This is a genomic window from Parasphingorhabdus sp., assembly GCF_036963805.1.
Classification (GTDB): Bacteria; Pseudomonadota; Alphaproteobacteria; order Sphingomonadales; family Sphingomonadaceae; genus Parasphingorhabdus.
Map to the genome: position 1 here is coordinate 1 of NZ_JBALUN010000007.1, position 56,699 is coordinate 56,699.

The window sequence follows — 56,699 nt, forward strand, 5'->3', positions numbered from 1 at the left end:
GTGTTGTTCATGACAATCTCCTCATTTTGTACCTCAGCCCATAATGACAGCTTCGTTTGAGGCGGGCCATTCCATAATCATAATCATCTTGGCTTTAGTCATGCTGGGCTTGGTTTCGGGCTGTGCAATCGAGGATACGGAAAATGTCGATGTAGACGGCATTCGAAAGAACATACCACTCGAAGTGGACATTTTAACGACGAAACTGGAACCCTTGGCCGAACCCGTAGAAGTTTTTGGCACGATTGCGGCCAAGCAAAGCAGTGCAATTGGCGCTCTCGTCGAAGGACCGCTGGAGACCATGTTTGTGACGGTCGGTGACCGGGTGAAGAAGGGCCAAGCGCTGTTCCAGATCAGACAAGCAGATTATAAAAGACGGGTTGCGGAAGCATCAGCGGCGCTACGCCTGACGGAAGCACAGGCTATTCAGGCCCAGCGCCAATATGACCGCGTAATTGCGCTTGCCCCGCGAGGCTTTGTATCGAAAGCACAGGTCGAAAGGGTTGAAACAGACCTGGTCGTCGCGAAAGCGCAGGTATCGCAATCGCAATCGCTACTGGCCACGGCCAAACAAGCGCTGCGCGATACTGTTGCCCGCGCTCCATATAACGGCGTCGTTACAGCCAGATTGGTCGACGAGGGGTCCTATCTCAACAATCGCTTTTCGATGGGTGAACAATCTGCAGCCTTGCAACTACAGGAATTAGAAATAGTGGCAGCAATCGTCAGTGCTCCGCAGGCCCGGGTTGATGATTTCAAGCTCAACCAGAAGGCAAAAGTTTATATTGATGGCTTTGATGAGCCTTTCGACAGCTTTGTGTTCATCATCAATGACCGGGTTGACCCGGAATCCCGAACAGTCGAATTGCGATTGCCGATAAGAAACCCGAACTATCGGATCAGTAGCGGACTTGGTGTGCGGGCGCTAATCGAGACGCCGCCAGAATCTGCAATCATTCTTCCAAGATCGGCTGTTAAAGGTGATAGCGCGGCTCCATATATATTCCTGTTTGAGAAAGGCATCGCACGCCGAAGGAATGTAAAGGTCGAAAGCATAGATTTCGAACGGGTCAAGGTCACACAAGGCGTCCGGGCCGGCGAAAAAATCATCCAAAACCCACCATCCACTTTGCGCGATGGGCAAAAAGTAGAGCGCAAGCAAAGAAAGCCTGCACGGTAAGCTGATGTGGATTTCTGATGTCTCGATCCGGCGTCCCGTTTTTGCGACGATGGTGATTGCTTCGCTAGTCGTTCTGGGCCTGTTGAGCTTTGGGAGATTAGGTGTTGATCTGTTCCCCAAAATCGAATTTCCTTATGTTTCGGTAACAACGACTTTGCCTGGTGCGTCTCCAGATACGATTGAGACTGAAATAACCGACGTTATCGAGGAAGAGGTCAACAGCGTTTCGGGCATTCGGCAAATGCGCTCAGTCAGCGCCGAAGGTGTCAGTCAGGTGGTGTTGGAGTTTGAGTTGTCGGAAGAGGCCGATGTGAAGGCTCAGGATGTCAGGGACCGGGTGGCCAGCATATTAAGCAATTTGCCGGAAGAATCGGACGCGCCTATTGTCGAAAAGCTTGATCCGGACGCGGCGCCGATACTGTCGCTCTTGATAGCAGGAGATGCGCCGGTCCGAGAACTCACGGTCTTTGCAGATGAGGTCGTTAAAGAGAGGCTTCAGCGTATTCGCGGTGTAGGTTCTATCTCAATTGTAGGTGGGCGGGAAAGAGAAATGCGGGTCTGGCTTGATCCGGCAAAAATGCGAGCAAGCGCTATTAGCACGGATAATGTCGTTGCCGCCTTGAGAAACGAAAATGCCGAGTTGCCGGGCGGCCGTCTTGAGATTGATGGTCGCAGCAAGCAATATGGAACCAGAACATTGGCGGAAGCCAATACAGCCTCGGAATTTGGTAATCTCGCGGTAGCTTATCGGCCCAACGGACAGGTCACACGGGTCCGCGATATCGGTCGCGTGGAAGACTCGGTCGAGGATGAAACCAGCTATGCCCAATTAAATGGTCGCCCCGGGGTTGTGCTTGAGGTTCGCAAGCAATCTGGAAGCAATACCGTTGCAATGACCAGAGCAATCAAAGCGGAAATCGAGCAGATCAAGGACCAGCTGCCGAGCGGGGTTGAAATTGTTGTCACCAGAGAAACAGCGCGTTTCATCGAATCGGCCATTGGTGACGTGCTGTTTGATCTGATGATCGCAGTGGTATTGGTTGTTTTTGTCACATTCTTTTTTCTGCTCAGCTGGCGGGCAACTTTTATTGTTATGCTGGCCATTCCGACTTCCGTTATTGCAACGTTCGCTGCCTTTGCTGCGTTCGATTTTACACTTAATTTCATGACATTATTGGCGTTGACGGTGGCAATTGGATTGCTTGTTGATGACGCTATCGTCGTTGTTGAAGCTGTGCAAAGCGATGTCGATGATGGCGTTGATCCAATGGAGGCGGCACCAAAAGCAACCAAGCGGGTCGCATTGGCGGTGCTTGCTGGGACATTTGCCACATTGGCAGTGTTTGTGCCGATTGCCTTCATGGAAGGGATCGTTGGCCGCTTCTTCTTTCAATATGGCTTGGCGATTGTATTTTCGGTCAGCGTCTCATTGCTGGTGGCGCTTACCCTGTCGCCGATGCTTGCATCGCGGTTCCTGAAATCGGAGAAAGAAAAAGCAGGCTGGCTGGGTAAAATTGAAACCTTCCACGAGACCATGCGGAAGCGTTACGAAAAGCTTGTAGGTTGGTCTATCAAAAGACGATATCTCGTTTTTTTGGGAGCGATCATAAGTCTTTTAATCGGCGGTCTTTTCGCAGCAATGGTGCCCGCCACGTTCATGCCCCTCACGGACAGATCAGAGTTTCTTGCAAGTGTTGAACTTCCGCTGGGAACTGGGATTGCGACAGCTAAAGAGGCGTCGCTACGAGCCGACGAAGCGCTACGCAATATTGAAGATGTAGAATATGTTTTCGTAACCATAGGGGCAGGAACAAATCAAAAAACCAATTTGCTGGACTTTTATGTTGATCTCACACCCAAGCAGGGTCGATCAGTCAAACAGGGTGCCATCATGGACCAGGCACGCGAAATTCTTGCAAAGGCGCTACCCGAGGCCAAGGATATTTCCGCCGTGGAAGTTCCATGGGTGTCCGGGGCCGGCGTGGGATCGGCTCAGATAGAGCTTATAATTTCCGGGTCTGACCTGACGAGCATCAACGATTACGCGAACATCATCGCTGAGGAAATGCGCAATATCCCGGAATTGGTGGATGTTGCATCTACCTACGAAGGCGGCAGGCCGGAATTGCAGATCAGGTTAGACCGCAATCGGGCCGCAGATTTAGGGGTGACGGCACGGGACGTCGCAGCAGCATCGCGAACTTTAATTGGCGGGAGTGATGCGGGAACATTTGAAGCCGACGGCAGACGCTATGACGTTAGAGTGCGAGCGGATGAAGATAAACGGCAAAAGTTAAATGACATCGCCAGACTTCCGGTTCGGGCAGGTAACGGGAGTTTGGTCGACCTAGCGGCGGTGGCAGATATTGAAGTTGCCGACAGCCCAGCTCAGATTGATCGCGTGGACCGAGCGAGGCAAATCACAGTCAAGGCAAACACGCCGCCCGGCGTAGCATTGAGCGTCGCTGTAGCTCAGGTTGATAAGATTTTGGCCAAGCATCGCCCACCTGAAGGAATGTCCACCAAAATGGAGGGTATGGCGCGGACACTGGCAGACACAACCTCTGCCATATTGCTGGCCTTCGCGCTTGCCTTTGTGGCCCTATACATTGTCCTCGCCAGCCAATTTAACAGCTTCGGACAACCTGTCCTGATCATGCTTACGGCTCCCCTTTCTTTTTCCGGGGCGTTTATTGCACTTTGGCTTTCCAATCAGGAATTGAGTATGTTCGCCCAAATCGGAATGATTGCCCTGATGGGGATCGTGATGAAAAACGGGATTCTTCTTGTTGATCTTGCAAATGAATATCGGACAGGCGGTATGAGCGCAGGTGATGCAATGCAAAAGGCGGCACCCGAGCGGCTCCGGCCGGTGTTGATGACGGCCCTGGCTGCAATTTTCGGCATGATGCCGGTTGCTTTTGCTCAGTCCGATGGAGCCGAATGGCGCAATGCTATGGGCTTTATCATTATAGGCGGCTTGACTACCTCGACCTTTTTGACTCTGTTGGTCGTGCCTGCTGCTTATGTCTTGCCCGATGACTATGCGCGCCTAAAAATTCGCGTTCGCGCAAAGCTATCGGGACAATTCTGGAGAGCGCGCCGCGCTTAGTCAAATTGTCTCATCACGTTATCAACGCAACCTTTTGCAGATGCCGCTGCGACTCAGGTGATCCATATCCCGATTAACGCTCCTCAATCGGTCAATCTAAGCCAATCAAACCCCTGACGGGAAAAACTCACCGCTCTGACCAGCAGGAATTTTGCCAGCTGCTAAGCTATAAAGGCGACGTTGATATGGAGTAAGCGTGGCGAGGACCTTTCAATTACCCACAAGTCGTCGTTGGCGTGATTCCGTTCATCGCATGATCGTTGCTCGCCTGGAATCGGGCATGATTCATTCTCTGGCACCTGAAATAGTTGGCGGGGTGCGCAGTGAAAGATTCCGGTTTTGATGCAGCCAAATGGGCTGATGGTGAAGTTGATATCGTCGCATTTCGCGACAAGCGACTGGGCGAGCGGCTGCATACGATGCTTGCGCAGATGGCAGCAGCGATTGGCGCGCCGATCCCGATGGCCTGTCAGGACTGGGCGAATACCAAGGCGGCCTACCGCTTTTTGTCGAATAACGCGGTGAACGAAGGCAATATCCTCGCTGGTCATTTCCAGGCGACCCAGGCGCGCGTTGCTGCGCTTGACGGGTTTATCCTGATTTTACAGGACACCACTGAATTTTCCTATCAACGGCGCGATCCCAAACGGATTGGCGCTATTGGCCTGGCTCCCAGCCGACGCGATGAAAATGGTCGGCTGCGGCTTCATACGGTCTGCGGGCTGCTCATGCATTCCAGCCTTGCGGTCACGCCCGAAGGATTGCCGCTTGGGCTGACGGCGGCAAAATTCTGGACCCACAACAGGTTCAAGGGCACCAACGCACTGAAGCGCCGGATCAATCCCACCCGGGTGCCGATTGAAGAGAAGGAGAGCTACCGCTGGCTCGAGAATATGCGTCAGTCGACGGCCCTGTTGGGCAAGCCGGGGCGGCTGGTCCATATCGGCGACCGCGAGAACGACATTTACGAATTTTTCTGCGAGGCGCAGTCGGCCGGCACGCATTTTCTGGTCCGCACCTGTGTCGATCGTCTGGCCGGTGACGGTGGTCACACCATCGCCGACGAAATGAGCGAGGTCGCTGTCCAGGGAATGCACCGGGTCACCATCAACAAGGACGATCATGCCGACATCGAGCTACGCTATCGGCGCATCCAGGTGTTGCCACCGATCCGCAAGCAAAAACGCTATCCGTCCCTGAGCCTGACCGTCCTGCATGCCCGTGAATGTGGAGCACCTGAAGGTCGGCCCCCTATCGACTGGCGGCTTATCACTGATCTGCCGGTTACAACGCCAGCCGAAGCGATTGAAAAGCTCGACTGGTATGCTCAGCGTTGGAAGATCGAGCTTTTCCACAAGATACTCAAATCCGGTTGTCGGGCCGAGGATGCTCGGCTCCGAACCGCCGAACGCCTTGCCAATCTGATTGCGATATTCTGCATCCTGTCCTGGCGACTGTTCTGGGTGACCATGATCAACCGCGCCGCGCCTGCCGCATCACCCAGGCTCGTGCTCACCGACGTTGAAATCGCCCTGATTGAAGGCCTCGTGGCTTCCCGAAAGAAAGCGCTTATGGGCAGAACCCTCGCCGATTACGTAACCCAGATTGCACGGCTCGGCGGTTATCTCGCTCGAGCTCATGATCCGCCCCCGGGCAACATCGTAATCTGGCGAGGGTGGTCCCGCCTCATGGACCTCAAAATTGGCGCCAACCTCATCCGTTGAACTTGTGGGTAATTGAAAGGGCGAGGACACCGCCTTGTCAGCGTGATTTTTTGGTCTGAGCAGCTTTGCCGGCGGCGCGGCGTTTGGCGATGGTGCCTATCCTGAGTTTTGCGTCGCGTTCGTCGATTTCGTCGGGATCGAAAGGTTCCCCATAGCAGTCCTGGTGCCATTAGGTGACATCCTCGTGCTCGGAGTGACTGGGATCGGTGACGGCGTCGAGGAATACCTCAAAGCCGGGCGTGCCGCCGCAGTCCTCGGGCGGGGCGCGATGCTCGCCCTCGACATAGCGCGGATATTTGGTGCCGGCTTCGCTATCCTCGAGCGCTTCGAGCGTGACGATATGCTCCCAGTTGTCGCCCATGTCGTAGGTATAGAGGATCTGGCAAACGCCCCGGTCGATCAGGGTGTTGAGCCTGGTGTTTTTGGCCGCAGACAGCGCGTCGTCAGGTCAGTCCGGATCGGGCAGCCCGTATCGTTTATCTCCCACTTCCAACTCCCAGAGGTGATAATCGAGCCAGCCCATCGCGCTCTGGATGACATCGTGGAGCATCTTGAGGTTGGCATCGACTGGAACTTCGACCCGCCGCCAGATCGAGGGGTCGGTATCGGCAAGCGCGATGTGCAGGCGGGCGATAGTCTCGGTCATGCCGCCCTTCTAACTGCAATGGGGCTGACTGGCGCCACTCCAGCTGCACAGTTCCACGGCATGAGTTCGTCCCAGCGCGAGGCGGGCCAATCGCTGCCGATTTTCTCGATCACATCGGCGATATAGGCTTGCGGTTCGATGCCATTGAGCTTGCACGTTTATGCCGGAAGGCGAACTATGCCGAGCGCCAAAAGCCGCAATTCCATGCCTACCTTGCAAGCGAAACTGCGCTTCAACGGCGCTCGGCATATTTTGAGACATCAGAGCGCGTTCAGGAACTCGAGCAGCCGGTCATTGGGCTGGAATCGTTTTGCTCTCTGGCGTTCATACGGTTTGAGTTTGGCAAGTGGACTTGTAACGGTTTTGCGCCGGTCACTGATCTCATTATATCACCTTTGCTTCGAACGCCAGCGGGCTGATGCCACCCAGATATGAGTGACGGCGGCGGGTGTTGTAGAACCCGTTGATGTATTGGAAGATGGCAGCTTCGGCTTGCCGCCTTGTTTGCCACTTTTGCAGCCAGATCATCTCGGCTTTCAGCGATTTGAAGAACGTCTCGACAGAAGCATTGTCGTAACAATTTCCTTTGCCACTCATCGATGGCCGCAGGCCGTAGGCCTGCAACCTCTTCTGATAATCATAGGCACAATATTGGCTGCCACGATCAGAATGGAAGATGCAGCCTTCGGCGGGTTGCCGCTGGTTTACCGCCATATCGAGCGCCCTGATTGCCAGATCCTTCTTCATTCTGTCGCTGACCGCCCAGCCCACAACACGGCGGCTGTAGAGATCGAGAATGACAGCGAGATAGAGCCAGCCCTCGGCAGTCCATATATAGGTGATGTCGCCTGCCCATTTTTTGGTTAGGAGCAGCGGCAACAAAATCGCCGTCCAGCCAGTTTGCAGCGACACCCAGGCTTTGATTACTGTTGGTGGTCACCTTGTGCTTGCGCGTGCGAACAGGCCGGATGCCATTGACACGCATTAACCGGCCTACACGCCGCTCGCCAACATCAAGGCCTGCCTCTTTGAGCTCCATCGTCATGCGAGGACGACCGTAGCTGCCAAGGCTGAGGCCATATTGCTCGCGGATGTGCGCCAGCACTTTCATGTCACCACGCGACCGTCGACTTGTCGGTCGCGCGTGCCAGGATCGGTAACCGCGCGTCGATACCTGCATCACGCGGACAGCATCTCCACTGGCCAAACATGACGCCAGCTGTGCACAAATGCGAACCTCACGGGCGTTGGCTCGCGAAGAACTGGGTAGCCTTTTTTAATATCTCCCTCTCCTCCTTGAGGATACGGTTCTCAAGGCGTAGTCGTTCATTCTCACGGGCCAGATCGGCCTGCGGCGTGGCCACCGGATCCGTTGGCCGATATTGCGACACCCACTTGCCCAGCGTCGACAATCCAACGCCCAAGTCAGCAGCAACACGCCGCCGCGACAACCCGCTACTCACCGCAATCCGAACGGCCTCGCGCTTGAAATCTTCTGTATGTTTCTTCATCTCGTCGGTCTCCTTGTATGAGTGTTTAACTCTCAAGTGACCGGCGCAAAACCGTTACAAGTCCAATGAGCCAGTTTATAAACGGAGAGGATATCCGCGCAGTCGTCGCAAGTCTCGACCTGTGCACCCATCCACCAGATCACGTCATCGCCATTGCCACCGACTTGGGCCAGATATTATTCGGCCGGGTTCACCGCCGAGTCTCTCGACTGGCGGTAGGCCAGATGGGACGCCATGTTTTCTGGCTTGAGCCCGAAGGCGGTCTGCCGGCTGATGTCCTGGCGGTTGATCTCATCGAACTTGATGAAATAGGCCTTGTGCATCCTGTAAAAGGGAATTTCCGGATAGAGATGATGGATGAGATGGTAGTTCTGATAGACAAGCACCGGTGTCAGCAGCCATTCCCATCCATAGCGCATCGTCGTGGCCATATATGGTTCTTCATCCTGGGCGACCATCGCCGGGTAGTGCGGCAGGATCACGAAGACTACTGCGATCAGGAACAGCGTGATCCGCGAGGGCAGGAACCACAACATGAACAGCTCGAAGCCGAATCCAAAATAGATGGCCCCCACGAAAAGGGCGAGCAAAGCTGCGTAGAAACCGACGAGTTCCCTGCCGTGCTTCTTGCGAACGTTCTGGCCACGTTTGATAAAGTAATGGATATAGGCACCGTCAAAAAACATCCAGCGGAACGGTACCTGCCACCATGGCGATTCGTGTTCGAAACGGTCAGGGTCGAGTGGGCCATTGGCATAGCTGTGGTGCTTGTTGTGCACCCACCGCAAAAGCACCATCGGCGCATAGGGGAACAGGAAAAAGAGCCCGATCGCCCCGATCGTCTCATTCAGCCATTTGACTCTTGACAGGGAATAATGGGCCGCGTCGTGTATCACGCTGAACAGTAAATAGGTGATCAAACCGTTGGCGATGGTGCCGAGCCAGATAGGTATCTGCCCCGTCAGTGCCAGATACCAGACACCGCCTATACTGCCCATCGAGGCGACGAAAAGCAAGGTCGTCGGCAGCGCCAGCAGGGGGGGGCGCCGCAACTGCTCGAAATACTCTTCCTGGTTTTTTGGAAAAACACTCGCAACCATTCCACATCTCCCAAATCTTAATTTACCCATGGATTCAGCCAACTCGGTTTAGCATTTCAAGTTATGCTTTCCACTTGCCCATCGCGCAATCGCACCGATTATAAACATATGTTGTATATTATACAACTCTTATCCCACAATTCCATGGCAGTCAGGCAGCCCGTTGTCCGCCCCAAGACCATTATCCCCCTGTTGGTCGCCGATCTGAGATCAAGCAAACCGTCCGGGCAATCATGTCAGTTGTGTCGCAGGCCCAGTCGATGATGTCGCTCCACCGGGCGGAGCCGTGCAAGGTCAAGAAAGACGGGGAGAAAGCACCTGCAGGTCAGTACCCACCTCGTCCTTTCTTGACCTTCTGGTTCACGCTTTTTTCCAGCAGTCGATCGGGCACTTGAGCACGATAGCTGCTGCCATACTGCCCCCTGAGACCAACGGGTTGCTTCTATGCGCATAGAGGGCCGAGGGTGCGACAAGGTGCGCATGGGCGTCGATGACCATTGCTGATTAATCTTTCGCTAATTACCGCTTTGACGGACAATATCTGTCGCTTCAGCTGATCAATTGGTCAAATCGGATAGACCAGATATCGTGGAAGTACGGAGGTATCGAGCTCAGCCCGCCGCGATAACAGCTTCAGTTCGCCATTCTTCCCTTGCCGCACACTATCGAGATACTGCCCCGCCGCCAACACCTGGGTGATCCCGCTGTCTTTAGGCGTCATGAACACCGAAAAGTTGGATCGCATTTCCAAAGCGGTTGCATCAACGCGATCATAACTGGTGAGTTGGACGAAATGGCGGGTACGATAATCCTGAAAGGTGCCCGCCCAGATGTCGTTCACGAAGGTGACGCGATCCTCGAGCCTGGCGCGGCAGTCGTCGTACATGAAGCCAAGGGCGAGTCCGTGCTCCGAATTTTCCGCCGAACGGCAGTAGTAGGCGGCAGCCTCCTCGTCCGCGTAGTTAGCAAGCCACCCCGGCATATCCTTGCTGTCGAGCGCGTGAGCATCGGCCAGCAGCAAGGCGTTTAGCGCCGCTTCGAGTGATGTATCTGTCTTCATCATACTGTCGCCCTTTCGAACCCCATGACCGAACGGTAATATTCCCAGCGTGGCAGATTGCCGCTCTCGTCATTCTGAAGAAATTCCGATTCCAGCTTCAAAGGGTCATGCACTCCCTTCTGGAAGATGGCCGACCCTGGTGTGTGATTTCCGATGTGGATGCGATGGAAGATCGAGGCATCTTCCATGCTTATCAGACCGCACGGGCCCAGCAGATTGGAACTTTGCCGCAAGCGGTGGCGAACCATCTCCTCGTCGTCATCCTGATGCGCGAAATAGGCGTAGTGAACCTCGACTGTCGCTGCATCGATCGGTGTGGCGAAGCGCAAATTGATGACATCAAGATGTTTCGTTGAAACAAAGGTGGGAAAGAGCGAGACGATCCGGGATCCGACCGCAGGATCCTGCCCCTTGAACTCGATCAGCGACTTGTCCTTGAGCACGGAAGGCCCGGTTGCCACAGAAAGTGCCGATTCGAAACAGATGTGGCCGCGTTTTGTTACCGCAAACTGGCGACCTTTGCCGCCTTGCCAGTTGAGCATCTTGAACGCCTGATGCAACAGCGGCGCATGATAGCCATCGTTATCGGTGTACGACTTCCAGTTCGAATCATAACGAACCTTCTGGTAGCCGAGCAGCTTGAGCCGCCCGTCGCCCGCAAGCAACTCGCGCAGGCAATTCTGCGAGTCACCTAGGTATTCAAGCAGCGACTCGGTTTGCGCCGAAAGCGTCACGAAGATCAGGCCAAAAAAAATGTCGAATCGAGGCTGGGCGAGCGGATAATCGGCCTTGTTGAAGCCGGGCAGAAATTCCCGTGGGTTGGGACAACCGACGAGGTCTCCCTTGGAATCGAACAACCAGCGGTGGTATGGACATTCGAATTCCGTCTTGTTGCCCATAACCGCCGTCTCGAGTTGATTGCCTCGGTGCGAGCAGGCGTTGTAGAACACCCGCACCACGCCTTCAACGTCGCGCCCGATAAGCAACGGTACGCCGGCCAAGCGGTAGGTCTTGAAATCACCCGGGTTGGGCAATTCGCTTTCATGGGCGACCGGGTGCCATTCCGTACCGTGAAAAATGCGTTTGACCTCTTCCGCATAAATGTCCTCGCGAACGAAGGCTTCTTTAGGAATTTCATTATAATTCTTTGGCCAGGATAGCTTTATTTCCGTCATCCGCTCTCTCCCATTTATCTCATTTTTCGGCCGCGAGTGCCTTGCCAAGTTCGGCCCACATTCTGCCCGACAGGCGTGCGCCCTCGAGGTACGGTTCCGGACAAAGATGGTATGGTGGCCGAACCGGGCCAGCATTCATCCACCCACCGGCATTCATGCGCGCCTTTTCTAGCGCGATGTTGTAGGTCGAGAATTCCTTGAAGCTGCCGTTCGGGAACAGCGGAGCTGCCGTCGGTCCGAGTCGCGCCTGGAAGGCGCGTGCCGCGTTCCAGTCACCGGTTTCGCGGGCTTTCAAAATATTGTCGCGAATCGTTGTGGTCACTAACGGGTCGCACACAGAGCCGCTGGACCAGAAAGCGTCGATCGAATCGTCCATGCGGGCCGCAGCGTAATAGTCGAAGTCGATCGGCAACAACTTGATCCGACCGCGAATAGCCGAAAGGTCCGCCAGCAGGTTGCCGATACCGATATATTTGGCGGTAACGACCTGCGGAATTTCAGCTACTTGTGCCCAGAACGGCCGCGGAAAATCAAACTTGAAAGCCTCCGGATTGGCGTAGATTGCAATGTTCATCTCCGGGACGGCTTCAGCGACGTCCTTGTAGAACTGGACAGCAACGTCAAGGCTGGGCGCGCACCACATCGGAATTCCCAGCATCGTGCCATCCGCGCCGAGTTCAAGCGCTTGCCGGGTCAATGCTACGGTGTCGCGGGTGTTGATGCAGGTGGTGCCGACGAATATCGGCACCCGGCCGGCCGCAGCATCGACCAGCGCCTTCATGAAATCGAGCTTTTCGTCGTGGGTCATGGTCGCCGCTTCGCCAAGCGTCCCCATACTGAGAATCCCGTTGATCCCCGCGTCTATCAGGCCGTTCACCACGCGCGCAGTTTCATCGAGATCGACCGTATTTGTCGCTCGCCAATCCGAGGCTTTATCCTTCGCCGGAGTGGGAATAATCGCCCAAGCGCCTTTGACGTCACCAGATTTCATAAGTGTACGTGTCATCTTCGTAGCTCTCCTAGAATTGAGTCCGGTGATTGCTGCCGCAGCGTCCAGACGTTTTACATTGTGTAATGCTTTTCCTTGCATGCCATAAAGCGCGAGTATAAACAAGACAGTCATTCGACCTTGCTTATCGTTGCATGAGTTCGAGAAGGAGGAGCAGACTGAACATGACTTTAGCCAGACGGTTCGAAAACCAAGTCGCGGTTGTGACAGGCGGAGCTCAGGGTATCGGGCTGGCCACGGCCCAGCGCATGGCTGAAGAAGGAGCGACCGTGATCGTCGCTGATCGAGCGGCTCAAGCCACGCAAGATGCGGTCGATCGCCTGCGGGAAAGTGGTGCCGATGTCCACGCCGCCATCGTCGACCTCGAGAGATGCGAAGGAGCGGTCGAACTGTATCGAACGGTGGCCGATCGTTTCGGCCGGATCGACGTTGCAGTCCACAACGTAGGCGGCACGATTTGGGCCAAACCTTACTGGGAATATACCCCGAACGAGATCGTGTCTGAAATCAACCGTTCGCTGTGGCCGACACTTTGGTGCTGCCACACGGTGGTGCCGTACATGCTCGCGGCCGGTCGCGGTTCAATCGTCAATATCGGTTCAGTGGCCACGCGCGGCGTGAACCGGGTTCCCTATGCCGCCGCCAAAGGCGGGGTTGCCGCACTGACCGCAGCCTTGTCGCTGGAACTGGAAGCCAGCGGCGTGCGCGTGAACTGCGTTGCGCCGGGCGGGGTCAACGTTACCCGGGTCACTCCGCGCGATCCTGCACCGATGAGCGAAACCGTCAAGGCTGGTTTTGTTGGGGTGATGGAGCAGACCATGCGCGACACCCCGATGGCCCGCTTCGGCGAACCCGAGGAACTGGCCGCAGCGATCTGCTTTTTTGCCTCTCGGGAGGCGTCGTATGTCACCGGGCAGACACTCTTCGTCGCGGGAGGTGGCATTGGATAAGACCGCTGCCGCGCCGCCCACGCGCTATCAGGCAGTCTGCTTGAGCAACTCGCGCAACGACACGTTCGCATCAGCAAGCCGATCCGCGCTGGCGCTCACCCGCCGTTCGACCAGCCGCTTGCCAATCCCCATATCGGGCGCGCGTTTGACTGTCAGGACACCGTCAATGGTATCGCCGGACAGAAAGAAAGCGACGAAAGCGTTGCTTTCGATATCGCCGCGAAGGACAACCTCGGCCTGCACCGGAATTTGTCCGCAGAACTGGATGTTCAGATCGAACTGGTCGCTCCAGTACCACATAGGCTTGCAGTAGTCGACTTCGTGACCAAGCATCGCCAATGCCGCAGCCTGGGCCTGGTCGGCTGCGTTCTGATAGGTTTCCTGCCGGAAGCGTCCGCCAAAAAAACCGTCCTGTTCGGCCACGTCACCGGCGGCAAATACCGCCGGATTGCTGGTCTGGCATCGACGGTCGACGACGATCCCATTGTTTACAGTCAACCCGGCATCGACCGCAAGCGAGGTTGCAGGAATGATCCCCACGCCAACGACGACGGCATCACAGGGGATGACGGTGCCGTCGTCGATCTCGACGGCGGATACGCCGCCGTCCGCGAACTTGAAACCCGTTACGCCCCGGTTGAAATGGGTCTTGACCCCGCGCTTGCGGTGCTCTTCGCCCAGCCATTGGCCGAAGCGCTTGCCCAGCGCCCGTTCCATCGGAGCCGCCATCGGTTCTACGGCAGTCACTTCGCAGCCCAGCTTGATCGCGCTGGCAGCCACTTCGGCTCCGATCACGCCCATGCCAACGATCACCACCCGTGCGCCCGGGCGAAGGTCGAGAGCCATTCTGGAGGCGTCGTCACGGGTGCGCAGATAATGGACGTTGGCGCAATCGGCTCCCGCCAAGTTCAGCTTGCGAGCGTGTCCGCCAGTCGCCAGCAGCACCTTGTCGGCGGCGACCATTCGCCCCCCGGACAGACGCACTCCGCCCGCAGTCAAATCGAGCGCTTCGGCACGGGTGTTGAGCAGCAGGTCGATCCGGTTGTCGGAGTACCAGTTCTCATCCTGCAGGAAAAAATTGTCCGGCACTTCGGCGGGATTCCACAGGAACTCCTTGGACAGCGGCGGGCGTTCGTAGGGCCGCCAAGGCTCCTCACCGATGAGGGTGACCCGGCCGTCAAATCCTGCCTGCCGCAGCGCTTCCGCCGCTCGCCCACCCGCGAGATTGGCCCCTACGATAGCAACTGAACGCATTTTACATCTCCCAAATTCCTGACCCCGTCCCGCCCTTGGTTCTGCCGCGCGAAAACCTCACTGTGTTGCAATTTATACAATGCATCGCAGAATAGTCAACGCCCCGACGGTCTAGTCGCAACCGTGCATTTTCTCAACCTTGTAAGAGAGCTGTCGACGCGTCAGCCCCAAGTCTCGGGCCGCTTGTGCAACATTGCCGCCAGCGGCTTCAACAGCAGCCCGCACCATGGCATCTTCTATGGTCGAGAGCGTTTCGCCATTCTGGCGAAGCAAGCCAACCAGCTGACAAATCGGGGACGGCTCTTCCTGCCTCGGCTCCGATTCGTCGATGCGGCCATCATGGGTCAGCGTCATGCCGCTTCGAATGCGCATTCTGTCAGACCCGATGAAAAGGTGGCGCAAATCGATAGCACCAGATTCGTCGGCCAGCAGCACAGCGCGCTCAACCATCCGCTCCAATTCCCTAACGTTACCAGGGTAATCGTGCATTAGCAGCGCGTTAATCGCTCGTGCCGTAAAGCCGTCAACGGTCCGCCCGTGACGCTTGGCATATTTGGCGCGGAAGTGTTCCATAAATCCCGGTATGTCCTCACGCCGCTCTCGCAGTGGCGGAACCCTTATAGGGAGTGTTGAAATGCGGAAGTACAAGTCGGCACGAAAGGTCCCTTCGTCCATAGCGGCCTCGAGATCGACGTTGGACGCCGCGATCAGGCGGACGTTTACCTGGATGGTCCTGGTGTCACCCACACGCTCGAACTCGCCTTCCTGGATGGCCCGCAGGACTTTGCTTTGTGCTAGGGGCGAGAGCATCGAAATCTCGTCGAGAAAGAGCGTACCGCCGTCGGCGAGTTCGAAACGTCCCGGCCGGTCTGCCCCGGCTCCAGTAAAAGCGCCCTTGGCCACGCCGAACAGTTCGGCTTCGATGAGGCCTTCTGGAATGGCCGCGCAATTGAGCGCGACGAACGGCGCATCATTGCGTAGGCTCAGCCGGTGCGCCAGCTTGGCAAACACCTCCTTGCCGACACCCGTCTCTCCAAGAAACAACAGGCTGGCATCCGTTCGTGCCGTGCGTTCGATCAGGTTGCGTACTGCGTTGAACCCTGCCGATACCCCTGCGACGAAATGTTTGTCTTGGTGCCTGGACACTGCCGGATCGAGTGGAACCGCATTCGTTTCGGCATCGTCCAGCCCCGGCCATTCCGCTTCCGGCTTGCCATGGAGCAGGCAGGCTGGATGGCCCATTCCTTGGCACTCGATCTCGCGCATTATTATGGGCTGGCCTGCGAATGTGCTCGCAAAACCGCTGGCAAAACCGGTTTGCAGCCAGCACACCGGATCGGTGTGGACGCCTTCGGTGGCGAGATGGATCCCGGCTTCAATAGAATCGTGTACCAGAAACCGGCCTTCAAAATGTCCGTTCTCGGTATCGGTCTCCAAAGTCTCGATTTCTGTCCAGCCGAACCCGGTCACTGCGTGGGCTTGTGGTCCGACCGCAAAGGCATCGAGGAAACTGCTGCCGGGCCGCAAATGTTTTGCTTCAACCGCGCAACGCGAGCCTTCTGCGAAGCCTAGTTCCCAGAACAGCCTACGCGCTTTGACAAGGCCCAGTTGAACGACCAGTTCGTTGCGCAACATGGTCAGTGCGGAATTGCTCAACAATACGCAGCGTTCGCTGTCACGCCAGATGCGTCCTTGCTCAGGCGAGAACCGCAGTCGGCTGGTAAGGTCGGTATAGGCCGGAAGATGTTTCATGCCGCACCATAACAAATATGTGAACCGAGCGCTATATTATCTCGCTAGAAATGACAAATATGTCAATCTGCAGAAAGGTCAATCAACGAGCTATTGGTTATAATGATGGAAACAGCCTGGTTTTCGAAACTGGCACATTTTGTGCATGGGAAAGCTGTAACTCAAGATAGGCTGACCGAAACCCAGCGGCAACGAGTGAGTGGAGAGAGCAATGACGGATGTTTCCGAACTGATCGATACGGCAACGGGTCGGCAATCGCGGACGATTTACTCGAGCGAGGAACTCTACAAGCAGGAGCTCGAACGCATTTTCGGTCGCTGCTGGCTTTTCCTCGTTCACACCAGCCAGATCCCCAAAGCCGGTGACTATTTCCGCACCTTCATGGGCGAGGATGATGTCATCGTCATTCGCCAGAAAGACGGATCAATCAAGGCGTTCCTCAACAGCTGCACCCACCGCGGGAACCGCATTTGCCGCGCCGACCGCGGCAATGCCAAGGCCTTTACCTGCAACTACCATGGCTGGTCGTTCGCGCCGGACGGGTCGCTCGCCGGGGTTCCGCTGGAAAACGAGGCCTATTTTGGCGAGCTGGATCGCAGCAAGCTGGGCCTGGTTCAAGTAACCCATGTTGCCGAATACAAGGGCCTCGTTTTCGGCTGCTTTGACCCCGACGCGCCCTCGCTCGAAGATTATCTGGGCGATGCGAAGTTCTTCCTCGACGTCTGGCTGGATGCGATGCCCGGCGGAACTTCGCTGCTCGGCGAAACCCAGAAGATGGAACTGGGCAGCAACTGGAAACTGCCGGTGGAGAACGTCTGCGGCGATGGCTATCATCTCGGCTGGGCGCATGCCGGGGCGATGACGGCGGTCCAGTCCATGGACCTGTCCGGCCTCAGCGTCGGCAATTCGAGTGCCAACCTCGAAGGCGGACTTTCCGTCGCCGGGATGAACGGCCACATGGCGCTGACCTCGCTCGACGGGGTTTCGGGCTACGCCTTTTACCCCGAACCGAAGACCATGCTGGACTATCTCGAGGCCAATCGCCCAACGGTTATCGAACGGCTGGGCAATCTGCGCGGTGAACAGCTCTGGGGTTCGCAAATCAACATCACGATCTTTCCCAATCTCCAGTTCCTGCCGGGCCTCAACTGGTTTCGGGTCTACCATCCCAAGGGTTCGGGCCGGATCGAGCAATGGACATGGGCGATGGTGGAAAACGACATGCCCGAAGAGATACAGGCGGCGATCCTGGACAATCAGTGCTTGACCTTCGGGCTTGCGGGCCTGTTTGACAATGACGATGGCGATAATCTTGCCGCCTGCACCGAACAGTCCCGTGGCTGGCGGACGGCACAAATGGACGTATTCACCAACATGGCTCTCAACCGTTCGGGACCACGCGAAGGCTTTCCCGGCGACATCGCCGCCGGATTGGTGAGCGAGCACAACCAGCGTTATTTCTACCGCCGATGGCAGGAGCACATGCAGGCTGACAGCTGGGCTCAGGTTCCTACCTACAACATCAACCCGCTAGCCGCTCGGGAGACAGTCGATGCCTGAGCTGAGCGTCGCTCCGGTGCCGTTCGAGAGTCTCATCGCGCTCACACAACGCCTGTATCACGAAGCGCGCCTGCTCGATGCCGAACGCTTCGAGGATTGGCTGGCGCTGTTATGCAACGATGTGACTTACCGGATGGAGCTCAAGCGGCGCCGCTTCCGGGCGGATCGGTCGCCCCCAGCGGCAATCGGCACGGGCGTTATTTTCAACGAGAACCTTGCCCGCCTTAAACTCAGGATAGATCGCCTGCGCTCCGGTTTTGTATGGGCCGAGGATCCGCCCAATTTCGTGCGGCGCGTGGTTTCGAACGTCGAAGTCGAGCCCGTAGATACCGAAAGCGAGGCGATCGTGCACTCGGTAATCGTCATTCACCGCAACCGCATCGACGGTCTCACGCGTGTGTTCACTGCCGGTCGCACTGATCGGTGGCGCAACGGGGCGAATGGCTGGAATCTGTTAGCGCGCAACATCACGCTTGACCATGCGGTGCTACCTGACAGCAACATCAACGTGTTTTTTTAACATGAAATTACTAGGAGAAAAATGATGCGAATTGAGCGGATCGGCCGGGAGCCGGAATTTTCACGTTACATGGATCTCAAGGAAGGCTGGCTCGATCGCCGGATCTTCAGCGACGCCGAGATCTACGAGGAAGAACTTTACCGCATCTTCGCGCGGTCTTGGCTGTTCGTTGCCCACGAAAGCCAGTTGCCCAAGGCTGGCGATTTTCTGACCACCCATATGGGCGAGGATGCAGTTATCGTCGCGCGCCAACCCGATGGCTCAATCAAGGTATTTCTCAACTCCTGTCCTCATCGCGGCAACAAGGTATGCTTTGCCGATGCCGGAAACACCCGCCGGTTTGTCTGCAATTATCACGGCTGGGCCTTTGATACCGGCGGTGAACTGAAAGGCATGCATGAGGAATATTGCTACGACGATAACGATATCGATCGACAGAAAAACGGCCTGAAGCAGGTTTCCAGGGTTGGCAGTTACAAGGGCCTTGTCTTTGCGACATTTGCCGATGATGGTCCCAGTCTCGATGCATGGTTGGGCGACTTTCGCTGGTACCTCGACATGTTGCTTGACAATGAGGATGGCGGCACTGAACTGATCGGCGGCTGTATCAAGTCAGTGATGAACGCCAACTGGAAGTTCGGTGTCGAGAACTTCGTCGGCGATGCGTATCATGCCGGCTGGACCCACGATTCCGGCTGCCGTTCGATGAACAACGGTGAGCCCTTCCCGCCTATCGACATGGAAAATTCATACCATGCTAGCGTTAACGGCCACGGATGGGAGTTCGGCACCGAAGGAGTCGGCGACCTCTTCCTTTTGGGCCGACCGAAAGTTCTCGAATACTATGAAAAGATCCGTCCCCAGATGGCGCAACGGCTGGGCGAGATGCGCTCCAAGATATTCGGATCGGTCGCCTCCGCCTCTATTTTCCCCAACGTGTCGTTCTTGCCTGGTATTTCCACCTTCCGGCAGTGGCAGCCCAAAGGTCCGATGGAGTTCGAGCTCAAGACCTGGGTGATCGTCAACAAAGCGATGCCCGATGATATCAAGGATGAGATCACCAAGGGGGTCATGCAGACATTCGGCCCCGGGGGCACGTTCGAGATGGACGATGGGGAAAACTGGAGCAACTGCACCACCGTCAACCGTGGGGTGGTTACCCGCCACGAACGCCTGCACTACCGCTGCGGCATATCACGCCAGATCGAGCACGATACCCTGCCGGGTATCGTCTACCGCGGCCAGTATAATGACGCCAACCAGCGCGGCTTTTACCAGCGGTGGCTGGACATGATGGAAAACGACAAACTGGGAGCAATGCCGAACCGCCCGGAACCGCGCCTGACCGGCGTTGGTGATACACGCGACCTCCCCGGCTTGTTCGCGCTCTGAAAAAGGATCAACCAATGACACAGACCGCTACAATGGAACGCCCGCAGATTGGCCATAGCGCCTCGCTCGAGCTGACGCATGCCTTGACCCAGACGGTCTATCGCGAAGCGCGCATGCTCGACGACGAGAAATATGTCGATTGGGTCAAGATGCTGGCCGACGACTTGCTTTACCACATGCCTGGCATCGAAACGCGCTATCGCCGCGACACGACGGACCAAGTCAACGATCTGACCCGGATGGCCTATTACAACGACAACCTGACCGAAATCAAGAAACGGCTTTCGCGGCTGGAAACCGGTACGGCCTGGTCCGAGGATCCAGCCACCCGATACACGCACATCATCACGAACGTCGAGGTAGAGTTGACTGAAAAGCCAGACGAACACCGCGTTTTTTCCAACTTCTATGCATATCGGAATCGCAATGAGCGTGAGGAAGATTCACTCATCGGCAGCCGTGTCGATATCTGGCGCGAAGCAGGAGATGCATATCAGTTGGTCAATCGGCGGATCGTACTCAAGCATAACGTTCTGCCCAGTAAAAACTTGAACATCTTCCTTTAGGCTTGCGGGGGCGTGAAATCCGAATGCAGTCGCAATTCGCGTCGCTACCCATGCTTTTTCCGTCGGAGGCATTCCTACGGGCGAACACTAATTTTAACCGGTCCCCGCAAGCCTGCGGACCGGTCGGATCGGAGACGAAAAATGGACGCACTTCGATATTATCTTGTGCCCGCGATGACCTTGACGGGTGTTGTTGGCTTTGTCCTTGGCGGCGAGTTTGTCTGGCTCGGCTTTGGCACCTTCCCTGTGCTGCTACTGCTCGACATTGCACTACCGAGTGACAGAAAAATGCGCGCGCGCGGCATTTCGTTCGCCGCCAATTTTGCGATCTATCTGCAGCTACCTCTGCTGATCGGGCTCTATCTGGCTTTCGCCAACTCGGTAAACTCCGGCACAGATCCGATTTTAGACGGTCAAGCGGCGGGTTGGCAGATTGCGGGATCAATCGCCAGCCTTGCTTGGCTTTCTGCGGTTCCGACCCTGCCCGTCGCACACGAGCTGATGCATCGTCGGCATTGGTTTCCGCGCGCTGTCGCAAAGGGGTTAAGCGCCTTCTATGGCGACCCCAATCGCGATATTGCGCACATTGTCACCCATCATGTCCACCTCGACACGGGCAAGGATAGCGACACGCCATTGCGAGGGCAGACGATCTACAGCTTCGTGCTTTCGGCGACGTGGGGCTCGTACAAGGACACTTGGGAAAAGCAGGCCGAGATCCTCTCACGTCTGGGTCATTCGAAGGGTAGCTGGCGCAATGCCATGTGGTTACAACTGGTGCTGGTTGGCGCAATCATCGCAGTGATGACCGTTCTCGCTGGCCCTATTGCCGGCCTGGTGACGGTCGCGGCGATGTTTTTTGCCAAGATGCTGGTCGAAGGCTTCAATTACTTTCAGCATTACGGCTTGCTGCGGATCGAGGGCGAGCCGATCGCCAAGCATCACGCCTGGAACCATCTTGGCATGATCGTGCGTCCGATCGGGGTGGAGATTACCAATCACATCAACCACCACCTCGACGGGCACACCCCTTTCTACGAGCTACAACCCGAGCCCGAGGCACCGCAGATGCCGTCATTGTTCTTGTGCTTCCTGTGCGGAATGGTCCCGCCGGTTTGGCACAGGTTCATTGCCCAGCCGCGCCTGAAAGATTGGGACCTGAGGTTTGCATCGCCCAGCGAGCGGAAACTGGCACGAGCGGCCAACGCGTTGGCAGGCTGGCCGCAGTGGCTCGACAGTCCACCTGCATGAAGATGAATCCCTCCGATCGTCTTCATGCCACCTGAGCGTCATCCCCTAAGGATGACGCTCACTTTTCTTTTCACCCTCAATCCAGCACAGTAGGTCGCCTTCATGTTCTCCTTCCTGAAAAAACCCGAGCTTAACAAGGTGACCTTGGCATCCGAAGCTCGGACGTTGCTGGTCGCCCGAGACAAGACCCTGCTCGAAGCAATGCTCGCCGAAGGACTGGCGATGCCTCACGATTGTAAAGTCGGCTCGTGTGGAACCTGCAAATTCAAGCTTGTGGACGGTAGGATACGCGAACTCAGTCCATCTGCATTGGCTCTGGAACGCGACGACCTGTCGGCCGGGTACAGGCTTGCTTGCCAAGCGTTACCACGGTCGGACCTGACTATTGCGCTCGACGCTCCCCTGTTGAGTCAGCAAACTGTCGAAAATTATTCCGCGACGATCGTCGCGTCCCCTCGGCTTTGTCCGGATATAATCAATCTCATTGTCGAGCTTGACCGGCCGCTTTCCTTTACCCCTGGCCAGTACGCCGATCTGAGCGCGCCCGGCATCGACGGTCCACGCAGCTATTCCTTCGCTTTCGCACCCAAGGCCGGGCCGGCCCGGCAGTTGCAGTTCCATGTCCGCCATGTTCCGGGAGGCACTTTCACCGACTGGCTGTTCGGAGGTGAGCGTATCGGAACGCAGTTGATGGTGTCAGCTCCCTATGGCGAGTTCCACCTCAAGACGAGCACCGCGCCAATGCTCTGCATCGCTGGAGGTAGCGGCCTCGCGCCGATCATGGCCATCTTGCAGGAAGCTCTTGCGAACGGCGCGAATCGGCCGGTTGTCCTGTTATATGGCGCAAGGAGCCAGGCACATCTTTATTGCCTCGATGGAATCGGCGAACTCAAAGCCGCCTGGAATGGGCCGTTCGAATTTAGACCGGTCCTGTCCGAAGAGGCTCCTGATAGCGCCTGGGATGGCGCACGTGGGCTGGTGACGCAGCAGATCGCCGGACTACTGGATAAGGCGCTATGCGAGGCCTATCTGTGCGGTCCGCCCGCGATGGTCGACCTCGCCGAAGAAGAGTTACTCAAAGCCGGCGTGTCTCGCGATACGATCTCTGCAGATCGTTTCCTCGATCGCAGCAGCGCGCGGTAACCGCAGAGACAAAATGGCCTTTGCGCCAAGCGCGGTCTTGCACCCAGGGCAACAATGCCAAGCCGGGCCCTAGACAGTGATACACCGCCGCCGAGTCAGTTATCGACCCGGATCATCTTGCCAACCATTTCCTGGATATCCACCTTTTCGGTGTTGTCGAGCAGAACTGCAACGCGGTTCAAGGTAGCAATAACCGACGTGTACTGACCATGCGCGTAAAAGGCGTCGATCGGATAGACGACTGTCTTGTCGACCGGCGCACGATGGTAGCTCAGCTGGCCGATCCCGTAAATTGCGAGCCCCCCGGCTTCGGCGTGAGCCATCATCCGTTCCGCACGATCTCTTGTGAGATTGCCGCCGAATTCGGCTAGTTGGGGAGGAGCGACGGCCGGCCCGAAGTGCGTCGGTTTCCACCGCGCGGCTCCAATGACTCCCGAAATGACGAGCAAGTCGGAAAATGGAAATTTCTCAGCCATGGCATCTCTCCTTTTGTCGTGTGCTTGATTCTAACGACCCTAGCTCTGTGCAGAGTGTTCACCCGTCCGGACGTTTGCCGATTCCGATACCGCCATCGCTCAAAAGCACCGTTCCGGTCATGTACGAAGAGTCCCGCCGCGAAGCCAAAAGGGCGTAGAGACCCGCATGATCAGCAGGTTCGGCGATCCGTCCAAGCGGGGTCATGCTGGAAATCAGATCGTCAAGCCCGGGCATCTGTTCCATCTTTGTCTCTGAAAAGCCACCGGTCTGGGTGCCGCTGAGCGGGGTCCGTGTCCCTCCAGGCGCAACGCCATTGACTCTGATGTCCGGTGCCAGTTCCCAAGCCAGCTGTTTTATCAGCCCGACCACAGCGTGTTTGGAAGCGACGTACAGAGTACCGCCGCCTCCAGTATAATAACTAGAGGTCGAGGCTGTGAAAATAATACTCCCCTTGACCTTCCTGAGTTCAGGGATAGCTGCGTGAGCACCAAGAAAATAGGCCTTCAGGTTGACATCGAAGATTTCGTCAAAGACCTTGCCTAGCTGTTCAGGCTCCTGCTGTTCGAGCGGGACCATGAAATCCCAGATGCCAACGTTTCCGACAAACACATCGAGCTTGCCGAAAGCCGCCACGGTTTCCGTCACCGCGCGGGCATTGTTTGCGTAGGAGCGCACGTCTCCTGTCACCGCGATGACGCTGTGCCCATGCCGCGAACGAACCAGTTCTGCCTGTTCCGCGTCCTTGACGAGCACGCCGACCTTGGCACCTTCTTCGATATAGCGCGCGACAATCGCCGCACCGATCCCGGTGGCGCCACCTGTCAGTAGCGCCACCTGTCCATCAAGCCTTTTAGACAATTTTCTCTCCTCCTTCACCGATTGTCGTCCATTTCAAAATTACTGATCAAACATGCCGGTGCGACCTTCTTGCAGGTTGACCACGACTGATTTGGTTTGGGTGTAGTGGTTCAGCACTTCATGGCTGAATTCGCGGCCGAACCCGCTCTGCTTGTAACCGCCGAGCGGCATGTTAGCCTTGAGATTATAGTAGCGGTTGATCCACACCGTGCCGGTTTCGAGCTTGCGGGCAATACGATGCGCGCGCGCAAGGTCGCGAGTCCAGACACCACCGGCAAGCCCGTAGGTCGTGTCGTTTGCCGCTTTCATCATATCATCCTCGTCCTTCCAACTGATCACGCTGGTGACCGGGCCAAAAATCTCTTCACGTGCGATACGCATCGAGTTGTTGACGTTGGTAAAGACCGTCGGGCTGATGAAGTGCCCATCGGCAAGATTGTCGTTACGGCTGCCGCCGGTCAGAACGGTGGCCCCTTCTTCAGTCGCCAGTTCGAGGTAGCTTACGACCTTGTCCATCTGCATCTTTGACGCCTGCGCACCGAGTTGAGTGGCGAAGTCGAGCGGGTCGCCTTGGCGAATGCCTTCGAGCGCGACCTTGAACTTGGCAAGGAACTCCTCCTGGATCGCTTCATGCAGGAACAGTCGCGAACCGGCGAGGCAAACCTCGCCCTTGTTCAGGACAGTTGACATGGTGGCGCTTTCCACCGCAGCGTCAATATCGGCATCGGCACAGACGATGTGCGCAGACTTACCGCCCAGTTCGAGCGTCTGCGGGATGATATTGGTGGAAGCGTATTGCATGATCCGGCGGGCAGTCGCCACCGAGCCGGTGAAGGCGACCTTTCGAACGTCCTCGTGGGTCACAAGCGCCTCACCGACGTCGGCACCGTAGCCAGTGACCACGTTGATCACGCCGGGGGGCAGAAGATCGGCCATTTCCACGAAGAATTCGATCACCGAAAGGCAGACCGTCTCCGCAGGTTTAAGCACAACAGTGTTACCCGAAGCGAGGGCTGGCGCGATCTTGCAGGCCATCATCAGCATCGGCACGTTCCACGGGATAATCTGCGCGCAGACCCCCAGCGGCTCGCGGTGAACGATGCCGACGGCATCGGGATAATCCATAGTCTGGCCATGCAGGCCGTAAGCGGCCCCCGCGAACAGTTCGAACTGACCAATTGCCTGCGGCATGTCGAAATGCATCGATTCGCGGATCGGCTTGCCGTTGTTTAGCGTCTCGAGAGTCGCATAATGCTGATGCCTCGCCTTAAGCCGGCGGGCGACCTCAATCAAAATTTCCTGACGTTCGGCAGGCGAGCTTTCGGACCACTTGGGGAAGGCAGCCTTGGCAGCGGCCACCGCACGCTGGATATCTTTCGCGTTGCCAGCCTGAATCTTGGTCAGCACTGCCCCGGTGGCAGGATTAATCAGATCGATCGTCTTTCCGCTATCACTGGAAATCCATTCGCCGCCGATAAAGTGACCGTATTCGGTCTTGATTCCGTATTCGTTGGTATCACTTTTCAAATGTGTAGCCATTGCATCTCTCCTTAGACTTCATCAAATTTCGATCAAAAGGTCGCTCACCGGAAACACTCTGCAAGCGAGGGCAAAGCCCGCTTCCCGTTCTGTCTCCGAAATCTTCGCCGTGCTCATCTTGCCGGTCCGGTAATCACCATCGACAACCCTGATTCTACAAATTCCGCACCCGCCGCCCCGGCAACCAACACCGATATCGCTCGATCCGCCTCGTTCCATGGCGAGCAAGACACGCTCGCCCTCACCGCAACTGAATTCCCCGCCGCCGACGATCTGGATCCGGTGTGGTCCGATCATCACATTATTCCTTCTTTGCTGCCTTTGCTGCCGCCTTAGCCGCAAAGGATTGTCCGCCCACCGCGAAATGGCCGCTCGGCATCTCGCGCAAGATGATCCGCACCGAATCTCGGGGAGCACCGATCGACGTGACCGCGGCATCGGTCAGAGCCTGGATCAACCGCTCCTTGGCATCCGGGGGTCTACCCTCGAGCATGTTGACCTCGATGATTGGCATTTACGCCTCCACCTGAAACATTACGGCACCAAGCCCCTGGATGCTCGTACGGACGGTTTGACTAGGCGCCAGATTAGGCGCAGCGGTTATTCCGCCGGCCATCACAATATCGCCAGCGGAAATCTCTTCGCCCGCCTCGGCGACCAACCGCGCTGCCGCCACCAGCGAACGCAGCGGATGTCCAAGAATGGCTGCGGTCGAGCCAACCTGCGTTACTTGCCCGTCGATTTCGAGGATTACGCCAAGATTGGAAAAATCCATAGTCGGATCGTTCCAGGAACCGATTACCAGGCCGGACGATGAGGTGTTGTCAGCGATAACATCGGACAGCGCGAACTTGAAGTTCTCATACCTGCTGTCGATGATCTCCATTGCGGGAGCGATCGCCTCGACTGCCGCCAGCGCTGCTGCCGCCGTGACCTTGCCCGCCAGGGGTGCCTTCATCAAAAAGGCTACTTCTGGTTCAACCCGCGGGTGCACAAACCGCGCATATGACATCGCCGTGCCTTCTTCGATCAACATGGCATCGGTTAGCCGGCCCCAAGCAACTTCATCAACACCCACCTGCAGCATCTTGGCCCGGCTCGTCAGACCCATCTTGACTCCAATTCGGCGTTCCCCGCGGCCGAGGCGGTGATCGACCGACAGCTTCTGGACCAGATAGGCATCCGCCACGCTCAGATCGGGGTCGGTATGCGTGAGCTGGGGCGTTGCGCGCGCATGAAGCGCCGCGCTGTCCAGAATTTCCGCGTATCGTTCAAACTTGTCCATTGCCATCGCCTATGCCGCCCGGGCGGAAACGAGATCGAGCGCAACATCGACAATCATGTCTTCCTGCCCGCCAACCATGCGCCGTTTACCCAGTTCGATCAGAATTTCGCGGGTGTCGAGACCGTATTGTTCGGCGGCCTTTTCCGCGTGACGAAGGAAGCTTGAATAAACGCCGGCATAACCCAGGCTCAGAGTCTCGCGGTCGACCCGCACCGGGCGATCCTGAAGCGGACGGACCAGATCTTCCGCTGCGTCCATCAGCGCCATCACGTCGCATCCATGGTTCCAGCCCTTTCGGTCGGCCGCAGCTACGAACACTTCGAGCGGAGCATTGCCCGCCCCCGCGCCCATCCCCGCGAGGCTGGCGTCGATCCGTACCGCCCCTTCCTGGGCGGCAACGATCGAATTCGCGACGCCGAGCGACAAGTTGTGGTGGGCATGCATGCCGCGCTGGGTTTCCGGCTTGAGCACACGGTCGTAGGCCCGCAGCCGCTCGCGCACACCGTCCATGTCGAGCGCGCCGCCGCTGTCGGTCACATAAACGCAGTGCGCGCCGTAGCTTTCCATCAGCAAGGCCTGCTGGGCCAGCGCCTCGGCGTCGATCATGTGGCTCATCATCAGAAAGCCCGATACATCCATACCAAGGTCGCGGGCGATACCGATATGCTGCTTGGCAACGTCCGCCTCGGTGCAATGGGTCGCGACCCGCACCGAGCGAACGCCCAATGCGTAAGCACGGCGAAGCTCTTCGACAGTGCCGATGCCAGGCACCAGCAGCGTGGTCAGCACCGCCCGTTTGATCACGTCGGCTGCCGCCTCGATCCATTCCCAGTCGGTGTGAGAGCCAAAGCCATAATTGAATGACGTGCCGTTGAGGCCATCGCCGTGCGACACTTCGATGGCGTCGACACCGGCATCGTCCAGGGCTTTGGCGATCGTGCGGACGCTGTCTGTGCCGTACATGTGAAGAATCGCGTGCATCCCATCACGCAGGGTAACATCCTGGATGTAGAGCTTGTCGGTTTTGGGATTGAAGGTCATGCTGCCACCTTTGCCAGGTTTTGCTGCGCGAGCCGCTCGCCGGCCGCCTTGGCCGCGGCGGTCATAATGTCGAGATTGCCGGAATATTTGGGCAGGTAATCGCCTGCTCCCTCTACTTCGAGGAAAACGCTGGTCTTGAGACCAACGAATTCGCCATAGCCGGGAATTTTCAGCGGATGGTTGGAGCCGAACCGTTCGAACTGCACCTCCTGCTTGAGGCGATAGCCGGGGACATAGGACTGGACGGTCTGCACCATGTCCTGCACCGACTGGCGGATCCTGTCCTCGTCAACCTGGTCGGTCAGCGTGAAGATCGTGTCGCGCATGATCATCGGCGGCTCAGCCGGATTGAGAATGATGATCGCGCGCCCGCGGCCCGCACCGCCGACGATCTCGATCGCCTTGGCCGTGGTCCGGGTGAATTCGTCGATATTGGCGCGGGTTCCCGGTCCAGCAGAGCGTGATGAAACCGATGCGACAATCTCTGCATAATGGACCGGGGTCACGCGCGATACCGCTGCGACGATCGGGATGGTCGCCTGACCTCCGCAGGTGACCATGTTCACATTGCGGATTTGATCGTCGAGCGCATTATCGACCGGAGGCACGAAAAACGGCCCCAAGGCTGCGGGCGTCAGGTCAACTACCAGCTTGCCGTCCTGCTGCAGCGCGGCATCATGCGCCTTGTGGGCGTAAGCCGAGGTCGCATCAAAGACGATTCCGATCTCCGAATAGGCCGGAAGCTTGCGCAGCCCCTCAATTCCCTCGTGGGTGGTCGTCACCCCGCGTTCGCGGGCCATCGCCAGTCCCTCGGATGCCGGATCAATGCCGACTACTACGGCGAGTTCGAGCACGTCCGAACCCTTGAGCAATTTGATCATCAGGTCAGTGCCGATATTGCCTGAGCCGATAATCGCACATTTCATTTTAGCCATAGGTTTGTCTTTCATCCAATCTTCAGTTGCCGTCGGCGGCGAATTCTGCGCGAACTGTTCCAACTCCGTTGATTCTTGCCTCGACAACCTCACCGCGGTTCACGCCGGCCATCGGACCGAGCGCACCCGACAGGATCACGTCGCCTTCAAGCAACGGCCGACCGACACGCGCCATCACCTGCGCCAACCACAAGGACGCGGTGATCGGGCTGCCCAGGCAGGCGATCCCGGCGCCGACCGAAATGGGTTCGCCCTTGATCTCCATCACCATACCGCATTCGCGCAGGTCTAGCCCGTCAAGCTTGCGCGGAACGGCACCCAGCACGAACAGTCCGCTGGAGGCATTATCAGCTACGGTATCCCAAATACGAATGTCCCAGTTGGCCACCCGGCTGTCGACGATCTCGATCGCCGGCACGACATATTCCACCGCGCAGATCATTTCGGCGGTAGTCAGGTCCGGATGCGGTAGGTCGCGGCCGATGACAATCGCGATCTCGGCCTCGACCTTGGGCTGAATCACCTGATCAAGCGAGATCGGCATGCCTTCGGGCACGTCCATATCGGCAAACAGCATGCCGTAATCGGGCTGGTCGACACCAAGCTGCCGCTGGACCGCGAGCGAGGTGAGGCCGATCTTGCGGCCTACCAGTCTTCGTCCGCTGTCGACATAGTGCCGGGTATTGACCTCCTGCACGGCATAGGCCGCATCCACGCCGCCCGCCGATATGAGATCGCGAACCGGCGCCACGGGTTTTCCGCTTATCGCGGCACCGCGCAATTGTTCGGCGGCTTGTTGAATGACCTTAGGGTCGATGTTGGTTTCTGTAGTCATGGTTTCAGAGTTTCACGCAGATGTTTTCAGTTTCAGTGTAGAATTCGAGGCTGTGAACACCGCCCTCCCGCCCAATGCCGGAATGGCCTGATCCGCCGAATGCGGTGCGCAAATCGCGCAGGAACCAGCAATTGACCCAGCACACACCCACTTGCATCGCCGCCGCCACCCGGTGCGCGCGCGAGATATTTTCGGTCCATACGGTCGCGCACAGTCCGTAGTCGGTGTCATTGGCCAGCGCGATGACCTCGTCTTCGCTGTCGAAGAGGATCAGGCCGCAGCATGGACCGAAGATTTCCTCGCGCATCACCGTGCTGTCATGAGCTAGGCCGGTCCACAGCGTTGGCTCCACGTAGAAGCCGCCCGCCTGATCGCCATCGACTTCCGGAACGCCGCCGCCAGTGACAACCGTCGCCCCTTCTTCCACTGCTTTCGCGTAATAGCCGAGTACCTTTTCGCGGTGCTCTGCGCTGCTCAGCGGCCCAAGGTAGGCCGGATCGTCTATGGCACCGGGCTTGAATGCCTGCGCCGCTAGCGTCATCCGCCGGACGAATTCATCAAACAGCGGTCGCTCGACATAGACGCGCTCAGTGCCGAGGCAGACCTGCCCGGTGTTGAGGAAGACCGAGCGCGAGAGGCCCTCGATCGCCTTGTCGAGATCAGCGTCGGCGAAGACGATCGCCGCGTTCTTGCCGCCGAGCTCGAAAGACACGTCGCGAACCCCGATCGCAGCCTTCTGCATGATCGCCTGGCCAGTCCCGGTCTCTCCGGTAAAGGTTATGGCGTCCACATCCTTGTTGCTGGTCAGATATTCCCCGGCCGAGCTCTGGCCGAAACCATGAACCACGTTGTAAACGCCTTCGGGCATCCCCACCTCGTTCATTACTTCGCCCAGAAGCGCCGCCGTGCGGGGTGTCTCCTCCGACGGCTTGATCACCACGGTGTTGCCGCAGGCCAGAGCCGGTCCAACCTTCCAGGTCATCAGCAGCAGCGGGAAATTCCACGGGCATATCACCGCAATCACGCCCTTGGGCTTGCGCACGGCGTAGTTGATCGCTTGCCCTCCATCAGGTGTCGGCGTGGTGAAGGATTCGTTTGGCATCGTTGCGATGACATCGGCGAACATCCGGAAATTTGCCGCACCACGCGGAATGTCGATATGCGATGCCACGTGACGGGGCTTGCCGGTATCGACGACCTCCGCCTCGAGAAAGTCATCGGAACGGCGCTCAATTTCGGCGGCGACTGCGACGATCAACTTGACCCTTTCGGCCGTTGTCATCTTTCCCCACGGACCGTTAAGCGCCGCCTTGGCCGCCGCCACCGCGTCGGCCACGTCGGCTTCGCTTGCTTCATGAACTGTGCCGATCGTTTGTCCGGTTGCCGGGTTGACGTTGGCAAAGGTCTTGCCCTGGCTGCCCTTGCGAAAGGAACCCCCAATGAAATTGAGAATGGTGTCGGTAACCGGTCGAGACGTTTTGCTAGTCATTTGATTACTATTGTTCCAATGAATGGGGGCACCAGGCGTTTAATGTTGCGCCCCGCCGATTGCGGAGAGGCCGGCGTTGGAGCAGGCAATGTCGATTTCTTCGGACCCACCCGATACGCCGATCGCGCCAACGAATTCGCCGTCAATTACGATCGGCAATCCTCCGCCAAACATCACAATTCCCGTTCGTGCGGTTAGCCCGGTGCTCAACGCTGGATTGCCCGAAACCATCTTGTACACTTCAGGCGTCGGAACTCGGAAGCTGGCGGCGGTATAAGCCTTGTCCTGGGCAATTTGCGATGAGGGGAAGGGTGTGCCGCTCGCGCGAAGCAAAGCCACCAACTCGCCGCCTGCCCCGATGACTGCTGCAGCAACCGGGCAACCGGTTTCGTCGCCCTTGGCGAGAGCGGCCGAAACCGCTTGCGCAGCCAAGCCATGTCCGATTGTCCTGATTGTCACTAAACCGTCCATTTTCAGGTGTTTACCGTCATGAAGCGGTCAGTCAGCACCTTTTCATAATAGAAAATCGCCTTGCCCGCATTCTCCGCCTGCCACATGCGGCGCGGGTTGTCGGGATAGTAGAAATAGCCGCCGCTGAACGTCTCATTGCGGTTGCCCGACGGGTCGAAGAAATAGATCGTCTGGCCGCGAGTGATCCCGTGGCGCGTCGGGCCGATATCGAGCGAGATATCGTAGCGACTGATAATGTCAGCCGCGTGCCCAACATCGTGCCAGGATTCGAGGTTGAACGAAGTGTGGTGGATCCGACTATCTTCCGGATAGCCGAGAAAGGCGACATCATGGGCCTTGTTGCTGCATGAAAGGAAGATGCCGAGACGTGCCCCCGTACTTTCGTCGACCAGTTCCTCGGTGACCGAGAAGTCCAGAGCTTCGACGAAAATCTTGGCGCTCGCGGAGATATCCACGCCGTTTAGCGCACAGTGATCGAAACGCGTCGCGCGCATGCCGCGCGGTTCGGCTATCCAGACATCAGGATTACGGACCGCCGGCCCGGTTTCGGACAGCTCCATTTCAGCGTATAGGTCAAACACATGCGCGGTTGGGGTATTGAAGCGGATCTTACGTCCGACACCGGGATCTTCACCGGCGGAAATGACGTCTACATGCACACCGCAGTCGAGCAGGCGTTCAGCGAAGTGATCAAGATCGGAGTCTTTCGCAACCTTGAAACCCATTCGGTCGAGTCCGGCCGTATCTGCCTCGCGCAAAATGATACTGTGTCGGTCGAATTCGTCAAAAGCCTGGAAGAAGGCCCGACCGCCCTCGACGCTGACGAGATTGAGACCAATCCGGTCGCGGTAATGTTTGATGGCCTCGTCGAGGTCAAGAACCCGCAGTTGCACGTATCCAGGACGAATTACTCCAGTTACAGCCATTTCATCTCTCCTTGCTCAGTCAGCCCTTGAGGCCGCTAGTGAAAAATTCAGACACCATTCGGTTAAAACTGGCCATACGCTCGATCTGAACCCAATGGCCGCATTCGCCAAACACGTGCAGGTCCGCACAGGGCAGCAGATTTGCCAAGCGCACGCTCGACTCAAGCGGAATGACCTGATCGGACCGGCCATGCAGGATCAGCGCCTCCTGCTGCAGCGCGGCAATATCTTCTTCGCGGCTTGCCAGCATCGCAATATTGCGCTGACGGTCTGGGCCGCCGAAGGTGGTATGATATGGTGCATGCGCACCCGGGCGGACGCTTGCCTCGTATCGTGACTGGACCAGATCGTCAGTTAGCCTGCTGTGATCCCAGGCAAGATACTTGAGCGAGGAGCGCATGGCCTCGACCGAGGGCTCGTAGCCCCAGACTTCATCCAGCGCCGGCGTGATCGGGAATTCAAGACCGGCCGGCCCCATCAATACTGCGCGCTCGACCCGATCGGGATGGGCGATCATGAACGCGAGGGTAATGCCGCCACCGAACGAATTGCCCACCATCGACACTTTGTCGATGCCAAGGTTGTCGAGCAAAGCCACCAGCTGATCAACCCAGATCTGTTTGTCTTCTATGCGGCCCTTGGAATCGGAATAACCAAATCCGAACATATCCGGCGCAATCACCCGGAACCGCTTAGCGAGTTCGGGCATATTGAGCCGCCAGTTGGCCCAAGCGGTGACACCGGGCCCCGAGCCATGGACTAGTAAAACCGCCGCGCCTTCGCCGACATCATGATAATTGGTTGCACAGTTATCCATAACCAGCGATTTGCCGATCTCGGCGCGTGCGACTTCATTCGAACCGGTGATCATATCTCTCCCGAACTTTTTTATGTTGGCTCCGGTAACCCCGACGAATCTTGTTCCCGGAAGAACCCGACTCGCCCGGATTTACTCCTAAAGACCAAATTTGTTATTGCACCAAAAAAAATGCATTTGCAATAGGCCAAAGATTTGCAACCGTCGCAATTGTTCTCCACGGTGTGAGCGAAGAAAATTTAGATGAGGCCTTCTGCCTTGAGAGCTGCTCCCACAGAGGGCCGCTGCGCTATCTTGCCAGCAAAAGCGCCTAGGGCAGGATAAGCTGCCATGTCGATGCCGACATGAGCGGGCCAACTGAGGATCACGAACAGGTAGATATCAGCGACGCTAAACGCCTCGCCCACATAATGGTCCTTGCCAGCGATTTCCTGATCAAGTCCGGCCAGAAGATCTTTCACGGTCTTGGTCGCTGCAGCCTTGGCCTCGTCCGTCGTGCCAGGCGTGAACAGCGGGACGAAAGCCTTGTGCAATTCCGAAGACAGGAAGCCGAGGCGGCTCAGCAGCTGGTAGCGCTCGAGGCTGCCCTCACGCGGAGCCAGGCCAGCTCCGTCATTTTGATCGGCGATGTAGAGTAGAATGGCCGGATTCTCGGTCAGGGTCTCACCGGTGCTCAGAGCCAGCGCCGGCACTTTACCCGCGCGATTGACGGCAAGAAAATCGTCCCCGGCGTCGGTCTTGCGTGAGCCGAGATCGACCTTGACGGCGTCGAAGTTAGCGCCGGTTTCATAGAGTGCAATGTGCGGGGCGAGCGAGCAGGCTCCTGGGCTATAGTAAAGCTTCATTGATTGTTTCCTTGGTTGTGGTTGTCGAATGGTTCGCGCCTCAAATGGGCGTTGCCAGCAGGGTGGCGATGCGATGCGTATCATAGACGCAGGTGCGGCTTACGAGCTTGGCAGAGCCTTCAGCCACAAATAGTTTGTCGATGTACTTCCCGGCGTTATAAATCCGCGTTTCTCCGTCATTGCGCGTTTGCAGCACGGCATAGCTGGCCTCTGCAGACACCATGTTGCCGTTGACCGGGGTAATCACTGCCCGCGAAATCAGGTGGCGGCTGAAGTGCTCAGGGAATACATTGGCTTGGCGTAAAGCCACTACCCGGTCGACCAGCATACCCTTGCTGTCGCAATACATGACCGCAGCCGGCAGGCCGTTGTCAACATTCTCGCGTGCAATCACCTGATAGAGGCAGTCCTCCACAAAGAACTCGGGCCACTCCTCGAGCCGACCGTCATCAAGGCATAACCCGTAAGCAGCGTTCAAGGAATCGACGAAGCCTTGCAGAGCGGGATCGACCAGGTTCATGCGGGCACCTCCACGGCAGAAGTGGGCAGGGCATCACCCATCAATTCCAGATACCCTTTCCAGAATCCGCGCACTGCGTTTTCATCCATACCCATCGGCGCGTAATATCCGCGTACATCGTCCCCGCCCATTTCGATGAAATTGTACTTGCCTTCTGCCCCAACGGTGCCTTGCTGGCAAAGTTCGACCGCCTCTCCGTCTTCCATCGAGATCAGCCCTGATGGACCAACAAGATTCAGGTTTCGCAGCCGGTGCCGGGTTGTTTCCTCATCATCGTCGGCATATCCGAAATAGGTCCAGACCAGCTCTGTCTTGTCAGGGCCATGCGTCACGATCTGACGAGTCGCCAGCGTGTTCTGGATCTGCTGGAGCACCACGTTCGGGAACAGCGACTGGATGTGCAGCCCGATATCGTCGTCGATTTCCGGCCGGAATTGCAGCAGTCTGTCATCCTGCAGTTTCGTGGCACTCTGCATTTCGCGATTGGCTTCGTCGCCGAACGACGTGTAGTCGATGTCGCCATTGGGCTTGGATACGGTAAAGACGTTATGGAAACCCTGCTCGGCAAGTTCACCTGCGCTTTCCTGGCTTTGACGATAGATGCCGAAAGTTGGGTAGAACAGATGCAGCAAGGCGCCGTGATAGCTATCCCGGCTGTTTTCGGAATAGAGCTTCCAATTGCCCGCCATATACTGCCGCGCATAGCCCAATAGTTTGATCGGGCGATGGAAAACCCGGTCGATATATTTGCGCATCACGGGACCAAGAAAATCCTCAAGTGGTTCTATCTCAGACGCAAACGTCCCAAACACCATCCCCTTGTAGCTTTCCACCCGCAGCTTTTCGAGTGAGTGATTGGCTGGATCGAATTCCTTGTCATAGCCCCCCACACCCTTCATTCCGCGCCGGAAAGGCACGCCCACCAGCGCTCCTTCGGCATCGTAGGCCCACTGATGGTAGACACAGACGAAAGCGCCATCGGCCTGGTTGCCGCGCAGCGAGCGGCACACGGTCGCCCCCTTGTGCGCGCACCGGTTAACCCAAGCGAAAATTTTGTCTTCCTGCCCGCGCACCAGAACCACGGGTGTTTCACCGACAAAGCTCGCCCGAAAATCCCCCGCATTGGGAATTTCTGCTTCTAGTCCTAGGTAGCACCAGATGCGACCTTTGAAGACATTGCGCTGCTCCGCAGCGAAGACTTCCGGGTCGTGATAGACCTTATAGTCGACCGCTGTGGGAATAGATTGCTGGGCCTCGACCCGTAAGTGAGAATTCATTTCGCTTCTCCTTCAAATCCCTGTCCCGATGCGAGCCGTCCACAGGTGCGCATCGCGCTCAGCATCATCGCCGCATCCGCCTTGCCTGAACCGACAATGTCGTAGGCAGTGCCATGGGCGACCGACATGTGGAGATAGGGCGGCCCCATCATGATTACGCAGTTGCCGGAAAATCCCCAGGTCTTGACAGCAATATGGCCCTGATCGTGGAACATCGCGAGGACCATGTCGTAGCGGCCTTCGATGCACTGACGGAAGACTGAATCCGGCGCGACCGGTCCTTCGACGGCAATCCCCATGGCCTTGGCCCGCTCGACACCCGGTGCGATGGCCAGCCGCTCCTCATCGCCCATGGCGTGGGGATTAAGCCCGGCAACCGCAATGCGCGGTTTGGCAATGCCCCACGACTGCATGGCATCATTCACCTGACCGATGGCCTTGGCCACCAGATCAGCCGATATGACATCGATCACCTGACGCAAGGACATATGATCGGTCAGATGCGCGACCCGCAAGGGGCCGGTCAGCAAAACGAGATAGCTCTCGCCGGGCGTGGGGCTGATAACCTTGTCCAGCTTGCCGGCCATCTTCAGCGAATCGGTGCTGATAGGTCCCATGATCGTCGCCGCGAAGGATCCGTCCCGCGCCAGCGCATCAAGCTCATCAAGCCACTGCGCCGTCGCGTGCCCCGCAGCCTCGGTGTCTTCGCCCAACGGCAGGACCCCGGCCGGCAAAGCACCTGTGTCGATCACATCAATCACGCCCGGATCGTCACTGGGCGTCTCGAGAGACTTCATGGCACGCACGCGCGCTTTGACCCCAGTCATGTCGATGGCCCGCTCCACGGCCGCAGACGACCCGACCAGAACCGGGACCGACACTTCGTGAACTTGCCCGCTCGCAAGTGCCTTGACCGTGACTTCGGGTCCAATTCCGGCAGGATCGCCAATCATTGTTCCGACAATTTGCCGGGCGCCTGGTGAGACCATTGGCCGGTCAGATGCTGTAGACATCGAGCATGGTCCTTGCGACGTCGTTGATTACGATCGTCTTCTTGCGTTTGATTACATAGGAATCGGCTTCCGGCAGGAGGTCGTATTGGGCCGATCCGCTGTAGACGGTGACATCTCCTTCAAGCACGGAGGTCACGGTCCAAGAAGTTCGCACCTGCAAGGCAACGTCCGCCTCCTCTACCGATAGAAGGCTAAACATATGCTGTGTGCGCGGAGCAGGCGAGCTGGCCGAGGACCGGCCAGTCCGGATGCGAAACACCCGATCTTCCAGACCGCCCCGGTTATGATAATAGATCAGCGAGATTTCACTTTGCGGATCGGCAGTCAGTCGCTCGCTGTCGTCCCAGGCAGGCACCCAATATTCGGCATCCTCGTGGTAGAGCGCGAGCCAGCAATCCCAGTCCTTCTCGTCGAGCGCCTGGGCCTCTCGCCCAAGAAAACGCCACACCGAGAGCCATCTTGCGTCCACGTCGCTCACGAAATCACCTCCTTGTCCCCAAAGGCCATCAGTTCAGCGCTTTCGCGATCGATCGCCGCATTCATGCGGTTCGCCCACTCATCATGGATTGCAACATAAAGGCCTTCGTCGGCTACGGCGGGACTGCTGAGGACGGCGTCCACACCCAGTCCTGCACCGAAATGTCCAGCGTCCTTCTCCCATCTGGGAGCGCCGCGCGACATGTCGTTCATTCGGCCTTCGCCTCTGGCGAAACCGGTCTGGCAGTTGTTGAACTCGGTCAAATCGTCGGGAGTCGCCATTCCGCTGGCGTTGAAAAAGTCTTCATATTGCCTAATCCGCAAGGCGCGGGCCTCCGAACTTTCGCCAACAGGCGCGATGCAATAGGTCGTGACTTCCGTCTCATCAACCGACACCGGGTGAATGATTCGAATCTGGCTGCTGGTCTGGTCCATCAGGAACACGTTGGGAAAAAGCTGAAGGTTGCGGATCCGTTTGTTCATCCACAACGCTTTTTCCTCCCCGTGGTTGGCTGTTAGCCAGTCGAGCACCTCGAAATTCGGTCGGTCCTTGAAATTGGCATAGTCAGCCCACAGGACCGTATGGCCATTCTTGAAAGAGAACGAGCCGCCATCCTGCCGATTGAAATTGGCAAAATCGATCGCCTTGGTATCGTTTTTCGATTCGCCCTGGACACGCCGTTGAACGGTCATGAAGTAGTTGGCGTGGACGGTGCTGACGTGGTATCCGTCCAGACCGTTTTCAACCTGCATCTTCCAGTTGCCCTGATAACGATACCGGGTCGCGCCAGGGATTACCTCAAGCTCTCCGCTTTGGGATTGATCGACAAGCAGGTCGATGAACGCCTTGGACCCGGCAAGATAATCCTCAAGTGGCAAGACGTCGTCGGAAAGGCTCGCGAAGATGAAGCCGCGATAGCTTTCAAGGCGCGCAATTTGCGGCAAACCGAAATCAGACTTGTCGAAGCCAGGCGCATAGCCGCCCGCCGCTTCTTCCGTGACATCAAGCAAATCACCTGCCGACGAATAGGTCCATCCATGAAACGGGCACATAAAGTTCTTTTTATTGCCAGCCTTCTCACGGCAGACACGGGTGCCCCGGTGTGCGCATGCATTGACCATTCCGCGAAGAACCCCCGCATTATCACGCGTGATAATGACAGGCACTCTGCCGATCTTCGTCGTAAGAAAATCATTCTTCTTGGCGACTTGACTCTCATGCGCGACGAACACCCAGTTGCATTCGAAAACATATTTGAGCTCGAGCTCAAATATGTCGGGGTCGGTGAAGGAGGCGCGGTCAACCTGGTATACGCCGCGCGTCTGGTCCTTGACCAGCCAGGATTGTAGCCGGCCCCGTAGGACCTGCAAGTCGGCAATGCGCCCATCCAGCTTTTCCGTCGCATTCATGTCTGATCTCTCCCGGATATCATAGATTCTAGTCAGATGCCGCGCCCGAAATCCCTAGTCCCGATGAACTTCCCACGCCCGCGTCACCGGAAACGCGGAGAAGCCATCGAACAACGAATCGACCTGTCAGCTTAACCATCGGCTTCATACACCAAGAATTTATTATATGCAACGTATTGCACAGTGAGAAATCTTAGGCTATGAGACCCACAGAATCGGATGGTCGAAATCGCAAAAATGGCGACGCCGGTTTCGTTGGACAGAACGTTCAAGGCTAAAGATTTAGGGGAGAATCAGTCAATGTCATCGGTCACCGAACTTGGATACTTGGGCTTGTCTGTTACGGACCTTGATGCGTGGCGCGCCTACGCAAGTCAGGTTGCCGGAATGGAAATCGTTGATGAAGGCGAAGCCGATCGTATCTACCTGCGCATGGATCTGTGGCATCATCGCATTGCGCTGCACAAAGGTGACACTGACGATCTGGCCTACATGGGCTGGCGGGTTGGTGATCCGACCGAGTTCGAGGCGATGGTCGAAAAGTTGACCAGCGCCGGAGTCGATGTGACAATTGCGAGCGAAGGCGAAGCGCGTGAGCGCCGCGTTCTTGGCCTCGCCAAGCTGCTCGATCCCGCGGGGAACCCCACCGAAATATTCTACGGCCCGCAAGTGGATGCCCACAAGCCCTTCCACCCCGGACGGGCCATGTTCGGCAAGTTCCTCACTGGATCGGAGGGGGTAGGTCACTGCATCCTGCGGCAGGATGATGTCGAAGCCGCGGCCGCGTTTTACCGTCTGTTGGGACTGCGCGGATCGGTTGAATACCAATTGCACCTGCCCAACGACATGGTTGCCTCCCCGTACTTCATGCACTGTAACGAGCGGCAGCACTCTGTCGCATTCGGGCTCGGCCCGATGGAAAAGCGCATCAACCATCTGATGTTTGAATATACCGAACTCGACGACCTCGGGCTCGCCCACGACATCGTGCGCGAGCAACAGATCGATGTCGCGCTTCAGCTCGGCAAGCATGCCAACGACCAGGCTCTCACCTTCTACTGCGCCAACCCCTCTGGCTGGCTGTGGGAATTTGGCTGGGGTGCCCGCAAGGCTCCTTCCCAGCAGGAATTCTATACCCGCGACATTTTCGGCCACGGTAATGAAGCCGAGGGATACGGCATGGATATTCCTCTCATGTGAGAGGGGCTTTGGATCAGTTGTTACACTAAATATTTCAGAGGATTACATAGCACAATGTTAAATAAGATACGCCTTTGCCCAGTTGCCGACGTCAAGGACGGCGAACCGGTCGGCGTGTTTCTGGATGACCTGCCGGCGCTTGCTGTTTACAATGTTAACGGGGACATCTACGTCACCGACAACATGTGCACCCACGGAAACGCCATGCTGACCGATGGGTACCAGGATGACGGCATCATCGAATGTCCGTTTCATGGTGGCTCGTTCGATATTGCCACTGGGGCGGCAAAGGCCTTTCCTTGTCAGGTTGCAATCAAGACTTACTCCGTCACAATCGACGACGAGTGGGTTTGGATCGACCAACCGGACGGAGTGGCCTGAAATGGACCCGACCATTTTCGAGCGGATTCGCTTGCAGCAGCTTGCAACCGAACTCAACGCCATCCACGCCGAGTGGATAGATGATGATCGACTTGAGGAATGGCCAGAGCTGTTCGCAGACGATTGCATTTACAAGGTTATCGCGCGCGAGAACCATGAGCGCAATCTGAGCCTCTCGGCGATATTTTGTGACAGCAAGGGCATGCTGGTCGACCGCATCATATCGCTGCGCAAGGCAAATATCTTCCCGGTCCACAGCTATCGCCATATCCTTGGGCCTACCCGCATCGTGTCAGAACATGAATTAAAAGTCACGGCACAAACCAACTACGCCGTATTCATGACGCGCGCGGACGGGCACACCGAAATATACAATGCTGGGAAGTATATTGACGAGATCGATTGCAGCGGAGGCCACCCTCTTTTTATATCGAAGGTTGCTGTTTTTGACACAAATGTCATCGATACAATGATGGTTCGTCCAATCTGATCCTTATCATGGAAATTTAGTTATGGCAGAAACAACGCTTAAAAACAGAGAGTCTTCAGAAACGGCGGATGTCGCTGGCTACCGTGTACCTTATCGGGTATTCACCGATCCGGAATATTATCAGCGAGAGCAGGAGAGCATCTTTCAAGGTGAAACCTGGTCTTTCGTTGCCCTGGAAGCGGAAGTTCCAGAGCCTGGAGACTTCAAGTCGACCTTCATTGGTGAGACCCCGGTAATAGTTACCCGAGGCAGCGACGGAAAAGTCCATGTCGTGGTTAACCGCTGCGCCCACCGCGGTGCCTTGGTCTGCCGCGAGATACGCGGCAACCGGCCCACTCTGGAATGCGTATATCATCAGTGGGCCTATGATTTGGAAGGCAATCTGATCGGGGTTCCGTTCCGGCGCGGGCTTAAGGGTCAGGGCGGCATGCCGGGCGACTTCGACATGAAGCAGCATGGTCTCAAAAAGCTGCGCGCAGATTCTGTGGGCGGGCTGGTCTTCGCCAGCTTCTCGCAGACTGTAGAGCCGCTGCGTGACTTTTTGGGGCCGATCGTGATCGAGCACATCGAACGTATCATGTGCAAGCCGATCAAGGTTCTTGGAGACCAGCGCCAGCATGTTCACGGCAACTGGAAGCTTTATGCGGAGAACACCCGCGATCCTTATCACGCGAGTTTGCTCCACCTGTTCCATAATACTTTCGGGCTCTACCGCTCCACACAGACGGGCAAGAGCGTGATGGACGCGAGCAAGCGCCATTCGCTGCTTTACTCGATTGCCTCTAGTAACGACGATGCCGCAGATAAGCAGGCCTATGGGGATTCTCGCACCTTTGACACCGAGTTCAAGCTGCAGGACATGTCACTCCTGAAAGGCAGGCAGGAATTCGACGATGGTGTGACCCTCGTCATCCTTGCCGTGTTCCCGAACCTGGTGCTCCAGCAAATCCAGAACACTCTAGCGGTAAGGCAGATCGTAACCAAGGGCACCGATGGCTTCGAGCTCGTCTGGACCCATTTTGGCTACGCTGATGATGATGCCGAGATGCAAGCGATCCGGACAAAGCAAACCAACCTGATCGGTCCGGCCGGGCTGGTCTCTATGGAAGATGGCGAAGCGGTCGAGATCGTGCAGAGAGCTATCATAGGCGAACACGACGCGGCATCTTACATCGCCATGGGCGGCGGTCGCCCGGATGATGCGGACCATCTGGTCACCGAAGGCGCCATCATTGGGTTCTGGCACAACTACGAGAAGCTGGTGGGCTACGGAACCATGCCATGACCAGAACGATCGATTTCTATTTCGATTTCATCAGTCCCTTCAGCTACCTCGCACAGTTGAAGTTGCCGGACCTGGCCCACAGGACCGGCTGTACAATCGAATATTGGCCGATCGACATTCCGGAGGCAAAGATTGCCGCTGGCAACTATGGCCCGTCCAACCGTGAAGTTGCGCCGAAAATAGAGGTCATGATGGCCGATCTCGAGCGTTGGGCAGTCAAGTACGCGGCACCATTGAAATTTCCCGCGAGCTTCGCCTGCGCGGACTGGAACTGTGCGGTGCTTTACGCCCGCAGCCAGGGCCAGGCCGAAGCATTTGTTACAGCGGCGTACCACAGAATCTGGGGACTCGGGACCGATCCTGGTGATCTCAACGAGCTGCGCAGTTGTGCCGACGAAGTCGGACTCGACGCCGATGCATTGTGCGAATTCATCGCATCGCCAACCGGCCAGAGCGAATATCGTAAGGTGCGCGCTCAAGCCTACCAAAGAGGCGTATTCGGCGCGCCGATGATGTTTGTCGATGATCAGATATTCTGGGGCAACGATCGCCTTGATTTTCTCGAAACTTACCTGCTTGTTAACCAATAATATAGTTTAGAATGGGAGGGGTTGTTATGGCAAGAAAGGGACTTAGAACGTTCGCGATAGCTTGGTGTGGTTCTGCCCTTGTCATTGGCGCTCCCTGTGCTTGGACGCAAGTAGCTAAGGCCGGACAACCCGCAGAACAGGCTGATCTCTCGGTCCTCGCCGACATCGGCGTTACCGCTATCCCTCGCGAGGCAGAGTTGCAGGATGTTGTGACTGCTCTCGCCGGCGATGCGCATGCTTCGGCGGATGTATCTACGGTGCGCACTCTCACTCAAGTCGTGCCCGCCTTTGTCGGTAGCCGCAACATGGGCGTGTTTCAGCCGGTCGTTCGCGGCGTCGGCTCAACCGGCATCGCGATAGGGACGAACCGAACATCGCCACCTATGTGGATAGCGTCTATCAGACTGAATCGGCGGCGACCTCGATAGATCTGTGGAGGTGGAACGGGTTGGAGGCAGTCGACCGCCGGGTTTTACGAGCCTTACCGCAAAGTCGGTGTGACATTCGAAACAAAATTCTAATGTATTAGAATAATAAATAAGTGGTAGAGAAACAAAAACAATCATTATTTAATATTAGGGAGAGAGAAATGAATAATAATATCTATAATATTGGCAAAGGGGCATTGCTCTTAGCGGCCAGCGGTTTGGCAATGGCCGTGTCATCGGGGCCCGCTTTGGCTCAGGACGCAGCAAATGCCGATGTAGCAGCAAATACTGAAACACCTGTTGAGCAGCGCGAAGCCGGCCTCGACGTAATTGTGGTAACGGCACGCAAACGCGAAGAAAACGCGCAGGAAACCCCAATCGCAATTACCGCGATGAGCGGGGACATGATTGAGAACCGACAGATCGCCAATGTCGCGCAGGTCGCTTCCTACGCGCCGAACGTTAATATTCAGCCGGTAGGGAATATCTCCGGATCAAGCGCATCGCTCACCGCATTTATCCGAGGCGTTGGTCAGACCGATTTCAATATCACGGTTGACCCTGGCGTTGGCATCTATGTTGATGGCGTTTACGTATCTCGTTCGGTTGGCGGCCTGCTCGACATGGCCGATATCGGAAGTGTACAGATTCTTCGTGGGCCCCAAGGAACGCTCTTCGGAAAAAACACCATTGGCGGCGCGATCATTGTCAACAGCCGTGAGCCTTCCGACGAATTTGAACTCAAACTCGAGGCAGCCACCGGTCGGTTCAACCGGGCTGACATCAAGGGTATCATTAATATCCCCATCAGCGACACGCTCGCCATGCGAGCGGTCGCATCCTATGAAACGCGCGACGGCTACCAGCTTCGGCTGGTTGACGGTGACCGCCAAGGCGACAAGGACAGTTTCGCGGGACGCGTAGCCTTCAAGTGGGAACCAAACGATGTTTTCACCGCGACCCTGGCGGGCGACGTTAACATCCGACGCGAAGCGACCGCAGCAAGCACTCTTGTCGAGAACCGGGATTCGCCCGATCTGTTGCAGATCGTTACCACTCCCAACGGTACATTCGCTTTCCCCAGTTCAAATTTTGGATACAACAAGCTTGGCGGCGGGGCCGGTCAGTGCGGTGCTCCCGGCGAACTGGCACCCGTAGATAATCCCAACTGTGTCTCCTCTCGCTGGGTTACCGGTGACATCGATACTACGTGGGCCGGCGGGCCCAACCAATCCGATTTTGATTTGTGGGGGACGAACCTGACGATGGAATATGACTTTGGGAATGTAACCCTCAAGTCGATCAGCGCCTATCGCAACCAGAAATCAACCATCGAATTCGACTTTGACGCGACTCCCTTCGAGGTGTTGCAGCTCACCAACAATATCGACCTGTGGCAGGCATCGCAGGAGCTTCAGCTGGTCGGAAGTGTGCTGGACGACCGAATTAAATTTACCTTAGGTGGTTTTTACCTGAAAGAAAAAGGTGAGGATATCGAGCCATTGCGGTTTGGCTTCGCCAATTTTTTCAGCGGCGGCAAGATCAACAACGACAGCTACGCCGGCTTCTTGCAGGCAACGTTCGAAGTTACGGATCGTCTGTCAATAACACCAGGCATTCGTTACACTGACGAAATAAAGCGCTTCGATCCTTCGGCACAGGTCATTACCCGCGATTATACCGCCGGCTTACTGCCCCCATACCCCGATGGCGTATTCATACAGTATAGTCGATGCATCGTCGGAAAGGACGTACCGCAGCTCCTGCCCAATGGGTTCCCTGATCCGTCCTGCGTTCCCTCGGCAACCAATCCGGGCGGTAACCACACTCTCCCGGCGGTGGAGGTTTCCGCCAAGGCCAAGGAATGGACCCCGGCGGTATCGGCAAACTACAAGTTCAGCGACGATGTCATGGGCTATGCCTCTTATTCAAAGGGCTTCAAGAACGGTGGCTTCAGCCAGCGTATCTTCCCGGGCGAACTGGTAACCCCCGCCTTCACGCCTGAATTCGTCGAGTCCTACGAGGTCGGCCTCAAGACCGAGTTGTTCGATCGACGCGTGCGGCTGAACCTGGCGGTGTTCCAGTCTGATTATTCCGATATCCAGATCGTCGTTAACGAGGGCATTGCACCCAAGGTTCGCAACGGTGGTAAAGGACGGATCAAAGGCTTTGAAATCGAGGGACAGGCCGCACCGACCGATTGGCTGCGGATTGACTATGGCGTGGGTTATCTGGATGCTGGCTATCGCTCGGTGGATCCGAGCGCGTTTCCTGTTACAGTCGACTCCAAGTTCGCTTTCGTGCCTGAGTGGACAGGAACCGTTGCAGCAAATGCGACTGCATTCGACAACGAAAACGGCAAGCTGGTAATCCGCGGCGATTGGTACCATCAGAGCGGTACTTTCAAGGACGCTGTGAACAGCCCGCAACTGTACCAACCCGCTTACAGCGTGTTCGGTGCGAACGCTTCGTACACCGTCCCCGGAGATCAGATCACGATTACCGCAGGCGTCACCAATCTGACTGATGAGCGTTACATCCAAGGTGGATATGTCGATCTGAATGTTGGCGGCGTTGCATTGGCGACATATTCCCGCCCACGGGAATGGTTCCTCAAGATCGGTTATGAATATTGACACTTGCGATCAGGGGGCGGCTTAACTTGCCGCCCCCATTGTCTCAGATGAAGAGGAAGGGTGACAGATTCATGACCAGTGCATCTTGTCTATTCGTTGAAATTTCAGAACTAACGGTTTTTGGGATCGTTCGCTCGTGAAACGGATGGTCGTTGCCATAACCGGAGCGACCGGTGCGATCTACGGGTTGCGCCTGTTGACCATGCTCAAAGACCAAGGTGGCTGGGAAACCCATCTGGTCATGTCGCAGGCCGCCTTGCTCAACATCCGCGAAGAACTTGTCGATGGCCGACAGCAATTCGAGGATGCTGCAAACGTTGTACACAGCAGCCGCAATGTAGGGGCGAGCATCGCGAGCGGTTCGTTCCTGTGCGAGGGCATGGTGATCGCGCCATGCTCCATGCGGACATTAGCTGCAGTCGCCAACGGCCTTTCCGACAATTTGATAACCCGCGCGGCGGACGTCATGCTCAAGGAGCGGCGCAAACTGGTGCTGATGACGCGTGAAACGCCGCTCAATCTGGCGCACCTTCGCAACATGACTGCGTGCACCGAAATGGGCGTGGTGATCTTCCCACCTGTCCCGGCGTTTTACAATCGCCCACACGACATTGACGACATCATCGATCACAGCTGCATGCGAGTGCTCGATCAATTCGGACTTCATCGCAACCTGGAGGATCGCTGGCAGGGATTGACTGGCGAAAACCCTGATCCGGCTTTGCCACACAAGAAAATCGAAAGGCAGGCATGATGGCTCGGAAGCTAAGGCGAAGGGATGTTTTGGGGGCCGGAGCGCTCGGCACCGCTGCGGTTGGGCTGGGCAGCCTTGCGCGGCCTGGACCAGGCCCGAACCGCACTATCACCCTGGTGGAGGAGAGTGGCGTGCCTGAAAGCCGCCAGTTCGCTTCCGCTATGATAGACAGCGGCTTTGCAGGTGAAGTGATCCGCATCGACCGATCGCTCAATGGCTTGCTGCACGAACTCGAATCAACCACCGGGACGATCATCGGGATGACATCTGATCCCGCCGCGATGATCGCAGGGCAGTTGCTGGGCGAACGCGGCGCCCACGCGCGGCATTTCTGGCAGCATCACTATACCGATGGCAGATGGCGTCATCGGACCGAAGGAGGCGCACGCCTGATTGGGAGCACGACACACGCCTGGCCGGTGGCAATTGCTCACCAGTTGCAGGGCGCCATTGGCAGCAGATCACCTCAAGTCTCAAACGCCTGCACTTCCGGGGTCTGCGCGCTACTTGCCAGCAGTCCTGGTATGCTGGTGTCATGGGTTTATGAATTTGAAGGGGATCAATCGTGAGCAGCATTGTTCCCCAAGGGGTTGCCGCCGCCGATTTCTCTAATGCGCTCGACGAGTTCGCTGGAGTCGTCGGCAAGGACCGAGTTTACATCGATGAACAGCCGCTGTCGAGCTACAGGGACGCTTATTCTCCTCTCGCCGACGGTGAGTTTCTGCCTTCAGCGGCCGTTGCTCCTGACGACGTCGAACAGATTCAGAATATACTCAAGATCGCCAACGCCTATAAAATACCCATCTGGACAATCGGTACGGGGCGCAATTTTGCCTATGGTGGCCCTGCTCCTCGCAAGTCCGGTTATGTCATGCTCGACCTGCGCCGGATGAACCGGATTATCGAAGTCAACGAGAAATACGGCTATGCCCTCGTCGAGCCCGGTGTTTCGTACATGCAACTTTACCGGCATCTGCGCACGATCGGCAGCAAGCTCTGGATCGATCCCGCAGCGCCAGCATGGGGCGGCGTGATGGGCAATGCGCTGGAACATGGCGCAGGCTACACTCCTTATGGCGACCATTTCATCATGCAGTGCGGCATGGAAGTGGTGCTGGCCGACGGCGAAGTGGTACGGACCGGCCAGGGAGCACTCGCGGGATCGAAACACTGGCAGGTGACCAAGCACGCCGCCGGTCCGCAGTTCGACGGCATGTTTACCCAGTCTAATTTTGGCGTGGTCACGAAAATGGGCATCTGGCTGATGCCTGAACCTCCCGGCTACAAGCCGTTCATGATAACCTACGAACGCGAGGAAGATCTCGAGGCCATCTTCGAGATCACCCGGCCGCTGAAGGTCAATCAGATCATCCCGAACGCCGCCGTGGCAGTCGATCTTCTGTGGGAAGCTTCGGCCAAGACCACACGTCGCCATTACTTCGACGGCAAAGGCCCCCTGCCGCAGTCGGCCCGCACCCGGATCGCCTCGGACCTCCATCTGGGAATGTGGAACTATTACGGCGCGCTGTATGGCCCGCCGCCGGTCATCGCGAACAATTGGAAGATCGTCGAGGATGCCCTGATGAGCATCCCCGGGGCAAAGCTGTACCTCGACCGTGAGAATGATCCCGCCTGGGATTACCGCGTGCGCTTGATGCGCGGCGAGCCGAACATGACTGAATTCAGCATCATGAACTGGATCGGTGGTGGTGGGCACGTCAATTTCTCGCCGATCTCCGCGCCAAGCGGCGCGGAAGCGCTCGCCCAGTACAACATGATCAAGCGGCGCTGCCACGAATACGGCTTCGACTACATAGGGGAATTTCTTGTCGGTTGGCGTGACATGCATCACATCCTGATGATCATGTACGACCGGGCCGACGAGGCTATGCGCAAAAGCGCCTACGATCTCTTCGGTTTGCTGGTCGATGAGGCGGCGGAAGGTGGTTTCGGCGAATACCGCACCCACCTCGCCTTCATGGATCAGATCGCCAAGACCTATAAACACAATGATGGCGCATTGTGGGACCTTCATCACCGCATCAAGGATGTGATGGATCCCAACGGCATTCTCTCACCCGGCAAGCAGGGCATCTGGCCCAAGGCGCTGCGAGAAACGTCGTGATCGAAACGGCAGCTTCGGGCCCTGAATTAAGGCCGCCCGAATTGAGGCTACCCGAATTAAGGATTGCAGGACGATGAAGAATTTGGAACACTGGATTGGCGGAGCTTATGTCGCGCCGGGAAGCAACGCTTATTTCGACGACCTTAACCCGGTCGATGACAGTGTTTACGCCAAGGTAGCTGCCGGCACGGCTGACGACGTCAACCGCGCGGTTCAGGCAGCCTCAACTGCATTCCGCATACATCACGACCTGCCCGCCGCGGTCCGTGAAGGCTGGATGTTCAAAGCTGCGGAAATCATGGAACGCGACGTCGCCAAATTCCAGGAAGTGCTGATCGACGAGGTCGGCTCGCCCATCGCCAAGGCAGGGTTCGAGACCCGGTTCGCGATCGGTTTCCTGCGCGCCGCCGCCGGGGTTCCGCGCCGTGTTCGAGGTGAAACCATCCCTTCTGACACACCGGGCCGCTTCAGCATGAGCCTGCGCCAGTCCGTGGGCGTGGTCGCCGGCATTACTCCTTTCAATGTTCCGCTGATCAAGGGGATCAAGCAGTCGGCCATGGCGCTGGCGACCGGCAACGCATTCGTGCTGCTGCCATCCGAGGCTGCGCCGCGCCTTGCCGATCTTCTCGCCGGGCTGTGGCACGAGGCGGGCGTTCCCGATGGCCTGTTCAACATCGTCTACGGCAATGGTGCCGAGATCGGCGATGCTCTCACCGGCCACACCGATGTCGCTGCGATCACCTTTACCGGATCCTCGCGCGTAGGCAAGCACATCGCCGGGATCGCGGCCAGGAACCTCAAGAAATATACGCTCGAGCTAGGCGGCAAGAGCCCGCTGATCGTCTGCGCAGATGCCGACCTGGAGAAAGCAGTTGGCGCGGCACTGTTCAGTATTTTCATGTACCAGGGCCAGGTGTGCATGGGCGCATCGCGCATCTATGTCGAACGCTCCATTTTTGACGCATTTGCAAAAGCCTTTGCCGCTGCTTCGGCAGGCGCGAAAACGGGCGATCTGCGGGAACCGACGACCATGCTGGGTCCCATCATCTCCAAACGGCAACGCGATCGGGTGCGCAGCCACGTCGATGATGCCCGCGCCAAGGGGGCCAAAGTGCTCGCCGGTGCCAAATGGAGCGGCAATTGCTGTTCCGCCACGGTGCTGAGCGGCGTTACTGCGGAAATGACGGTCTTTGCGGAAGAAACTTTCGGGCCGGTGACGTCGCTTTACCCGTTCGACACGCTCGACGAAGCAATCGAACTGGCGAACGATACCGAATACGGCCTCTCAGCCTCGATCTTTACGCGCGACCTCGACAAGGCCTTGCGCTTTGCTCACCAAGCCGAAAGCGGCATGGTGCACATCAATGCGCCCACCCTGTACGACGAACCCCATGTTCCCTTCGGGGGAACCAAGGCCTCCGGGTTCGGACGCGAGGGCACCGAGGCCGATCTCGAGATCATGACCGAGTGGAAATGGGTCACTATCCAGTCCGCAGCGGCCACTGAAGCGACCGATGCAAGGAAACGAATATGAACGATCTGGCGAATAGAGCGCGCGACATTTCCTCATTGCGGGATTTTCTGGAACTTCTCGAAAGCGAAGGCCAGGCAATCACCTGGAGCGAGCGGGTGATGCCGGAACCAGACCTGCGCAATATCGCGGTCGCGGCCTCACGCGACGCCAATGGCGCGCCGGCGATCATATTCGACAATATGGTCGGCTATCCCGGCAAGCGGACCGTGGTCGGTGTCCACGGTTCGTGGGACAATATCGCGCTGCTGTTGGGACGCCCGAAGGGCACGACAATCCGCGAACTGTTCTTCGAGATCGCCGGCCGCTGGGGCGATGCCGAAGCCCAGATCAGTTACGTTCCCGAAGGGCAGGCACCGGTCCATGAATGCCGGACCGAAAGCGGGATCAATCTTTACGATATCCTTCCGGTCTATCGCATCAACGAATATGATGGCGGTTTCTTTCTGGGCAAGGCATCGGTAGCATCGCGCGATCCGGAAGATCCCGAAAATTTTGGCAAACAGAATGTCGGCATCTACCGGTTGCAACTGCAAGGCCCGGATTGCTTCAGCCTGATGACTATTCCGTCGCACGACATGGGTCGGCAAATCATGGCCGCCGAACGCACCGGCCTGCCGCTGAAGATCGCGGTCATGCTCGGCAACCACCCGGGACTCGCTGTTTTCGCAGCCACGCCGATCGGCTACGAGGAATCCGAATATGCCTATGCCTCTGCGATGATGGGCGCGCCGATCAGGCTGTCCAAATCGGGCAATGGTGTCGATATTCTTGCGGACAGCGAAATCGTTATCGAAGCGGAAATGCAGTTGGGCGAGCGCGTACTGGAAGGACCGTTCGGCGAATTCCCCGGTTCCTACAGCGGGGTCCGCAAGGCCCCGCTCTTCAAGGTCACGGCAGTATCGCATCGCCGGGATCCGATTTTCGAAAATATCTACATCGGCCGTGGCTGGACCGAGCACGACACGCTGATCGGATTGCACACGTCGGCGCCGATATATGCACAGTTGCGCAAGGATTTTCCAGAGGTCACGGCTGTCAACGCCCTCTATCAACATGGTCTGACCGGGATCATTTCAGTCAAGAACCGGATGGCCGGCTTTGCCAAGACTGTCGCCATGCGGGCGCTGAGTACGCCGCACGGTGTGATGTACCTGAAGAATCTGATCATGGTCGATGCCGATGTCGACCCCTTCGACCTCAACCAGGTGATGTGGGCACTGTCAACGCGTACCCGCGCTGACGATATTATCGTGCTGCCCAACATGCCCGCCGTGCCGATCGATCCGTCCGCAGTCGTGCCCGGCAAGGGCCACCGGCTGATCATTGACGCGACCAGCTTTATGCGCCCCGACCCCATCGGCGAAGCGCATCTTGTCAACCCGCCGACCGGTCCGGACATCGATGCACTGAGCAAGGCGATCCGGATACTTCAGCAAGGAGCTGCAAAATGAGTGATACGCTCTGTCCACGCTGTTCAAGTGCCGGTGCAATCGAGGATTATCGGGGGCGCGAAGAAGACTCGGTCGTCTGGACGATCCTCCGCTGCAAGACCTGCTGTTTTTCATGGCGCGACAGCGAACCGGCCAGCACCATCGGGGCCGGGGTGCGTTCGGCGGACTTCGCCGTCGATGCTGCGAATCTCGATCGCTATCCCAAAATACTTCAGCAATAGGCAAATGGGGAAACAAGGATGATAGATCAGGCTCGCCAGGCGGCTGCACTGACAGCAATTGAAGCGGCTCTGGGCACCGGAGCGGTCGACCGATCGCCCGCTGTCCTGGCCCGCTACGCCACACCCCTCGCCATTCCGGCCGGCGTGGTCTTGCCCGCAAATGAGGCGCAGCTGGCAGTTGCGCTAAGTGCGGCGAAAGGCGCTGGCGGGATATTGCAGCCTGTTTGTAATGGCGCGCACGGACTTGAGAAAACCGGGCTGGACAAGGTTATCGTGCTCGATTTGCAGCGCATGAACCGGATTCTCGAGGTGAACGAGGACCTGGCTTACTGCCTGGTCGAACCCGGAGTCACCTTCCGCGAGCTTGATGCCCATATCAAAAGCAAGAATTTCAAGCTGTGGGTGGATTTCCCCGGCAATCCCGACGAGAGCGTGGCCGCCAGCTTCGTGGAACGCAGCGCGGGCTACACACCCTATTCGGATCATAGTCTGATGCAGTGCGGCCTTGAAGTCATGCTCGCCGATGGCAGGCTGGTCCGCACCGGCATGGGCGCTATGCCCAAAAGCACCTGCTGGCAATTGTTCAAGTTCGGATACGGCCCGTGGGTCGACGGACTGTTCACACAATCCGATTTCGCAGTGCCAACCAAGGTCGGCACGTGGCTGATGCCGGAACCGCCTGCTTTCAAGACGTTCATGGTTACCGTGGAGAGCGAGGACGGGCTGGCTCCGCTGCTCGATGTGCTCGGCCCACTCAAGCTGAACATGGTCGTGGCCAATGGCGTGGCTGTGGGTAACGCCCTGCATGAAGCTGCATTGCTCGGCAAGAAGCGCAGCGACTACGCCGGTCAGGGCCCGATGGCGGCCAGCGCGGTCGAAGCGGCTGGCAAGGCGCTGGGTTTGGGGTACTGGAATCTCTACGGCTCGCTCTACGGGCTGCCAGACAACGTCTCGATCCTGTGGGATCTCGTCAACGGTGCCTTCGGATCGGTCCCCGGGGCGAAAGTCATCGCAGACGGTCGGGGTGTCGATCCCCGGCTCTGGTCATGGCGAATGGGGACTATGACAGGCGCTGTGGCCAGCCCTCCGGCAGCAATCGCGCAGTGGAGCGGCAACCAGGCGCTGACGGTCAACCCGGTTAGCCCGGTCGATGGTGAAGACGCGATGCGTCTCTACGAGCTTTCACGCGATACCTGCGCAGAACATGGTTTCGATATGGTCAGTGAAGCTGTCGCCATATGGCGTTCAGCCAACCACCGCCAGTTCCTCCCTAGCACTGGCTCGGACAAGTCCAGCGCAGCGCGCACTCGCGCCTGTGCCGAAGCCTTGATCGGGGCACAGGCGGAAGCCGGATTCGGGCAGGTATTCACCGAACCGGGCCTGCGCGCCACGGTCGACAAGACATTCGCTTCGGGCGGACTATCTACGCTTCACACGAGAGTCAAAAAGGCTCTCGATCCAACCGCGCTGTTTGCGTCAGCCTGATCTGTCGTGCAATTAATCGAGTTAGAGGCATAATGAAAAAACTAATTGCCATGTCGCTCCTCGCCACCCTGAGCGCCTGCTCAGACGAGGCGAAGGTCAAGAAGCCCGATGGCGCGGAAAATTACGCGCTGATGTGCGCCGGATGCCACGCTCCAGGCCCAGGTCATCCTGGAACAATGCTGCTTGAGCAGCTAGAGCGACCGGTGCCTTCACTGATCGGCCGAAAGGATCTTGAACTCGACTATCTGCGTATGATCGTGCGGCAAGGACTCATCGAGATGCCGCCGTTCCGCCCGACCGAGCTGAGCGATGCTGAGATCGATGAAATTTATGCACATATCATGAGTGCAAAGCCACCTGAACCGGTTCCGGCGAAGTCGGCTAAATAGGCGCGCAAAGCGCCAATTGTTTCAGAAGCAGGTGGCGCCGTCCATATCAGACGGCGCGCTCGATCACGTCCGGGTCAGAAAAAGCGATTTTCGGGACGCTGCAAGCCAAAATGGTCGCACAAGGTGGTACCTTCATATTCCTTGCGGAAAATGCCCCGGCGCTGCAATTCGGGAACGACAAGATCGACAAAATCGTTCAGTCCTTCCGGCAGAAAGGGCAACATGACAACGAAGCCGTCTGACCCTCGCTCTTCCAGCCAAAGCTCCATTTCGTCGGCGATCAATACCGGGGTACCGACAAAGGCGAGCCCCGCATAGCTGCCAGCCTTTGCGGCGAGCTGGCGAATCGTCAGATTGTGCGCACGGGCATGCTCGATAACCTTTTCCGGCGCAGCCTTACTGGCGTTGGTTTCGGGGATTTCGGGGAGCTGGGCACCTCCATCAACCTAATGATTTGACGCTTTGGAGCCATGTTTCACGTCGGCATGATGCGCGGCACGCCTGTCCGGCTGATATTTGATCCATATTCGCCTGTTTTGGCTTCCGATCCTGGATTTTGGACGCACCTATCCTGTAGCCGCCCGTCGCTCGTACCGGGGATTCACCAAACGTATTTCCCGTCCAGCTGCCTCGAACTTAGAGCGGCTTACCTTGCGAGAAACCACTACACCATCAGCAGTGATCCCGTGCATATGAAATGATCGCTTCCCCAAATCTACCGCCAGTAATTGAATCGTCATCGTATTTCTCCTTTCCATTAGATCATTTAATATTGATCGGAAAACAGGAGGCGTCCATCCCATAACATATCGACATGATCGCGCGACAGAGCGCCATGAATGATGATCACGCCCAGCTCGTTGCAAACCTGCCAGATGATCTCGCGCACCCGCAAGCGCACCTCGCCGTGCAGCACCTTGAAACGGTATTTTGGCGCCCAGACTATGTGATAACGGTGATGAAAAGCCGTGTGGCTGCCGCGTGAATATGGCATAAGCACTATCGGCTGAACCCTTATACCAGCTATAAGCTGGTGGGTTTACTCCAAAGGTGAGACAATAAATGCGAGAGGTTTTTGGAGGTGCCCAGCTTTCCATATTGGGCTTGATCGGTGTCGGAGCTTCCACGTACATGGTCTACTGGAGCCTTCAATACACGACTGCGATCGACAACCTGCTTCTGCAGTCGGCCATGCGCATCCCGATGCTGGCCTTGCCTGCGCTCTTCTTCGATGATGCGATTGCAATGCACAGCATCAGGATGGGCTCTGCTCTCCGTATTGGGAATCGTCGGATAGTGACAAAGGGTGATCCGAGCGATTTCACATGGGGGTGATGAACCGGGGGACCTGGTCGCGATCGCGACCGTCGGGCTTTATGTAACCTACGGCACCTTGTTCAGACGAGTACCGCCGATGCACCATCTCAGCCTTTTGGGAGCGCTTTCCGCCGTATGCGTGCTGTGCCTCGGCACTCGTTCGAGACTTCTGGATGGGTCCTATGCCTGCGCGGCCTAATTGGATTTGTTTCGTCCGGATTGACTGTCTTGCCCCTCGCGATCATTTGCGATCGCCATCTTGGCTCTTGAGGGCATGTGTTGGAATTATTTTCGTCTCGACAAAACTCTCCCGCCTGGCAAACGGACAGGCGCGCGTAGCCGCGAGCTGCTCGGCAATCTCAGGATGGTGCTGACAACCTTGCCAACTCGGCCATGGTCGAGCGCTTCGGTCCAGTCTTTATTCAGGCTGGTCGTAGGAGCCGGGCCGGGAGGGCTGATCGGATTCGCCTACAATGGTACTCCGCGCGCGCTGGCCATTTCACTCGTCGCGGTAGGTCTCATGACTCTGGCGCTTGTTCTGTACAGCGAGCGAGGGAAGCTGTTCGACAATTCGGGCGACGCGCAATCGCACGGTTGATCCGGAATTATTTAAAATCGGACCCAATTTCTTCTGAAACCCCGGGCGCAGGTCGGTCTGATACCATCCGGACACCGTCAATGACGATCGGGCTGGCCACTCCGGGACGTCCTGCACGTTCAATCGCCATGCCGCGCGCAATGACTTGCGGGTTGGCGAATACCTGGTCCAGCTCGTTGATCGGGCCGGCAGAAATTCCTGCATTTTCGAGCAACTCGAAAAGTTCCTCCCGGTTCCATTGTGTTGTAATCTCTTCGATAGCCTTGATCAACTCTACCCGATTGCGAATCCGCTGGGGATTGGTGCTGAAGCGCTCGTCCCGGTCAAGCGCAATATTCAGCACCCGGCAAAGGGCGGCGAACTGGCCGTCATTGCCGACCGCGATGATCAGATCTCCATCGCGGGTCGGGAAGGCCTGATAGGGTGCCAGATTGGCATGGCCGTTGCCGACCCGGCGCGGCACCACCCCTGAGGTCATCCAGTTCAGCGCCTGATTGCCCATGACGCTGACCTGGGTATCGAGCAGTGCCATGTCGATATGTGCGCCGACGTCTGATTCACGCCGTTGGTTGAGCGCTGCCAGCACTGCCACCGCGCTGTAGACCCCGGTAAACAGGTCGGCGGCCGCAATGCCAGCCTTCTGCGGCTCGCGCTGCGGCTCGCCGGTCATTGACATGAGCCCACCCATGGCCTG

At 57.2% G+C, this 56,699-nt stretch carries 55 protein-coding genes and 4 pseudogenes (1 of these 59 running past the window's edge); 27 read left to right on the forward strand and 32 right to left on the reverse strand.

The window, feature by feature from the left end:
* Nucleotides 1-100: 100 nt before the first annotated feature.
* The 3 genes from V7676_RS14380 (at nt 101) to V7676_RS14390 (ending at nt 6,016) form a co-directional block, all read left to right on the forward strand.
* Nucleotides 101-1,180, forward strand: a complete 1,080-nt coding sequence (locus tag V7676_RS14380; protein ID WP_164089020.1) for an efflux RND transporter periplasmic adaptor subunit — start codon at nt 101-103, stop codon at nt 1,178-1,180.
* Nucleotides 1,181-1,184: 4 nt separating this feature from the next.
* A complete protein-coding gene (locus tag V7676_RS14385) occupies nt 1,185-4,292 on the forward strand; it encodes an efflux RND transporter permease subunit (RefSeq protein ID WP_100093399.1) in 3,108 nt (1,035 codons plus the stop codon).
* 323 nt (nt 4,293-4,615) lie between these two features.
* The gene (locus V7676_RS14390; RefSeq protein ID WP_100093398.1) at nt 4,616-6,016 is read left to right on the forward strand and encodes an IS4 family transposase; all 1,401 of its coding nucleotides are present in this window, start codon (nt 4,616-4,618) and stop codon (nt 6,014-6,016) included.
* Between the two features lie 169 nt (nt 6,017-6,185).
* On the opposite strand, the gene V7676_RS18860 is transcribed toward V7676_RS14390, so the two are convergent.
* From V7676_RS18860 to V7676_RS14420, 7 genes and pseudogenes are all read right to left on the reverse strand, one after another.
* On the reverse strand, nt 6,186-6,452 hold the full coding sequence (locus tag V7676_RS18860; protein WP_206170115.1) for a plasmid pRiA4b ORF-3 family protein: 267 nt from the start codon (nt 6,450-6,452) through the stop codon (nt 6,186-6,188).
* Between the two features lie 206 nt (nt 6,453-6,658).
* Nucleotides 6,659-6,820, reverse strand: a pseudogene (locus V7676_RS14395) (transposase domain-containing protein); the annotation flags it as partial.
* 226 nt (nt 6,821-7,046) lie between these two features.
* Nucleotides 7,047-8,173: pseudogene (locus V7676_RS14400) on the reverse strand (IS3 family transposase).
* A 176-nt stretch (nt 8,174-8,349) separates the two neighbouring features.
* Complete coding sequence (locus V7676_RS14405; protein ID WP_100093396.1) at nt 8,350-9,273, reverse strand: fatty acid desaturase; 924 nt, start codon at nt 9,271-9,273, stop codon at nt 8,350-8,352.
* A 565-nt stretch (nt 9,274-9,838) separates the two neighbouring features.
* Nucleotides 9,839-10,336 carry an aromatic-ring-hydroxylating dioxygenase subunit beta gene (locus tag V7676_RS14410; RefSeq protein ID WP_240616894.1) on the reverse strand — a complete coding sequence of 166 codons (498 nt, stop codon included), beginning with the start codon at nt 10,334-10,336 and terminating at the stop codon, nt 9,839-9,841.
* On the reverse strand, nt 10,333-11,508 hold the full coding sequence (locus V7676_RS14415) for an aromatic ring-hydroxylating oxygenase subunit alpha (protein ID WP_100093395.1): 1,176 nt from the start codon (nt 11,506-11,508) through the stop codon (nt 10,333-10,335). The genes V7676_RS14410 and V7676_RS14415 overlap by 4 nt, the downstream gene beginning before the upstream one ends.
* Before the next feature lie 19 nt (nt 11,509-11,527).
* Nucleotides 11,528-12,514 carry a dihydrodipicolinate synthase family protein gene (locus V7676_RS14420; protein ID WP_100093394.1) on the reverse strand — a complete coding sequence of 329 codons (987 nt, stop codon included), beginning with the start codon at nt 12,512-12,514 and terminating at the stop codon, nt 11,528-11,530.
* A 167-nt stretch (nt 12,515-12,681) separates the two neighbouring features.
* On the opposite strand from V7676_RS14420, the gene V7676_RS14425 reads away from it, so the two are divergent.
* A complete protein-coding gene (locus V7676_RS14425; RefSeq protein WP_100093393.1) occupies nt 12,682-13,467 on the forward strand; it encodes a 1,6-dihydroxycyclohexa-2,4-diene-1-carboxylate dehydrogenase in 786 nt (261 codons plus the stop codon).
* 27 nt (nt 13,468-13,494) lie between these two features.
* On the opposite strand, the gene V7676_RS14430 is transcribed toward V7676_RS14425, so the two are convergent.
* Together V7676_RS14430 and V7676_RS14435 are read right to left on the reverse strand one after the other, a co-directional pair.
* Complete coding sequence (locus V7676_RS14430; RefSeq protein ID WP_100093392.1) at nt 13,495-14,721, reverse strand: NAD(P)/FAD-dependent oxidoreductase; 1,227 nt, start codon at nt 14,719-14,721, stop codon at nt 13,495-13,497.
* A gap of 111 nt (nt 14,722-14,832) precedes the next feature.
* Complete coding sequence (locus V7676_RS14435) at nt 14,833-16,473, reverse strand: sigma-54-dependent Fis family transcriptional regulator (RefSeq protein WP_100093391.1); 1,641 nt, start codon at nt 16,471-16,473, stop codon at nt 14,833-14,835.
* A gap of 211 nt (nt 16,474-16,684) precedes the next feature.
* Here V7676_RS14435 and V7676_RS14440 point away from each other — a divergent pair, with 211 nt between their 5' ends.
* The 6 genes from V7676_RS14440 (at nt 16,685) to V7676_RS14465 (ending at nt 22,906) form a co-directional block, all read left to right on the forward strand.
* On the forward strand, nt 16,685-18,034 hold the full coding sequence (locus tag V7676_RS14440; protein ID WP_100093390.1) for an aromatic ring-hydroxylating oxygenase subunit alpha: 1,350 nt from the start codon (nt 16,685-16,687) through the stop codon (nt 18,032-18,034).
* Nucleotides 18,027-18,554 carry an aromatic-ring-hydroxylating dioxygenase subunit beta gene (locus V7676_RS14445; protein WP_100093389.1) on the forward strand — a complete coding sequence of 176 codons (528 nt, stop codon included), beginning with the start codon at nt 18,027-18,029 and terminating at the stop codon, nt 18,552-18,554. The genes V7676_RS14440 and V7676_RS14445 overlap by 8 nt, the downstream gene beginning before the upstream one ends.
* Nucleotides 18,555-18,575: 21 nt before the next feature.
* Nucleotides 18,576-19,946 (forward strand): aromatic ring-hydroxylating dioxygenase subunit alpha, encoded by a 1,371-nt coding sequence (locus tag V7676_RS14450; RefSeq protein ID WP_335660399.1) that lies wholly within the window; start codon nt 18,576-18,578, stop codon nt 19,944-19,946.
* A 14-nt stretch (nt 19,947-19,960) separates the two neighbouring features.
* Complete coding sequence (locus V7676_RS14455; protein ID WP_100093387.1) at nt 19,961-20,512, forward strand: 3-phenylpropionate/cinnamic acid dioxygenase subunit beta; 552 nt, start codon at nt 19,961-19,963, stop codon at nt 20,510-20,512.
* Between the two features lie 141 nt (nt 20,513-20,653).
* Complete coding sequence (locus tag V7676_RS14460) at nt 20,654-21,763, forward strand: alkane 1-monooxygenase (protein WP_100093386.1); 1,110 nt, start codon at nt 20,654-20,656, stop codon at nt 21,761-21,763.
* A 138-nt stretch (nt 21,764-21,901) separates the two neighbouring features.
* Nucleotides 21,902-22,906 (forward strand): 2Fe-2S iron-sulfur cluster binding domain-containing protein, encoded by a 1,005-nt coding sequence (locus tag V7676_RS14465; RefSeq protein ID WP_335660400.1) that lies wholly within the window; start codon nt 21,902-21,904, stop codon nt 22,904-22,906.
* Nucleotides 22,907-23,001: 95 nt separating this feature from the next.
* Here V7676_RS14465 and V7676_RS14470 read toward each other — a convergent pair whose 3' ends face one another.
* The 19 genes from V7676_RS14470 to V7676_RS14560 form a co-directional block, all read right to left on the reverse strand.
* Nucleotides 23,002-23,382: a hypothetical protein gene (locus V7676_RS14470; protein ID WP_100093384.1), complete on the reverse strand. Its 381-nt coding sequence runs from the start codon at nt 23,380-23,382 to the stop codon at nt 23,002-23,004.
* Between the two features lie 58 nt (nt 23,383-23,440).
* A complete protein-coding gene (gene hcaB / locus V7676_RS14475) occupies nt 23,441-24,241 on the reverse strand; it encodes a 3-(cis-5,6-dihydroxycyclohexa-1,3-dien-1-yl)propanoate dehydrogenase (protein ID WP_335660401.1) in 801 nt (266 codons plus the stop codon).
* A gap of 39 nt (nt 24,242-24,280) precedes the next feature.
* Nucleotides 24,281-25,780 (reverse strand): aldehyde dehydrogenase family protein, encoded by a 1,500-nt coding sequence (locus V7676_RS14480; protein WP_335660402.1) that lies wholly within the window; start codon nt 25,778-25,780, stop codon nt 24,281-24,283.
* A gap of 21 nt (nt 25,781-25,801) precedes the next feature.
* Nucleotides 25,802-26,077: a 2Fe-2S iron-sulfur cluster-binding protein gene (locus V7676_RS14485; protein ID WP_335660403.1), complete on the reverse strand. Its 276-nt coding sequence runs from the start codon at nt 26,075-26,077 to the stop codon at nt 25,802-25,804.
* Between the two features lie 4 nt (nt 26,078-26,081).
* Nucleotides 26,082-26,294 (reverse strand): 2-hydroxymuconate tautomerase, encoded by a 213-nt coding sequence (locus V7676_RS14490; RefSeq protein WP_335660404.1) that lies wholly within the window; start codon nt 26,292-26,294, stop codon nt 26,082-26,084.
* Nucleotides 26,295-27,065: a 2-keto-4-pentenoate hydratase gene (locus V7676_RS14495; protein ID WP_335660422.1), complete on the reverse strand. Its 771-nt coding sequence runs from the start codon at nt 27,063-27,065 to the stop codon at nt 26,295-26,297. It abuts the gene before it with no gap.
* Between the two features lie 9 nt (nt 27,066-27,074).
* Nucleotides 27,075-28,106, reverse strand: coding sequence for a 4-hydroxy-2-oxovalerate aldolase (gene dmpG, locus V7676_RS14500; RefSeq protein WP_100093378.1), 1,032 nt, complete (start codon nt 28,104-28,106; stop codon nt 27,075-27,077).
* Nucleotides 28,103-29,041, reverse strand: a complete 939-nt coding sequence (locus V7676_RS14505) for an acetaldehyde dehydrogenase (acetylating) (protein WP_335660423.1) — start codon at nt 29,039-29,041, stop codon at nt 28,103-28,105. Before V7676_RS14505 ends, dmpG begins: the two co-directional genes overlap by 4 nt.
* 22 nt (nt 29,042-29,063) lie before the next feature.
* Nucleotides 29,064-29,876: a 2-keto-4-pentenoate hydratase gene (locus tag V7676_RS14510; protein WP_100093377.1), complete on the reverse strand. Its 813-nt coding sequence runs from the start codon at nt 29,874-29,876 to the stop codon at nt 29,064-29,066.
* A 4-nt stretch (nt 29,877-29,880) separates the two neighbouring features.
* A complete protein-coding gene (locus V7676_RS14515) occupies nt 29,881-31,365 on the reverse strand; it encodes a 2-hydroxymuconic semialdehyde dehydrogenase (RefSeq protein WP_335660405.1) in 1,485 nt (494 codons plus the stop codon).
* 39 nt (nt 31,366-31,404) lie between these two features.
* Complete coding sequence (locus V7676_RS14520; RefSeq protein ID WP_240616891.1) at nt 31,405-31,824, reverse strand: GlcG/HbpS family heme-binding protein; 420 nt, start codon at nt 31,822-31,824, stop codon at nt 31,405-31,407.
* A 14-nt stretch (nt 31,825-31,838) separates the two neighbouring features.
* Nucleotides 31,839-32,762, reverse strand: coding sequence for a catechol 2,3-dioxygenase (locus tag V7676_RS14525; protein WP_335660406.1), 924 nt, complete (start codon nt 32,760-32,762; stop codon nt 31,839-31,841).
* 19 nt (nt 32,763-32,781) lie between these two features.
* A complete protein-coding gene (locus V7676_RS14530) occupies nt 32,782-33,633 on the reverse strand; it encodes an alpha/beta fold hydrolase (RefSeq protein ID WP_100093373.1) in 852 nt (283 codons plus the stop codon).
* 185 nt (nt 33,634-33,818) lie between these two features.
* On the reverse strand, nt 33,819-34,424 hold the full coding sequence (gene gstA, locus V7676_RS14535) for a glutathione transferase GstA (protein ID WP_100093372.1): 606 nt from the start codon (nt 34,422-34,424) through the stop codon (nt 33,819-33,821).
* Between the two features lie 40 nt (nt 34,425-34,464).
* On the reverse strand, nt 34,465-34,944 hold the full coding sequence (locus V7676_RS14540; protein ID WP_100093371.1) for an aromatic-ring-hydroxylating dioxygenase subunit beta: 480 nt from the start codon (nt 34,942-34,944) through the stop codon (nt 34,465-34,467).
* Entirely contained in the window at nt 34,941-36,221 is a 1,281-nt protein-coding gene (locus V7676_RS14545; protein WP_100093370.1) for an aromatic ring-hydroxylating dioxygenase subunit alpha, read from the reverse strand. The genes V7676_RS14540 and V7676_RS14545 overlap by 4 nt, the downstream gene beginning before the upstream one ends.
* Nucleotides 36,218-37,174 (reverse strand): PdxA family dehydrogenase, encoded by a 957-nt coding sequence (locus V7676_RS14550; protein ID WP_335660407.1) that lies wholly within the window; start codon nt 37,172-37,174, stop codon nt 36,218-36,220. The genes V7676_RS14545 and V7676_RS14550 overlap by 4 nt, the downstream gene beginning before the upstream one ends.
* 43 nt (nt 37,175-37,217) lie before the next feature.
* Entirely contained in the window at nt 37,218-37,712 is a 495-nt protein-coding gene (locus tag V7676_RS14555; protein WP_100093368.1) for an aromatic-ring-hydroxylating dioxygenase subunit beta, read from the reverse strand.
* Complete coding sequence (locus V7676_RS14560) at nt 37,709-39,121, reverse strand: SRPBCC family protein (RefSeq protein WP_100093367.1); 1,413 nt, start codon at nt 39,119-39,121, stop codon at nt 37,709-37,711. The genes V7676_RS14555 and V7676_RS14560 overlap by 4 nt, the downstream gene beginning before the upstream one ends.
* Nucleotides 39,122-39,421: 300 nt before the next feature.
* Here V7676_RS14560 and bphC point away from each other — a divergent pair, with 300 nt between their 5' ends.
* The 15 genes from bphC (at nt 39,422) to V7676_RS14635 (ending at nt 54,090) form a co-directional block, all read left to right on the forward strand.
* Entirely contained in the window at nt 39,422-40,321 is a 900-nt protein-coding gene (bphC, locus tag V7676_RS14565) for a biphenyl-2,3-diol 1,2-dioxygenase (protein WP_100093366.1), read from the forward strand.
* A 54-nt stretch (nt 40,322-40,375) separates the two neighbouring features.
* Entirely contained in the window at nt 40,376-40,702 is a 327-nt protein-coding gene (locus tag V7676_RS14570; RefSeq protein WP_100093365.1) for a non-heme iron oxygenase ferredoxin subunit, read from the forward strand.
* A gap of 1 nt (nt 40,703) precedes the next feature.
* On the forward strand, nt 40,704-41,192 hold the full coding sequence (locus V7676_RS14575) for an aromatic-ring-hydroxylating dioxygenase subunit beta (RefSeq protein ID WP_100093364.1): 489 nt from the start codon (nt 40,704-40,706) through the stop codon (nt 41,190-41,192).
* Nucleotides 41,193-41,214: 22 nt separating this feature from the next.
* Nucleotides 41,215-42,477, forward strand: coding sequence for an aromatic ring-hydroxylating dioxygenase subunit alpha (locus V7676_RS14580; protein ID WP_100093363.1), 1,263 nt, complete (start codon nt 41,215-41,217; stop codon nt 42,475-42,477).
* Nucleotides 42,474-43,067, forward strand: a complete 594-nt coding sequence (locus V7676_RS14585) for a 2-hydroxychromene-2-carboxylate isomerase (RefSeq protein WP_100093362.1) — start codon at nt 42,474-42,476, stop codon at nt 43,065-43,067. Before V7676_RS14580 ends, V7676_RS14585 begins: the two co-directional genes overlap by 4 nt.
* A 26-nt stretch (nt 43,068-43,093) precedes the next feature.
* Complete coding sequence (locus V7676_RS14590) at nt 43,094-43,495, forward strand: hypothetical protein (protein WP_335660408.1); 402 nt, start codon at nt 43,094-43,096, stop codon at nt 43,493-43,495.
* Nucleotides 43,496-43,656: 161 nt separating this feature from the next.
* Nucleotides 43,657-46,131 carry a TonB-dependent receptor gene (locus tag V7676_RS14595; RefSeq protein WP_240616890.1) on the forward strand — a complete coding sequence of 825 codons (2,475 nt, stop codon included), beginning with the start codon at nt 43,657-43,659 and terminating at the stop codon, nt 46,129-46,131.
* Between the two features lie 145 nt (nt 46,132-46,276).
* A complete protein-coding gene (locus V7676_RS14600; protein ID WP_276308617.1) occupies nt 46,277-46,885 on the forward strand; it encodes a UbiX family flavin prenyltransferase in 609 nt (202 codons plus the stop codon).
* A gap of 131 nt (nt 46,886-47,016) precedes the next feature.
* Nucleotides 47,017-47,454: a hypothetical protein gene (locus tag V7676_RS14605; protein WP_240616888.1), complete on the forward strand. Its 438-nt coding sequence runs from the start codon at nt 47,017-47,019 to the stop codon at nt 47,452-47,454.
* Nucleotides 47,451-49,010 (forward strand): FAD-binding oxidoreductase, encoded by a 1,560-nt coding sequence (locus tag V7676_RS14610; protein ID WP_100093360.1) that lies wholly within the window; start codon nt 47,451-47,453, stop codon nt 49,008-49,010. Before V7676_RS14605 ends, V7676_RS14610 begins: the two co-directional genes overlap by 4 nt.
* Before the next feature lie 73 nt (nt 49,011-49,083).
* Nucleotides 49,084-50,544 carry an aldehyde dehydrogenase family protein gene (locus V7676_RS14615; RefSeq protein ID WP_100093359.1) on the forward strand — a complete coding sequence of 487 codons (1,461 nt, stop codon included), beginning with the start codon at nt 49,084-49,086 and terminating at the stop codon, nt 50,542-50,544.
* Nucleotides 50,541-51,995 carry a non-oxidative hydroxyarylic acid decarboxylases subunit C gene (locus V7676_RS14620; RefSeq protein WP_100093358.1) on the forward strand — a complete coding sequence of 485 codons (1,455 nt, stop codon included), beginning with the start codon at nt 50,541-50,543 and terminating at the stop codon, nt 51,993-51,995. Before V7676_RS14615 ends, V7676_RS14620 begins: the two co-directional genes overlap by 4 nt.
* Complete coding sequence (locus V7676_RS14625; protein ID WP_100093357.1) at nt 51,992-52,216, forward strand: non-oxidative hydroxyarylic acid decarboxylases subunit D; 225 nt, start codon at nt 51,992-51,994, stop codon at nt 52,214-52,216. Before V7676_RS14620 ends, V7676_RS14625 begins: the two co-directional genes overlap by 4 nt.
* Before the next feature lie 18 nt (nt 52,217-52,234).
* The gene (locus V7676_RS14630; RefSeq protein WP_100093356.1) at nt 52,235-53,701 is read left to right on the forward strand and encodes an FAD-binding oxidoreductase; all 1,467 of its coding nucleotides are present in this window, start codon (nt 52,235-52,237) and stop codon (nt 53,699-53,701) included.
* A 32-nt stretch (nt 53,702-53,733) separates the two neighbouring features.
* Nucleotides 53,734-54,090, forward strand: coding sequence for a c-type cytochrome (locus V7676_RS14635; RefSeq protein WP_100093355.1), 357 nt, complete (start codon nt 53,734-53,736; stop codon nt 54,088-54,090).
* Between the two features lie 74 nt (nt 54,091-54,164).
* On the opposite strand, the gene V7676_RS14640 is transcribed toward V7676_RS14635, so the two are convergent.
* From V7676_RS14640 to tnpA, 3 genes and pseudogenes are all read right to left on the reverse strand, one after another.
* A complete protein-coding gene (locus V7676_RS14640) occupies nt 54,165-54,374 on the reverse strand; it encodes a hypothetical protein (RefSeq protein ID WP_240616887.1) in 210 nt (69 codons plus the stop codon).
* A gap of 285 nt (nt 54,375-54,659) precedes the next feature.
* Nucleotides 54,660-54,830: pseudogene (locus V7676_RS14645) on the reverse strand (IS110 family transposase); the annotation flags it as partial.
* A gap of 65 nt (nt 54,831-54,895) precedes the next feature.
* Nucleotides 54,896-55,084, reverse strand: a pseudogene (gene tnpA, locus V7676_RS14650) (IS200/IS605 family transposase); the annotation flags it as partial.
* A 68-nt stretch (nt 55,085-55,152) separates the two neighbouring features.
* Here tnpA and V7676_RS14655 point away from each other — a divergent pair.
* Both V7676_RS14655 and V7676_RS14660 read left to right on the forward strand, forming a co-directional pair.
* Nucleotides 55,153-55,425 carry a hypothetical protein gene (locus V7676_RS14655; protein WP_100093353.1) on the forward strand — a complete coding sequence of 91 codons (273 nt, stop codon included), beginning with the start codon at nt 55,153-55,155 and terminating at the stop codon, nt 55,423-55,425.
* Between the two features lie 256 nt (nt 55,426-55,681).
* Nucleotides 55,682-56,005 carry a hypothetical protein gene (locus V7676_RS14660; protein ID WP_240616885.1) on the forward strand — a complete coding sequence of 108 codons (324 nt, stop codon included), beginning with the start codon at nt 55,682-55,684 and terminating at the stop codon, nt 56,003-56,005.
* Between the two features lie 7 nt (nt 56,006-56,012).
* Here the strand turns inward: V7676_RS14660 and V7676_RS14665 are convergent, their stop codons facing one another.
* Nucleotides 56,013-56,699: the 3' portion of a CaiB/BaiF CoA transferase family protein gene (locus V7676_RS14665; RefSeq protein ID WP_100093352.1), read on the reverse strand. It continues 486 nt past the right edge of the window; the window shows 687 of its 1,173 coding nt (coding positions 487-1,173); its start codon lies beyond the right edge, outside the window — the gene reads right to left on this strand; it ends in the stop codon at nt 56,013-56,015.

What these genes read in the sequence shown, in the direction of transcription:
- V7676_RS14630 (WP_100093356.1), top strand. Translation starts at nt 52,235, where the DNA reads ATGATAGATCAGGCTCGCCAGGCGGCTGCACTGACAGCAATTGAAGCG.
- V7676_RS14585 (WP_100093362.1), top strand. Translation starts at nt 42,474, where the DNA reads ATGACCAGAACGATCGATTTCTATTTCGATTTCATCAGTCCCTTCAGC.
- V7676_RS14655 (WP_100093353.1), top strand. Translation starts at nt 55,153, where the DNA reads ATGCGAGAGGTTTTTGGAGGTGCCCAGCTTTCCATATTGGGCTTGATC.
- V7676_RS14490 (WP_335660404.1), bottom strand. Translation starts at nt 26,294, where the DNA reads ATGCCAATCATCGAGGTCAACATGCTCGAGGGTAGACCCCCGGATGCC.
- V7676_RS14550 (WP_335660407.1), bottom strand. Translation starts at nt 37,174, where the DNA reads ATGATTGGCGATCCTGCCGGAATTGGACCCGAAGTCACGGTCAAGGCA.
- V7676_RS14410 (WP_240616894.1), bottom strand. Translation starts at nt 10,336, where the DNA reads ATGATGAAGACAGATACATCACTCGAAGCGGCGCTAAACGCCTTGCTG.
- V7676_RS14385 (WP_100093399.1), top strand. Translation starts at nt 1,185, where the DNA reads ATGTGGATTTCTGATGTCTCGATCCGGCGTCCCGTTTTTGCGACGATG.
- V7676_RS14485 (WP_335660403.1), bottom strand. Translation starts at nt 26,077, where the DNA reads ATGATCGGACCACACCGGATCCAGATCGTCGGCGGCGGGGAATTCAGT.
- V7676_RS14505 (WP_335660423.1), bottom strand. Translation starts at nt 29,041, where the DNA reads ATGGCTAAAATGAAATGTGCGATTATCGGCTCAGGCAATATCGGCACT.
- V7676_RS14450 (WP_335660399.1), top strand. Translation starts at nt 18,576, where the DNA reads ATGATGCGAATTGAGCGGATCGGCCGGGAGCCGGAATTTTCACGTTAC.
- V7676_RS14600 (WP_276308617.1), top strand. Translation starts at nt 46,277, where the DNA reads ATGGTCGTTGCCATAACCGGAGCGACCGGTGCGATCTACGGGTTGCGC.
- V7676_RS14570 (WP_100093365.1), top strand. Translation starts at nt 40,376, where the DNA reads ATGTTAAATAAGATACGCCTTTGCCCAGTTGCCGACGTCAAGGACGGC.
- V7676_RS14405 (WP_100093396.1), bottom strand. Translation starts at nt 9,273, where the DNA reads ATGGTTGCGAGTGTTTTTCCAAAAAACCAGGAAGAGTATTTCGAGCAG.
- V7676_RS14625 (WP_100093357.1), top strand. Translation starts at nt 51,992, where the DNA reads ATGAGTGATACGCTCTGTCCACGCTGTTCAAGTGCCGGTGCAATCGAG.
- V7676_RS14430 (WP_100093392.1), bottom strand. Translation starts at nt 14,721, where the DNA reads ATGCGTTCAGTTGCTATCGTAGGGGCCAATCTCGCGGGTGGGCGAGCG.
- V7676_RS14380 (WP_164089020.1), top strand. Translation starts at nt 101, where the DNA reads ATGCTGGGCTTGGTTTCGGGCTGTGCAATCGAGGATACGGAAAATGTC.
- V7676_RS14530 (WP_100093373.1), bottom strand. Translation starts at nt 33,633, where the DNA reads ATGATCACCGGTTCGAATGAAGTCGCACGCGCCGAGATCGGCAAATCG.
- V7676_RS14480 (WP_335660402.1), bottom strand. Translation starts at nt 25,780, where the DNA reads ATGGCTACACATTTGAAAAGTGATACCAACGAATACGGAATCAAGACC.
- V7676_RS14435 (WP_100093391.1), bottom strand. Translation starts at nt 16,473, where the DNA reads ATGAAACATCTTCCGGCCTATACCGACCTTACCAGCCGACTGCGGTTC.
- V7676_RS14595 (WP_240616890.1), top strand. Translation starts at nt 43,657, where the DNA reads ATGAATAATAATATCTATAATATTGGCAAAGGGGCATTGCTCTTAGCG.
- V7676_RS14660 (WP_240616885.1), top strand. Translation starts at nt 55,682, where the DNA reads ATGTGTTGGAATTATTTTCGTCTCGACAAAACTCTCCCGCCTGGCAAA.
- V7676_RS14575 (WP_100093364.1), top strand. Translation starts at nt 40,704, where the DNA reads ATGGACCCGACCATTTTCGAGCGGATTCGCTTGCAGCAGCTTGCAACC.
- V7676_RS14455 (WP_100093387.1), top strand. Translation starts at nt 19,961, where the DNA reads ATGACACAGACCGCTACAATGGAACGCCCGCAGATTGGCCATAGCGCC.
- V7676_RS14560 (WP_100093367.1), bottom strand. Translation starts at nt 39,121, where the DNA reads ATGAATGCGACGGAAAAGCTGGATGGGCGCATTGCCGACTTGCAGGTC.
- V7676_RS14590 (WP_335660408.1), top strand. Translation starts at nt 43,094, where the DNA reads ATGGCAAGAAAGGGACTTAGAACGTTCGCGATAGCTTGGTGTGGTTCT.
- V7676_RS14620 (WP_100093358.1), top strand. Translation starts at nt 50,541, where the DNA reads ATGAACGATCTGGCGAATAGAGCGCGCGACATTTCCTCATTGCGGGAT.
- dmpG (WP_100093378.1), bottom strand. Translation starts at nt 28,106, where the DNA reads ATGACCTTCAATCCCAAAACCGACAAGCTCTACATCCAGGATGTTACC.
- V7676_RS14440 (WP_100093390.1), top strand. Translation starts at nt 16,685, where the DNA reads ATGACGGATGTTTCCGAACTGATCGATACGGCAACGGGTCGGCAATCG.
- V7676_RS14470 (WP_100093384.1), bottom strand. Translation starts at nt 23,382, where the DNA reads ATGGCTGAGAAATTTCCATTTTCCGACTTGCTCGTCATTTCGGGAGTC.
- V7676_RS14460 (WP_100093386.1), top strand. Translation starts at nt 20,654, where the DNA reads ATGGACGCACTTCGATATTATCTTGTGCCCGCGATGACCTTGACGGGT.
- V7676_RS14495 (WP_335660422.1), bottom strand. Translation starts at nt 27,065, where the DNA reads ATGGACAAGTTTGAACGATACGCGGAAATTCTGGACAGCGCGGCGCTT.
- V7676_RS14425 (WP_100093393.1), top strand. Translation starts at nt 12,682, where the DNA reads ATGACTTTAGCCAGACGGTTCGAAAACCAAGTCGCGGTTGTGACAGGC.
- V7676_RS14510 (WP_100093377.1), bottom strand. Translation starts at nt 29,876, where the DNA reads ATGACTACAGAAACCAACATCGACCCTAAGGTCATTCAACAAGCCGCC.
- V7676_RS14580 (WP_100093363.1), top strand. Translation starts at nt 41,215, where the DNA reads ATGGCAGAAACAACGCTTAAAAACAGAGAGTCTTCAGAAACGGCGGAT.
- V7676_RS14525 (WP_335660406.1), bottom strand. Translation starts at nt 32,762, where the DNA reads ATGGCTGTAACTGGAGTAATTCGTCCTGGATACGTGCAACTGCGGGTT.
- V7676_RS14635 (WP_100093355.1), top strand. Translation starts at nt 53,734, where the DNA reads ATGAAAAAACTAATTGCCATGTCGCTCCTCGCCACCCTGAGCGCCTGC.
- V7676_RS14415 (WP_100093395.1), bottom strand. Translation starts at nt 11,508, where the DNA reads ATGACGGAAATAAAGCTATCCTGGCCAAAGAATTATAATGAAATTCCT.
- V7676_RS14615 (WP_100093359.1), top strand. Translation starts at nt 49,084, where the DNA reads ATGAAGAATTTGGAACACTGGATTGGCGGAGCTTATGTCGCGCCGGGA.
- V7676_RS14445 (WP_100093389.1), top strand. Translation starts at nt 18,027, where the DNA reads ATGCCTGAGCTGAGCGTCGCTCCGGTGCCGTTCGAGAGTCTCATCGCG.
- bphC (WP_100093366.1), top strand. Translation starts at nt 39,422, where the DNA reads ATGTCATCGGTCACCGAACTTGGATACTTGGGCTTGTCTGTTACGGAC.
- V7676_RS14540 (WP_100093371.1), bottom strand. Translation starts at nt 34,944, where the DNA reads ATGAACCTGGTCGATCCCGCTCTGCAAGGCTTCGTCGATTCCTTGAAC.
- V7676_RS14515 (WP_335660405.1), bottom strand. Translation starts at nt 31,365, where the DNA reads ATGACTAGCAAAACGTCTCGACCGGTTACCGACACCATTCTCAATTTC.
- V7676_RS14545 (WP_100093370.1), bottom strand. Translation starts at nt 36,221, where the DNA reads ATGAATTCTCACTTACGGGTCGAGGCCCAGCAATCTATTCCCACAGCG.
- gstA (WP_100093372.1), bottom strand. Translation starts at nt 34,424, where the DNA reads ATGAAGCTTTACTATAGCCCAGGAGCCTGCTCGCTCGCCCCGCACATT.
- V7676_RS14420 (WP_100093394.1), bottom strand. Translation starts at nt 12,514, where the DNA reads ATGACACGTACACTTATGAAATCTGGTGACGTCAAAGGCGCTTGGGCG.